This is a genomic window from Pseudomonas sp. KBS0707 (assembly GCF_005937945.2).
Lineage (GTDB): Bacteria > Pseudomonadota > Gammaproteobacteria > Pseudomonadales > Pseudomonadaceae > Aquipseudomonas > Aquipseudomonas amygdali.
The window spans coordinates 3,312,156-3,369,381 of sequence record NZ_CP041754.1 but is presented as its reverse complement, the minus strand read 5'-3'; the positions used below and the strand labels follow the sequence as shown (position 1 = coordinate 3,369,381).

Annotated in this window: 50 protein-coding genes and 7 pseudogenes (1 of these 57 running past the window's edge); 30 read left to right on the top strand and 27 right to left on the bottom strand. The window is 58.8% G+C overall.

The annotated features are described in order from the left end of the window. Both FFH21_RS15790 and FFH21_RS15785 read right to left on the bottom strand, forming a co-directional pair. On the bottom strand, positions 1-99 hold the beginning of the coding sequence (locus FFH21_RS15790) for a hypothetical protein (RefSeq protein WP_011168893.1). 300 nt of this gene lie to the left of the window's left edge; the window shows 99 of its 399 coding nt (coding positions 1-99); its start codon is at positions 97-99; the stop codon falls past the left edge of the window. Positions 100-193: 94 nt separating this feature from the next. After that, positions 194-1,069, bottom strand: coding sequence for an MBL fold metallo-hydrolase (locus tag FFH21_RS15785; RefSeq protein ID WP_011168892.1), 876 nt, complete (start codon positions 1,067-1,069; stop codon positions 194-196). Between the two features lie 109 nt (positions 1,070-1,178). Here FFH21_RS15785 and FFH21_RS15780 point away from each other — a divergent pair, with 109 nt between their 5' ends. After that, positions 1,179-2,075: a LysR family transcriptional regulator gene (locus tag FFH21_RS15780; RefSeq protein ID WP_011168891.1), complete on the top strand. Its 897-nt coding sequence runs from the start codon at positions 1,179-1,181 to the stop codon at positions 2,073-2,075. A gap of 120 nt (positions 2,076-2,195) precedes the next feature. On the opposite strand, the gene FFH21_RS31085 is transcribed toward FFH21_RS15780, so the two are convergent. From FFH21_RS31085 to FFH21_RS15730, 11 genes and pseudogenes are all read right to left on the bottom strand, one after another. Beyond that, on the bottom strand, positions 2,196-2,924 hold the full coding sequence (locus FFH21_RS31085) for a methyl-accepting chemotaxis protein (RefSeq protein WP_369812063.1): 729 nt from the start codon (positions 2,922-2,924) through the stop codon (positions 2,196-2,198). A 129-nt stretch (positions 2,925-3,053) separates the two neighbouring features. Beyond that, positions 3,054-3,980: pseudogene (locus tag FFH21_RS31080) on the bottom strand (cache domain-containing protein); the annotation flags it as partial. Positions 3,981-4,350: 370 nt separating this feature from the next. Beyond that, positions 4,351-4,923, bottom strand: coding sequence for a sarcosine oxidase subunit gamma (locus tag FFH21_RS15770; RefSeq protein WP_004658055.1), 573 nt, complete (start codon positions 4,921-4,923; stop codon positions 4,351-4,353). 3 nt (positions 4,924-4,926) lie between these two features. Beyond that, on the bottom strand, positions 4,927-7,833 hold the full coding sequence (locus tag FFH21_RS15765) for a 2Fe-2S iron-sulfur cluster-binding protein (protein ID WP_004665598.1): 2,907 nt from the start codon (positions 7,831-7,833) through the stop codon (positions 4,927-4,929). After that, positions 7,830-8,135 (bottom strand): sarcosine oxidase subunit delta, encoded by a 306-nt coding sequence (locus FFH21_RS15760; protein WP_004658056.1) that lies wholly within the window; start codon positions 8,133-8,135, stop codon positions 7,830-7,832. Before FFH21_RS15760 ends, FFH21_RS15765 begins: the two co-directional genes overlap by 4 nt. Positions 8,136-8,148: 13 nt before the next feature. Continuing rightward, positions 8,149-9,390: an FAD-dependent oxidoreductase gene (locus tag FFH21_RS15755; RefSeq protein ID WP_004658057.1), complete on the bottom strand. Its 1,242-nt coding sequence runs from the start codon at positions 9,388-9,390 to the stop codon at positions 8,149-8,151. Beyond that, positions 9,372-10,274 (bottom strand): bifunctional methylenetetrahydrofolate dehydrogenase/methenyltetrahydrofolate cyclohydrolase FolD, encoded by a 903-nt coding sequence (folD, locus tag FFH21_RS15750; RefSeq protein WP_004658058.1) that lies wholly within the window; start codon positions 10,272-10,274, stop codon positions 9,372-9,374. The genes FFH21_RS15755 and folD overlap by 19 nt, the downstream gene beginning before the upstream one ends. Then, positions 10,271-11,137 (bottom strand): formyltetrahydrofolate deformylase, encoded by an 867-nt coding sequence (purU, locus tag FFH21_RS15745; RefSeq protein WP_004658059.1) that lies wholly within the window; start codon positions 11,135-11,137, stop codon positions 10,271-10,273. The genes folD and purU overlap by 4 nt, the downstream gene beginning before the upstream one ends. A gap of 272 nt (positions 11,138-11,409) precedes the next feature. Further along, on the bottom strand, positions 11,410-12,138 hold the full coding sequence (locus tag FFH21_RS15740) for a DUF4198 domain-containing protein (RefSeq protein ID WP_011168890.1): 729 nt from the start codon (positions 12,136-12,138) through the stop codon (positions 11,410-11,412). 38 nt (positions 12,139-12,176) lie between these two features. Further along, positions 12,177-14,288, bottom strand: coding sequence for a TonB-dependent siderophore receptor (locus tag FFH21_RS15735; protein WP_004665596.1), 2,112 nt, complete (start codon positions 14,286-14,288; stop codon positions 12,177-12,179). 224 nt (positions 14,289-14,512) lie between these two features. Continuing rightward, positions 14,513-15,814, bottom strand: coding sequence for an Nramp family divalent metal transporter (locus tag FFH21_RS15730; RefSeq protein WP_011168889.1), 1,302 nt, complete (start codon positions 15,812-15,814; stop codon positions 14,513-14,515). Between the two features lie 162 nt (positions 15,815-15,976). Here FFH21_RS15730 and FFH21_RS15725 point away from each other — a divergent pair, with 162 nt between their 5' ends. Further along, entirely contained in the window at positions 15,977-16,717 is a 741-nt protein-coding gene (locus FFH21_RS15725; RefSeq protein ID WP_011168888.1) for a carbon-nitrogen hydrolase family protein, read from the top strand. A gap of 6 nt (positions 16,718-16,723) precedes the next feature. Here the strand turns inward: FFH21_RS15725 and FFH21_RS15720 are convergent, their stop codons facing one another. The 3 genes from FFH21_RS15720 to FFH21_RS15710 form a co-directional block, all read right to left on the bottom strand. Further along, entirely contained in the window at positions 16,724-17,977 is a 1,254-nt protein-coding gene (locus FFH21_RS15720; RefSeq protein ID WP_019741287.1) for an MFS transporter, read from the bottom strand. A 106-nt stretch (positions 17,978-18,083) separates the two neighbouring features. After that, positions 18,084-18,266 carry a DUF1289 domain-containing protein gene (locus FFH21_RS15715; protein ID WP_004665593.1) on the bottom strand — a complete coding sequence of 61 codons (183 nt, stop codon included), beginning with the start codon at positions 18,264-18,266 and terminating at the stop codon, positions 18,084-18,086. 1 nt (position 18,267) lies between these two features. Further along, the gene (locus FFH21_RS15710) at positions 18,268-18,639 is read right to left on the bottom strand and encodes a hypothetical protein (protein WP_004665592.1); all 372 of its coding nucleotides are present in this window, start codon (positions 18,637-18,639) and stop codon (positions 18,268-18,270) included. A 199-nt stretch (positions 18,640-18,838) separates the two neighbouring features. Between FFH21_RS15710 and FFH21_RS15705 the strand changes: the two genes are divergently transcribed. The 5 genes and pseudogenes from FFH21_RS15705 (at position 18,839) to FFH21_RS15690 (ending at position 24,000) form a co-directional block, all read left to right on the top strand. Further along, on the top strand, positions 18,839-19,930 hold the full coding sequence (locus FFH21_RS15705) for an SMP-30/gluconolactonase/LRE family protein (RefSeq protein ID WP_041924576.1): 1,092 nt from the start codon (positions 18,839-18,841) through the stop codon (positions 19,928-19,930). 110 nt (positions 19,931-20,040) lie between these two features. Next, positions 20,041-20,877 (top strand): DUF1206 domain-containing protein, encoded by an 837-nt coding sequence (locus FFH21_RS15700; protein ID WP_011168884.1) that lies wholly within the window; start codon positions 20,041-20,043, stop codon positions 20,875-20,877. A 199-nt stretch (positions 20,878-21,076) separates the two neighbouring features. Next, positions 21,077-22,207: pseudogene (locus tag FFH21_RS31075) on the top strand (HAMP domain-containing protein); the annotation flags it as partial. A 141-nt stretch (positions 22,208-22,348) separates the two neighbouring features. Further along, complete coding sequence (locus FFH21_RS31070) at positions 22,349-23,062, top strand: methyl-accepting chemotaxis protein (protein ID WP_369812062.1); 714 nt, start codon at positions 22,349-22,351, stop codon at positions 23,060-23,062. A gap of 17 nt (positions 23,063-23,079) precedes the next feature. Then, positions 23,080-24,000, top strand: a complete 921-nt coding sequence (locus FFH21_RS15690) for a substrate-binding domain-containing protein (RefSeq protein ID WP_005732958.1) — start codon at positions 23,080-23,082, stop codon at positions 23,998-24,000. A 135-nt stretch (positions 24,001-24,135) separates the two neighbouring features. On the opposite strand, the gene FFH21_RS15685 is transcribed toward FFH21_RS15690, so the two are convergent. Further along, positions 24,136-25,080 (bottom strand): DNA/RNA non-specific endonuclease, encoded by a 945-nt coding sequence (locus FFH21_RS15685; protein ID WP_011168882.1) that lies wholly within the window; start codon positions 25,078-25,080, stop codon positions 24,136-24,138. A 210-nt stretch (positions 25,081-25,290) separates the two neighbouring features. Between FFH21_RS15685 and FFH21_RS15680 the strand changes: the two genes are divergently transcribed. The 3 genes from FFH21_RS15680 (at position 25,291) to FFH21_RS15670 (ending at position 29,284) form a co-directional block, all read left to right on the top strand. Beyond that, complete coding sequence (locus FFH21_RS15680; protein WP_004665590.1) at positions 25,291-26,904, top strand: methyl-accepting chemotaxis protein; 1,614 nt, start codon at positions 25,291-25,293, stop codon at positions 26,902-26,904. Positions 26,905-27,069: 165 nt separating this feature from the next. Continuing rightward, on the top strand, positions 27,070-28,866 hold the full coding sequence (locus FFH21_RS15675; RefSeq protein ID WP_011168881.1) for a methyl-accepting chemotaxis protein: 1,797 nt from the start codon (positions 27,070-27,072) through the stop codon (positions 28,864-28,866). A gap of 106 nt (positions 28,867-28,972) precedes the next feature. Then, on the top strand, positions 28,973-29,284 hold the full coding sequence (locus FFH21_RS15670; RefSeq protein WP_011168880.1) for a DUF6482 family protein: 312 nt from the start codon (positions 28,973-28,975) through the stop codon (positions 29,282-29,284). An 8-nt stretch (positions 29,285-29,292) separates the two neighbouring features. Here FFH21_RS15670 and FFH21_RS15665 read toward each other — a convergent pair whose 3' ends face one another. The 3 genes from FFH21_RS15665 to FFH21_RS15655 all read right to left on the bottom strand — a co-directional run bounded on the left by FFH21_RS15665 (position 29,293) and on the right by FFH21_RS15655 (position 32,728). Next, the gene (locus FFH21_RS15665; protein WP_004658073.1) at positions 29,293-29,691 is read right to left on the bottom strand and encodes a RidA family protein; all 399 of its coding nucleotides are present in this window, start codon (positions 29,689-29,691) and stop codon (positions 29,293-29,295) included. Positions 29,692-29,768: 77 nt separating this feature from the next. Next, positions 29,769-31,742, bottom strand: coding sequence for a DNA topoisomerase III (locus FFH21_RS15660; RefSeq protein ID WP_011168879.1), 1,974 nt, complete (start codon positions 31,740-31,742; stop codon positions 29,769-29,771). A 158-nt stretch (positions 31,743-31,900) separates the two neighbouring features. Next, positions 31,901-32,728: an HDOD domain-containing protein gene (locus tag FFH21_RS15655; protein WP_011168878.1), complete on the bottom strand. Its 828-nt coding sequence runs from the start codon at positions 32,726-32,728 to the stop codon at positions 31,901-31,903. A 332-nt stretch (positions 32,729-33,060) separates the two neighbouring features. Between FFH21_RS15655 and FFH21_RS31065 the strand changes: the two are divergent. From FFH21_RS31065 to FFH21_RS15575, 16 genes and pseudogenes are all read left to right on the top strand, one after another. Continuing rightward, positions 33,061-34,092: pseudogene (locus tag FFH21_RS31065) on the top strand (cache domain-containing protein); the annotation flags it as partial. A gap of 93 nt (positions 34,093-34,185) precedes the next feature. After that, entirely contained in the window at positions 34,186-34,950 is a 765-nt protein-coding gene (locus tag FFH21_RS31060) for a methyl-accepting chemotaxis protein (protein ID WP_371217815.1), read from the top strand. Between the two features lie 256 nt (positions 34,951-35,206). Beyond that, on the top strand, positions 35,207-36,040 hold the full coding sequence (gene phnC / locus FFH21_RS15640; RefSeq protein ID WP_004658077.1) for a phosphonate ABC transporter ATP-binding protein: 834 nt from the start codon (positions 35,207-35,209) through the stop codon (positions 36,038-36,040). Positions 36,041-36,078: 38 nt separating this feature from the next. Next, positions 36,079-37,089 carry a phosphonate ABC transporter substrate-binding protein gene (gene phnD, locus FFH21_RS15635; RefSeq protein ID WP_011168876.1) on the top strand — a complete coding sequence of 337 codons (1,011 nt, stop codon included), beginning with the start codon at positions 36,079-36,081 and terminating at the stop codon, positions 37,087-37,089. A gap of 28 nt (positions 37,090-37,117) precedes the next feature. Beyond that, the gene (phnE, locus tag FFH21_RS15630; RefSeq protein WP_011168875.1) at positions 37,118-37,906 is read left to right on the top strand and encodes a phosphonate ABC transporter, permease protein PhnE; all 789 of its coding nucleotides are present in this window, start codon (positions 37,118-37,120) and stop codon (positions 37,904-37,906) included. A 36-nt stretch (positions 37,907-37,942) separates the two neighbouring features. Beyond that, a complete protein-coding gene (gene phnF, locus FFH21_RS15625) occupies positions 37,943-38,677 on the top strand; it encodes a phosphonate metabolism transcriptional regulator PhnF (RefSeq protein WP_002553871.1) in 735 nt (244 codons plus the stop codon). A 14-nt stretch (positions 38,678-38,691) separates the two neighbouring features. Next, on the top strand, positions 38,692-39,156 hold the full coding sequence (gene phnG / locus FFH21_RS15620) for a phosphonate C-P lyase system protein PhnG (RefSeq protein WP_004658080.1): 465 nt from the start codon (positions 38,692-38,694) through the stop codon (positions 39,154-39,156). Then, positions 39,156-39,752, top strand: a complete 597-nt coding sequence (phnH, locus tag FFH21_RS15615; protein ID WP_004665586.1) for a phosphonate C-P lyase system protein PhnH — start codon at positions 39,156-39,158, stop codon at positions 39,750-39,752. Before phnG ends, phnH begins: the two co-directional genes overlap by 1 nt. Next, complete coding sequence (locus tag FFH21_RS15610; protein ID WP_004658083.1) at positions 39,752-40,831, top strand: carbon-phosphorus lyase complex subunit PhnI; 1,080 nt, start codon at positions 39,752-39,754, stop codon at positions 40,829-40,831. The genes phnH and FFH21_RS15610 overlap by 1 nt, the downstream gene beginning before the upstream one ends. An 11-nt stretch (positions 40,832-40,842) precedes the next feature. Then, on the top strand, positions 40,843-41,715 hold the full coding sequence (locus FFH21_RS15605) for an alpha-D-ribose 1-methylphosphonate 5-phosphate C-P-lyase PhnJ (protein ID WP_371217813.1): 873 nt from the start codon (positions 40,843-40,845) through the stop codon (positions 41,713-41,715). After that, positions 41,712-42,533: a phosphonate C-P lyase system protein PhnK gene (phnK, locus tag FFH21_RS15600; RefSeq protein WP_004665584.1), complete on the top strand. Its 822-nt coding sequence runs from the start codon at positions 41,712-41,714 to the stop codon at positions 42,531-42,533. The genes FFH21_RS15605 and phnK overlap by 4 nt, the downstream gene beginning before the upstream one ends. A 41-nt stretch (positions 42,534-42,574) precedes the next feature. Continuing rightward, positions 42,575-43,291, top strand: a complete 717-nt coding sequence (gene phnL, locus FFH21_RS15595) for a phosphonate C-P lyase system protein PhnL (protein ID WP_004665583.1) — start codon at positions 42,575-42,577, stop codon at positions 43,289-43,291. Then, a complete protein-coding gene (locus tag FFH21_RS15590; RefSeq protein ID WP_004658085.1) occupies positions 43,285-44,430 on the top strand; it encodes an alpha-D-ribose 1-methylphosphonate 5-triphosphate diphosphatase in 1,146 nt (381 codons plus the stop codon). Before phnL ends, FFH21_RS15590 begins: the two co-directional genes overlap by 7 nt. Beyond that, complete coding sequence (gene phnN, locus FFH21_RS15585) at positions 44,430-44,996, top strand: phosphonate metabolism protein/1,5-bisphosphokinase (PRPP-forming) PhnN (protein WP_004665582.1); 567 nt, start codon at positions 44,430-44,432, stop codon at positions 44,994-44,996. Before FFH21_RS15590 ends, phnN begins: the two co-directional genes overlap by 1 nt. After that, positions 44,987-45,748, top strand: a complete 762-nt coding sequence (phnP, locus tag FFH21_RS15580; RefSeq protein WP_004665581.1) for a phosphonate metabolism protein PhnP — start codon at positions 44,987-44,989, stop codon at positions 45,746-45,748. The genes phnN and phnP overlap by 10 nt, the downstream gene beginning before the upstream one ends. A 126-nt stretch (positions 45,749-45,874) precedes the next feature. Next, on the top strand, positions 45,875-48,244 hold the full coding sequence (locus tag FFH21_RS15575; protein WP_011168872.1) for a glucose/quinate/shikimate family membrane-bound PQQ-dependent dehydrogenase: 2,370 nt from the start codon (positions 45,875-45,877) through the stop codon (positions 48,242-48,244). Positions 48,245-48,323: 79 nt separating this feature from the next. On the opposite strand, the gene FFH21_RS15570 is transcribed toward FFH21_RS15575, so the two are convergent. The 6 genes and pseudogenes from FFH21_RS15570 to FFH21_RS15535 form a co-directional block, all read right to left on the bottom strand. After that, positions 48,324-48,626, bottom strand: coding sequence for a contact-dependent growth inhibition system immunity protein (locus FFH21_RS15570; protein WP_004643190.1), 303 nt, complete (start codon positions 48,624-48,626; stop codon positions 48,324-48,326). Positions 48,627-48,764: 138 nt separating this feature from the next. After that, positions 48,765-49,225 (bottom strand): annotated as a pseudogene (locus tag FFH21_RS15565) (SMI1/KNR4 family protein). 101 nt (positions 49,226-49,326) lie between these two features. Then, complete coding sequence (locus tag FFH21_RS15560) at positions 49,327-49,800, bottom strand: hypothetical protein (protein WP_004665578.1); 474 nt, start codon at positions 49,798-49,800, stop codon at positions 49,327-49,329. Continuing rightward, positions 49,800-50,390: pseudogene (locus tag FFH21_RS15555) on the bottom strand (hypothetical protein); the annotation flags it as partial. The gene FFH21_RS15560 and the pseudogene FFH21_RS15555, both read right to left, overlap by 1 nt. Positions 50,391-50,585: 195 nt before the next feature. Further along, a pseudogene (locus FFH21_RS15545) lies at positions 50,586-51,818 on the bottom strand (IS91-like element IS801 family transposase). A gap of 92 nt (positions 51,819-51,910) precedes the next feature. Then, a pseudogene (locus FFH21_RS15535) lies at positions 51,911-52,519 on the bottom strand (ABC transporter substrate-binding protein); the annotation flags it as partial. Between the two features lie 205 nt (positions 52,520-52,724). On the opposite strand from FFH21_RS15535, the gene FFH21_RS15530 reads away from it, so the two are divergent. From FFH21_RS15530 to FFH21_RS15515, 4 genes are all read left to right on the top strand, one after another. Further along, the gene (locus FFH21_RS15530) at positions 52,725-53,633 is read left to right on the top strand and encodes a LysR substrate-binding domain-containing protein (protein ID WP_011168868.1); all 909 of its coding nucleotides are present in this window, start codon (positions 52,725-52,727) and stop codon (positions 53,631-53,633) included. Positions 53,634-53,807: 174 nt separating this feature from the next. Beyond that, the gene (gene folE2 / locus FFH21_RS15525; RefSeq protein WP_011168867.1) at positions 53,808-54,713 is read left to right on the top strand and encodes a GTP cyclohydrolase FolE2; all 906 of its coding nucleotides are present in this window, start codon (positions 53,808-53,810) and stop codon (positions 54,711-54,713) included. 11 nt (positions 54,714-54,724) lie between these two features. After that, a complete protein-coding gene (locus FFH21_RS15520) occupies positions 54,725-55,285 on the top strand; it encodes a carbonate dehydratase (RefSeq protein WP_011168866.1) in 561 nt (186 codons plus the stop codon). A gap of 51 nt (positions 55,286-55,336) precedes the next feature. Beyond that, positions 55,337-56,503, top strand: coding sequence for a DUF1624 domain-containing protein (locus tag FFH21_RS15515; RefSeq protein WP_011168865.1), 1,167 nt, complete (start codon positions 55,337-55,339; stop codon positions 56,501-56,503). Between the two features lie 48 nt (positions 56,504-56,551). On the opposite strand, the gene FFH21_RS15510 is transcribed toward FFH21_RS15515, so the two are convergent. Continuing rightward, positions 56,552-57,157, bottom strand: a complete 606-nt coding sequence (locus FFH21_RS15510; RefSeq protein WP_004665568.1) for a helix-turn-helix domain-containing protein — start codon at positions 57,155-57,157, stop codon at positions 56,552-56,554. Positions 57,158-57,226 lie beyond the last annotated feature (69 nt).

Sequence of the window (57,226 nt, the reverse complement as noted above, 5' to 3'; positions counted from 1 at the left end):
GAGGATGCGCAGGTCGGCGCCTTCCGCATCCAGCCGTTCGCGCTCGCAGTCGCAAGCGCCGGGCGGGCAGGGGTTACGGATTTTGACAGGAGCATTCATGGGGGCAGCATAGCGATTGACGGGGGCGTCTGACCATCCCTCGGAACTGCTGCGCGCAACTGCGGCGATGCGGCAACAGTTCCCTGGTTTCAGATCAATTCGGCCACTTCATCTCGCCCTTGATGACCTTGGCACTCAGTTCCAGCGAACTCGGCTCGGCCAGTTGTGGCCAGGCATTCTGCATGGCATCGATCAGGCCCTTGGAATCCTTGGTTTTGGCCGCTTGTTGTTCAAAGGACTTCAGGTAGTCGGCGGTGAACGTCACAGCCTTGGTGCCCGCTGGAATCTCGCCCAGATAATGGCCCGGAATTACCGTGACCGGTTTCAGCGCCTCAATGCCCTTGAGGGGCGCGAGCCAGTCCTGACGCGATTTCGGGCTTTGGGTATCAGCAATCCAGACATGAATGCCGCTGGACACCACGACGCCGCCGACCACCGCCTTGAGCGATGGAATCCATACGTAGCTGCGCTCGGGGGCCGGGCCGCTCAGGCCTTTGATCTGTAATGGCTGACCTTCAAGGGTAAGATGGTCACCCTCGAGCACCTCTGGCAGGACCAGTCTGGCCGGAGCATTGTCCTTGAGAATCGGTCCCCAGTAGGCAAGCTTGCCCTGCATCGACGCCTTGATCGCTTTCACGGTAGGAGCGCTGGCAACGATCTTCGCATCGGGGAAAGCAGCTTTGATGACGTCCAGCCCGAAGTAGTAATCCGGGTCGCTGTGGCTGATGTACACGGTAGTGAGTTTCTTGCCGCTGGCCTTGATCTTCTCTACCAGCGCCTGAGCATCGTTACGCTGAAACTGCGCATCGATCAGCACCGCATCATGCTTCCCGGTGATCAGTTCGGATGACACCGGGAAGACGGCTTTTTCGGCCGGATTGTAGACCTCGATCGCCAGTGGATCAGCGGCCTGGGCTGCAAGCGGGAATAGCACCGCGAACGATAGAGCAAGCAGGGAATTGCGTAGCATGGGGTACGACCTTTTTATAGAGCAAGACTGAGGTCGTTATCTTATGTTGCTTAAAATGAAACAAAAGCCTCAATATTGGCAACTATTGATTGCTTATATCGGATGAATCATGGATCGGATCATGGCGGCGCGGGTGTTCATGGCCATCAACGAACGCGGCAGCCTCATTGCTGCCGCTGAGGCGCTGGACATGTCACGGGCGATGGTGACCCGTTATCTGGCGCAGATGGAAACCTGGGCGGGAGCGCGCTTGCTGCACCGCACCACGCGCAAGCTGGGGCTCACTGCGCCCGGACAGGTGACGTTGCTGCGTTGCCAGCAGCTTGTCGAGCTGGCTGACGCAGTGCCGCTGGCAGCCGATACGCAAGTCGATGAGCCGCGTGGCATGCTGCGTATTGCCTGTTCGCAGTCACTGGCACTGGCGGTTCTGGCCCCAGCGGTGAAGGCTTACCTGCAACGCTACCCCGGCACCTCGGTGGATCTGCTGATTGGCAACGAGGCCGTGGACCTGGTCAGCGAGCGCATTGATCTGGCAATCCGCATCACCAATCAGCTGGACCCCAATGTGATTGCCCGTCCATTGGGGCATTGCGATTCGGTTGTCTGTGCCTCTCCAGCCTACCTCGCCATGCACGGCACTCCCGCCAGTCCGCAAGAACTGGCTGCACACAACTGCCTGACCTATTCGTACTTCGGCAAGAGCCTGTGGGAGTTCACCCGGCAGCAGTTGCCGCTCAGCGTTCCGGTGGGCGGCAACCTCAGCGCCAACGATTCAGTGGTGTTGCTGGAGGCCGCAGTGGCTGGCGCGGGGATCACCTTGCAACCGGTGCATTCGGCAGCGCCGCTGATTGCAAGTGGCAAGCTGATCGCGGTGCTGCCCGACCACCAGCCAAGGGCGCTGGGCATCCACGCGATCTACACCTCGCGGCATCACCAGTCGGCCACCTTGCGCACCATGCTGGATTTTCTGACTGAATGGTTTGAGAGGAGCGGCGCAGAGCCTTGAGGTTGGATCACCTGCTGCGCAAAGGACGCAGAGCGCCCAGAACGGCATGCCCACGCGGAGCATGGGCACGATAGGGGACACACAGACACCTATCGTTTCTCACGCTCCGAGTGTGCAGTATCAGGTCTTGAACTTGCGCACCAGGCCGTCGAGTTCGCTGGACAGTAGTTCCAGACTTCTGGAATCCGCACGGGCGGAGTCCGAGAGGTCGGCGATCAACTGGGCGTCGCCATGGATCTGGCTGATGTGACGGTTGATGTCTTCGGCCACCTGATGCTGCTCTTCGGCGGCGGTTGCAATCTGGGTGTTCATGTCGCGAATCACATCAACTGACTCACGGATCTGCCCGAAGCTGCTGCGTGCCTGCCCGATCTTGGTCACCGATTGCTGCGACACGTCGAGGCTGGCGTGCATCTGTTGCGCCACCGAAGCGGTGCGTTTGGCCAGATTGCCCAGCAGGTTGTCGATTTCGGCGGTCGAGTCCGAGGTACGTTTGGCCAGCGCGCGGACTTCGTCGGCTACCACGGCAAAGCCGCGACCCTGCTCGCCTGCGCGAGCTGCTTCGATGGCCGCGTTGAGGGCCAGCAGGTTGGTCTGCTCGGCAATCGAACGGATGGTGTTGAGGATCGACTGAATGCCTGCGCTGTCCTTTTCCAGTTGCGTCATATCCTTGGCCGAGCGGGTGAGTTCCTCGCTGAGCTGGTCGACACTGCGCACCGCATCGTCGATCTGTCGCTGACCTTCACGCGCCTGCTGCTGACCGCTGTCGGCCGAATCGGCGGCCTGGCTGCAGGAACGAGCGACTTCGTTGGAGGTGGCGACCATTTCATGGAAGGCCGTGGAGACCATGTCCACCGCCTCGCGCTGACGTCCAGCGGCTTCGGCCATGTCGTTGGAGACACGGGTGGAGCTGTGTGAGGCTTCAAGAATCTTCCCGGCAGCCTGGCCGATGTGCTGGATCAGGTTGCGAATCGCGGTAAGGAACTTGTTGAACCAGCCTGCCAGTTGCGCAGTTTCATCCTTGCCGCGCACGGCGAGGTTCTGGGTCAGGTCGCCTTCGCCGCCAGCAATGCCTTCCAGGCCGCTCGACACGCTGTGGATCGGACGCACGATGACGCTGGCAAAGCTGGCACCGACAATCGCAAAGACCACCGCCAATACCGCAGCGATAACGCCGATCAGCCAGGTCAGGCGGGTGGCCGAGGCCATCACTTCGTCCTGTTTGATCAGACCGATGAAGTTCCAGCCCAGTTGCTCGGACGGGTACACGTTGGCCATGTAGCGTTCGCCGTTGAGTGTCACCTCGACCAGACCACTGGCGGTTTTCGCCAAATCGCTGAAGCCGTCGCCCAGTTCACCCAGTTTCTTGAAGTTGTGTTCCGGCTGCTTGGGATCGACCAGCACGGTGCCGCTCTTTTCCATCAGCATCAGGTAGCCGCTGTCACCCAGCTTGATCTGCTTGACGATGTTGGTCAGCTGCTTGAGTGATACGTCGATGTTGACCACGCCGCCAGGGTTGCCCAGTTTATTAGGGATCGCCCGAATGGTGCTGACCAGCACCGCGTCATCGTTGGCCCAGTAATAGGCGTCGCTGCGCACGGTTTTGCCAGCATTGGCCATTGCGGTCTTGTACCACGGGCGAACACGTGGGTCGTAGTTGCTCATTTTCGGGTCTTCCGGCGTCATGATGTAGCTGCCGTTGATCAACCCGTAAGAGACGTAGGAGTAGGCCGGATGGGCCTTGGCGATACTGGCGAACAGCTCGGTCGCCTGCCTGTCATTCTCGGACTGCGGGGGAGGCGTTGCGCCCATGTAGTTGCGGAAATCATCGCTCGCCCCGGCGATCAGCGGGTGCGCCGCGATGTAATTGACGTTCTGCGTAATGCCGTCGAAAAACAGTTGCATGGCATTGTCGACCTGGCGAATCTCGCGTGCGCTGCTGTCCACGAAATCACTGGTCGCCTTGTCACGCAGATTCACGATCACGATGGCGGCGACGACTAATATGGGCAAACACGCAATGACTGCGAACGCCCACGTCAATTTCTGTTTGATATTCATTTGAGCTCCGGGGGGCGCGTTACTGCCGCAAGTGTCGGGTGCTGCATGGGTGCAGTCTGCGACCCCAGGCGTTGAGCCGAGGGTCGCTCTTATGGTCTACCAAATGTCCAACGGCTTTATGCCAGTATTCTTTAGGCGGCTTGGCGGTAACAGACACTTGTTGTCGTTCATGAGCACGAAACGGCCTTTATTCACTGAAGCAGTAACCCGTTGTTCATGAGAGGCGCCCTCCAAACTCGGTCATGGCATCCAGCATCGCTTCCTTGAAGTAAGCCAGTGAAGCCCGATCAAAGAGAATCTGAAAACAGGGTTCGCTCTGCGCGCCAACATTGATCACGATCACATTGATTCGCACTGCCGAGGTCTGCGCCACCGAGCCGACTGCGAATGCTGACGGACGCAGGTCCACGCCGCACAATTTGGCCATCACCTCGGGGATGCACGGGCCGCTCAGTTGCAGCCACGCATGGCTGTCTTCGCGAGGCAGCAGGTAGTTGGCGTTATGGTCCAGTTCCCAACGGGCTTCCTCATCGGCTATGCGCTGGCCTTTATCAAGCGGGCTGCCGAGCAGCAGGTATTCGGTCTGCGAAAGACGTGCAACATGGCTGCCGTCGGCCTGAGTAACCGCGCGGTTCGGCGTGTCGGGCAGACTGAAACCACGTGCTGTCAGGTATTCGGCGCTTTGCGTACCGCGAAACCCCACGCGCGGCAGATCGGTCAGGTCTTGCAGTGTGCACAGTGAGGGCGCGCCAGCTCTGACCGGGCGGTCCTGGATAAGGCTATTCATGGTTCAGAGCTCCTGGCGCTGGTTTTCAGGATCGAAGAAGGGCATTTTCACGACGGTCGCCTGAACCACCACACCGTCTTCGACGCGAATCGGGATCTGCTGGCCGGGTGTGCTTTGGTCGAACGCGGCATAAGCCATGCCGATAATCATGCCGAGGGTTGACGAGTATTCGCAGGAGGTCACGTTGCCACTGATGTCCGGACCTTTGAGCACCAGATGACCTTCAAGCGGCAGCGGACTGGCCTTGGGCAGTGTGAAGCCCACCAGCTTGCGTTTCTGTGGCTGGGCTTCGAGGATATCCACTGAGCGGCGGCCGACGAAGAACGGCTTGCTCCGGCTGACCGCCCAGCCCATGTCGATTTCGGCTGGATGGGTCATGCCATCGGTGTCCTGGCTGATGATGACGTGGCCTTTTTCCAGACGTAACAGACGTTGCGTTTCGACGCCGAACGGACGCATATCAAACGCCTTGCCAGCCTCGGTCAGCGCGTCCCACAGTGTCAGGGCATGCCGGGCCGGAACGTGGATTTCGTAGCCCAGTTCGCCGACGAAACCGACTCGCAACAGCCGCGCCTTGATGCCGGCAACAGTGCCCAGGCGCACGCCCAGATAGGGGAAACCTGCGGCGGACAGATCAAGGTCGGTACACACTTGCTCCAGTACCTTGCGTGAATCCGGGCCCGCCATGTTGACCGCAGCAATGGCCGCTGTGACGTTGGTGATGTCCACATTCAGACGCCACTGGGCATTCCACTTGAGCATCTGTTGGTAGATGCGATCCACACCGCTGGTGGTGGCGGTGACGTAGAAGTGCTGGTCGGCAAAGCGTGCACAAACGCCGTCGTCAATGACCACGCCTTGCTCGTTGGTCATCAGCGCATAGCGTGAACGCCCGACCGGCTGCTTGAGGAACGCAAAGGTGTACATGCGGTTGAGCAGCTCGGCGGCATCGGGTCCGCGCACGTCCAGGCCACCGAGTGTCGACACATCGATAATCCCGACCTTGTTGCGCACATGCAGTGCTTCTTGCTGCATGCAGGTATCGCGTTGCGATGGCTTGCCATAGAACGCTGGGCGCTGCCAGATCCCGGCCGGCATCATCTTCGCGCCTGCCTGCACATGCCGTTGGTGCATGGGCGTCTGGCGGTAGGGGTCGAAGGCCCGTCCCGCGACATGCGCCAGTTTCTCTGCCTCGAAGGGCGGTCGGGCAGTGGTCACACCGGTTTCGCTGATGCTGCGCTGGGTAGACGCGGCCACCAGTCGTGCGGTTGGCAACGCTGAGTGACGACCTTGCGACGGCCCCATCCCGACAGTGGAATAACGCTTTACCAACTGAATGTCGCGATAGCCAATGCGGGTGGCATTGACGATATCACGCACCTGCAAGTCTTCGTCGAAATCGACAAAATCCTTGCCTTCGGGATGCGGAAAAATCGGCCAGGCGAAGTTGACCTGCGCTTCGCTGCGCAGTGCGGCCGGTTTGTCGGTCGATTCCAGGCCTAGCGCCGAGAGCACCCCGGCGGCGGCATTCGCCGCATCGGTCAGCACGTTATCCAGCGCGTGATAACCGTTGACCGAACCGGCGATGCCCAGGTTCTGCGGCAGGCTGCTGATCGCGAACTCGGCCTGCCGATCGTCATAGGCCAGCTTGCCGCCCGCCTGACACAGCAACTGGTAGGCCGGCATGTAGCCGCCGGACATGCACAGCAGGTCGCACTCGACACTCAAACCCTTGTTGGCCACCTGACCCTGGCCGGTGATCTTGCGCAGCTCGGCCCCGCTTACGTGACGCATGCCTTTCTCGTGCAGCGCTTCATACACGGTGGTGCTCATGTGGCAGACGATGCCACGTTGCTCCAGCGCAACCTGCAATCCCCGATCCGACGGATTGGCGCGCATGTCGGCGACCGCGACCACTTCGACACCCTGATCGTGCAAATCCAGTGCAGCGAGGTAACCGTCATCATTGCCGGTCAGCACCACCGCGCGCTTGCCGGGCTTGACTGCGTACAGCCTGATCAGACGCTGCGCGGCGCTGGTCAGCATCACACCGGGCAAATCATTGTTGCGAAAAATAACCGGCTGGTCGAACGAGCCACTGCACACCAGGCATTGCGTAGCGCGCACCTTGTACAGACGCTTGCCCTGAATCACTGGCAGATAGTTGTCGGTAAACCAGGCATTGCAAGTGGCCTGTGTGAGGACCTGAATATTGGCGTGCGCTTGCACGGCGTCGACCAGTTCGCGCCGCAGTTGCCCGGCACGCTGACCGTCGATATCGAAGCGCGCGTAAGTCAGCGAACCTCCGAGTATCGGCTGCTGTTCGATCAACAGCACCCTCGCTCCGGCGTTGGCTGCGGTCAGAGCCGCCTGTAACCCGGCAGGTCCTGCACCGATTACCGCCAGATCTGTGAACAGGTACGCCTTGTCGTAGTATTCAGGCTGAAAGTCCAGATCCAGCACGCCGAGGCCCGCTTTCTTGCGAATGATCGGCTCCCAGACTTTCCACATGCCTTTGGGCTTGTAGAACGAGCGGTAGTAGAAACCCACCGGCATGAACTTCGAGAACTTGCCCAGCCAGGCGTCCCTGTCGTGGTCCAGCGAGCCGCTGAAATTCTGTCCGGTTGCCTGCAAGCCATCCTGCAAGACAAAAGTGTCGGCCAGCACGTTAGGCTCGTGTGGCAACTGGATCAGGCTGTTGGCGTCCTGTCCGGCCATGCTCAGCGGTCCGCGCGGGCGATGGTATTTGAACGAGCGCGAGAGCAGAAAGCGACCATTGGCCAGCAGTGCGCTGGCAATGCTGTCGCCTTGCAGGCCCTGATACGTTTTGCCATCGAAGCTGAAGGTGAGCGGCTGGTTGCGATCGATCAGCAGGCCCATGGGCTCGGGCAAGCGGGCTGGGGTGGTCATCCTGCGATCTCCTTGGATGGGAGGGAAGCGAAGTCGATACGTGCGGTAAATATTTCCCGCGGGTCGAAGGTGCGAATGATCTCGTCGCTGCCGGTATGACGTTCGGCCAGAAACCAGTAGCTGGACGGGTTATGCATCCACCACTCGCGCACCACGCCCAGGGTGTCCTCACTGTTGAACACGTAATCGGCCCATTGCGCATCGCTGCAGGTTTGCGGGTCAGGCATGTGCTTGAATTCGCCGCCGTAGGTGAATTCGCTGATGTTGCGCGGCCCGTTGAGCGGGCAGGTCATGATTTTCATGTGTCGCTCTCCGTCAGTGGCTGGCCGCTGTCGCGCCCATTTCGTTGACTTGCTGGAAGGTCGAGAAGCGTTCCAGCGCGAATGGCCTGATCAACTCAGGCACCTTGCCGCCACTGGCCACCAGTTCGGCCATGGTCTTGCCGCAGATCGGCGTCGCCTTGAAGCCCCAGGTACCCCAGCCTGCGTCCAGGTAATAATTCTTGACCGGCGAAAGCCCCATGATCGGGCTGTAGTCCGGGGTCATGTCGGTGATTCCGGCCCACTGGCGCATCAATTTGGCGTTGGCCAGAAACGGAAACATCTCGATGGCGTGTGCCAGCAGGCTTTCCTTGAGGTCCAGCGTCGAGCGAGTGTTGAACAGCGGATACGGGTCCGAGCCGCCGCCAAACACCACCTCGCCACGACTGGTCTGCTGGACATAGCAGTGCAGGGCAGACGAGCTCACCAACGGTTCGAGGAACGGCTTGAAGGGTTGAGTGACCATCGCTTGCAGCGGGAAGGTCTGGATCGGTGAGCGAATGCCGGCCTTTTTCATCATCTGCGAACTCATGCCCGCGACCGCCTGTACGGCGCAACCGCACTGGATGGTGCCGCGATTGGTTTTCACAGCAGTGATGGCGCCATTCTCGATTACCAGTTCCTGCACTTCGGTCAGTTGATGAATCTCGACGCCGCGCTTGGCCGCCTGTTTGGCATAGCCCCAAGCCACCGCGTCATGACGTGCGGTGCCGCCGTCGATATGCCACAGGCCGGCGAGCACCGGCAGATGGCCAGGGTCCAGATTGAGGCTCGGCACCAGTTCGCGGATCTGCTGGCGGTCGATCATTTCGGTGCGGCCGCCGAAATGCTTGTTGACCTCGGCGCGCTGACGGAACGAGCGTACGGTGGCGTCGGTATGCGCGAGGGTTAGCTGGCCGCGCTCCGAATACATGATGTTGAAGTCGAACTCGTTGGACAGGCCCTGAAACATCTTCACCGACTCGGCATAGAACTTCACACCTTCGCTGGTCAGGTAATTGGAGCGGATAACCGCCGTGTTGCGCGCCGTGTTGCCGCCGCCCAGATAGCCTTTTTCCAGCACGGCGATATTGGTGATGCCGTGGTATTTCGACAGGTAGTACGCGGTCGCCAGGCCATGACCACCGCCGCCGATGATCACCACGTCGTAGGAAGGCTTGAGTTCCTTGGGCGCAGGCAGATCCACCTCGACCGGATACTCCGGGCTGAGCCCGTATTTCAACAGGTTGAAAGGCATACGGCCTCCGATTGGCTGCGCTGTGCGAGGGCTTGCTGCCTGGCAGCAGTCACTGTGTTTTTCATCAGAAAGGCGATGGTCATCGGCCCGACGCCACCGGGCACCGGTGTGATGGCAGAAGCCACGCTCAGGGCGTTGTCGAAATCGATATCGCCCACCAGGCGGCTGCGGCCTTGATCCTCGATGCGGTTGATGCCGACATCAATCACCACTGCGCCGGGCTTGAGCCAACTGGCGTCGATCATGCGCGGGCGACCCACTGCTGCGACGACGATGTCTGCCAGCTGACACAAGGCCTTGGCATCGGTACTGCGCGAATGCACCACTGTCACCGAGCAATGCGCTTGCAACAGCAGGGCGGCCATTGGCTTGCCGACGATATTGGAGCGACCGATAACCACCGCATGTTTGCCGCTCAGATCGCCGCAGGTCTCTTCAAGCAAGTGCATGCAGCCGCTGGGCGTGCAGGGCGTCAGCACGCTGCGTCCTTGGCTGAGGCCGCCCACGTTTTCACTGTGAAAGCCATCGACGTCCTTGCCCGGATCAATGGCCTGCAAGGCGCGGGCTTCTTCCATGTGCGACGGCAGTGGCAGTTGCAGCAGGATGCCGTTTACCGAGTCGTCGGCGTTCAGTTCGGCAATCAGCGCCAGCACCTGTGCCTGGCTGCTCTTGGCAGGCAGGCGGTGCTCCAGCGAACGAATGCCTGCTTCCTCGGCGCGCAGGATCTTGTTGCGCACATACACCTCACTGGCCGGGTCGTTACCGACCAGAATGACCGCCAGTGCCGGTTCGATGCCGTCGGCCTTCAAGATTTTCACTTCGGTGCTGACTTGTTCCAGAACACGAGCGGCGGCTGCCTTGCCATCGATGATGCGCGCGCTCATCGGAAGATCACCGTTCGGTCAGTGTTGAGAAACACCCGATGCTCAAGGTGGTATTTGACTGCCCGCGACAGCGCGATGGTTTCGTTGTTACGGCCTGCTGCGACCAGGTCTTCAGGCAGGTAGACGTGATCGACACGCTGCACTTCCTGCTCGATGATCGGGCCTTCGTCCAGGTCGCTGGTGACGTAATGCGCAGTGGCACCGATCAATTTCACGCCGCGCTCATAAGCCTGGTGATACGGCTTGGCGCCCTTGAAACCTGGCAGAAACGAGTGATGAATGTTGATTGCCCGCCCCGCCAGTTGCTTGCACAGGTCGTCGGAGAGAATCTGCATGTAGCGCGCCAGCACCACCAGTTCGGTACCGGTTTCGTCGACCACCTTCATCAGCGCAGCTTCCTGCGCAGCCTTGGTTTCTTTACTCACAGGCAGGTAAATGAAACGAATGCCTTCCCGCTCGGCCATCGGCCGCAAGTCCAGATGGTTGGACACAATGGCGGTGATGGTCATGTCCATTTCCCCCTTGTGGTAGCGGTACAGCAGGTCTGTCAGGCAGTGATCGAACTTGCTGACCATCAATAAAACGCGCATCGGGCGACGCGTGTCATGCAGTTCCCACTGCATGGCGAAGTCTTTGGCCACCACATCGAAACCGGTTTTCAACTGCTGGATGTCGCCGTCGTGACCGTCGTTGAAGCGAAACACTGCGCGCATGAAAAAGGTGCCGCTGTACTCGTCGTCGAACTGGGCCATTTCACCGATGTAGCAGCCGTTGCCAGCCAGGCAGGAAGCCACTGCCGCGACAATGCCGGAGGTCGCCGGGCAGCTGATCTTCAGGATGAAATGGTTCTTCTCGTGTTGCATGGCTTGTCCTCTGGAATAGGGCGGCAGCTCGGCAAAGGGGGCAAAAGTCAGATACAGAGGTTTTTGAGTGGCGAATAAAATTCTCTACAGGAATTTAATATTCTTTAAGGCTGTTTTATAGGCGAAAGAAAAAGCAGCGTCCAGAGGTTTCTGGAAACTTTGTTTACTAAAGGGAATATGGGGAGTTGGCGTGGTGGGGAGCTGGTGCCTTTTTTTCAGTTGCCGTGAGGCAGAAAACGCCCAGTGCGGGCGTTTTCAGGAAGCAGTAAGGGTCAGTCGTGATGCGCCTCACCGACAAACGTCAGTGAGGTAAACAAGCCGCGCTCGGCGATATCGATATTATCCTTGACCGGCTGCGTGACCTCGGCAGCGATGATATTCAGCCCTTCGTTGCGCACGATCACGCTGGCCAGGCCCTGGACGTCGGTTTCGGCGCTGACGACATCCGGTGCGCTGCGGTAATCGCCGATCAGCTTGATACCGGCGGCGGGTTTGCCGTCGATCAGTACGCGTACCGGTAAGGGTTTGCCAACCCCGACCTTCAATGGATCAGCCTGTGGCACGATCACAAAATTCAATTTGCTGAACGAGGGCAGGTGCGCGTCTTCTGCGTAGATTGCCACGCTGTATTTGAAGGTATGAATCGAGTCGGTGCCATTGGGCACTTTGCTGCGGCCTTCGTTGATCCACTTTTTCTCGGCGTTGCGTGTCCACATGCCGTTGTCCAGCGCCACCGTCATCACGGCGGGTGGTTTGAGGGGCACCAGTCGCGCGTGATCCTCAAGGCGTTGTACCGTCACCGGGATCATTTTGCCCTGCTGGTCATACGCCCATGCGCCGCTGACTTTTTGCGCTTTGAACGCGTTGTCTTCCGCGCCATGACCGTAGACCACCTCGATATTGCCGCGCCGCTGTTCGGTCCACAGGCCGTGTGCGTTTACTTGGCTGGCGAACAATGCGCCGAGCAGGCCCAAGGCCATGAAAGGTTTTGTTGACAGCATGGTGCATCCTTATTGTTGTGAAGCGAGGGTTACAGGAGTCAAAGGCCGAGTGTCAGGCTGACCGTAAAGTTACGCGGTTCGCCGGGCGCGACCCAGTAATTGCTGTAGGAGCGCTCGTAGTATTTTTCATCGAAAATGTTGTTGAGGTTCAAGCCCACTGTCACGTTCTCGCTGGCTTTATAGTGAGCCAGCAGGTCGACGGTCTGGTAGGCCGGCAGCTCGAAGTCGGTGCCGGACTGGCCGGAACGATCGCCGACGTAGGTATATGCCGCGCCCACGTCCGAACCGCGCAATACGCCTTCCTGAAATTCATAGACGCTCAACAGGCTGCCACTGTGTTTGGCGACCCCGAGGATGCGACTGCCTGCCGGGATGGTCCGGTCGCCCTTGGTGACTTCGGCATCAATGTAGGCGAATGCTCCGATGATCCGCACCGCGTCAGTGATTTGTCCGGTGAATTGCATGTCGAAACCCTGGCTGCGGGCCTTGCCCACGGCGCGATTGGTGTCGGTGCCCGGGTCCAGGGCCAGAACGTTTTCTTTTTCTATGTGGAAGGCGGCGAGGGTGGTACTCAGGCGGTTGTCGAACAGTTCGCTCTTGATCCCGGCCTCATAACCGATGCCTTCTTCCGGGTCGAAGGTTTTGCCGACGGCATCCAGGCCATTGTTCGGCTTGAACGAGGTGGACGCGTTGGCGAACAGCCCAACCTGCGGCGTGAGCTGATAAAGCAGCCCGGCGCGCTGGGTGAAAGCGTCGTGACGCTGACCGGAGGTGGCATTGGTGGTGAAGTCATCGACCTGCTGATCGAAGTGCTCGTAGCGCGCGCCGATCATCCCGCGCAGCTTGTCGGTAAAGACAATCTGGTCCTGTAGGTTCAGCGCACGGCTTTCAATGTGCTCGTAGAAATCAGTGCCGGAACGCGCGCCATTGGGTTTCGGCTGGCCATACACCGGGTTGTAGATGTCGATGGCGTATGGGCTGCCTGCAATGGTAGTCACCCGCTCGTTCTTGCGGTAATTCTCGTATTCGGTGCCGATCAGCACTTCGTGCTCCAGACCGACCGCGTCGAAATGGCCGCGCAATTCCAGTTGGGTGATGCTGTCGTGCCAGTTGTTGTCGCGTTCGCGGTAACGACGGTTGACGGTACGACCGTCGGCATTCAGGGGGCGTGCCTCGCTGGCAAAACCTGACATTTCGCCTTGCTTGTAGTGGCTTGCCAGGCGCAGCGACCACACATCACTGAGTTGATGGTCGAGGGCAAACTGAACCATGTTGTTGTCGTTATCGATGTCGTCGTCCGGTTCGCCGAGGAAGGTCGACCGGGACACACCACTCCATTTATTGTTGGGGGCGACCACACCCCGGTCGAAAGTCGATGTCTGCCGCACGAACTCGGTTTCCACCAACAGACTGGTGTCGGGGTTCAACTGCCAACTGAATGAGGGGGCGACGAAGACCCGCTTGCTTTCGACATGGTCACGAAAGCTGTTGTTGTCTTCGACGGCCAGATTGACACGAGACAGCAGCCTGCCTTCCTCATCCAGCGGTGTGTTGACATCCAGTGCGGTGCGATAGCGATCCCAGCTACCCGCACTGGTTTGCAGGGTGGTGAATGCTTCACGCTGGGGTTTTTTAGTGACAATGTTGACCGTCCCGCCAGGGTCGCCACGGCCATACAGACTGGCAGCGGGGCCTTTGAGCACTTCGATACGCTCGATGTTGGCGGCATCCGGCGTGGCAGGGTAGCCGCGGTTGGCGCTGAAGCCGTCCTTGTAGAATTCGGAGGTGGTGAAGCCGCGGATGCTGTATTCGTAGAGCGTCAGGCCTCCGAAGTTGTTTTGCTTCGACACGCCCCCGGCAAACTCAAGCGCGCGCTCGACACTGTTACTGCCCAGGTCCTTGAGCACCGAAGCGGGCACTACGCTGATCGACTGCGGAATGTCCTGGATGGCGGTATCGGTTTTGGTGGCGGTGGCCGAACGGGTAGCGCGATAGCCCTGAACCGGGCTGGTGGCTGTCTCGTACTGATAGTCGGAGGTTACGTTGACGCTTTCCAGTTCAATGGTTTGCGGATGTTCCTCCGCATAGCCGGTATTGCCAAAAACCCCGATTGCCAAGCCTGCCAGAGACGCGATTCTACGAGACGACATGTGAGACTTCCTGATGATAATAGATACAATATAACATCTCCGTTGAGAATTATTTCTGTTTATTTTTGGCGGGATGTGACAGTTGTACCCATCGACAGGAGCCTGACGCGTGAGGGTAGGGTTTGAGGTGGGGGAAGATTCGATCACTGAAACCGAGTCCATTTCCATGGACGGAAATGAACTCGAAGACGGTTTATTCAGCGCACATATAGCGTTCTATCTGCTCAGGCGAGCAACTCTGTCCCCAGTTGAAACGCCACCCACAAGGCCAGTCCGGTCGCAAAGGTCAGCGCAATGTTCTCGAACCAGTTGTTGCGGTATTCCTTGCTCAGCAGCGACTTCTGATTGGACATGATCAGCAGCCCCAGCGAGATGACCGGTAGCCCCACGATGTTCAGTGCGTTGACGCCCAGCGTCAGGGTCACGAAGTCCGGCATGCCGGGCAGCGACCAGATCAGCGGGGTGACCAGAATGAACAGCATGAACCATTTGTGCATCGGGTCGTTGTGGAACACTTTGCCGTAGCGTTCGCGACGCTTCGGGCGAATGTGCTGGAAGGCATCGGTGATCAGCATCGGGAAGGCGGTGGTTTTGCCGGAAATACTGGCAAACAGCGTGGCGAACACACCGATGAAGAAGATGTACCAGCCCAGCGGGCCGAAGAATATCTCCAGCGCCTTGCCCAGATCAGCCAGAGTGTTCACCTGAATACCGTTGGATCGTAAAATTTCGACGCCAACCACCCAGATGGCCAGGTTGATGATAATGCCGACGATCACGGCGAACAGAAGATCGTTGCGCTGAATGCGTTTGTGCTCGGGGCCGGTCCAGCCTTTTTCACGCATCACGTAAGGGTGGACGAAGTTGGCGATGGAGCCGGCTACGGCACCGATCACCGAGACAGCCACCAGCAGCGCCCCGTGCACACCTTCATCAGGCGGAATGCTGAAACCGATAGTGCCCTTGATGATGCCGCTGACATCCGGACCGGACATGATCGCCAGGGTAAGAAACGCCAGGGTCATGATTGCCAGCAATACCTTCATGACGCCTTCGATCATCGTGTAGATATTGCGTCCCACCAGCAGCCATACGGCGATCACCACCGCAACCGAGCAGAGCAACGGCTGATTGATGTGCAGCAGCATGGCAAGCGCTTCACCGGCACCCTTGATCATGTAGGCGTTGATCAGATGGCCCATCAACAACGCGTAGCCCAGCATGAACCAGGCAAACAGCGGATGCAGTTGCGCATAGCCCTGCAGAATGGTCATGCCCTGGTTATTGCAGAGCTGGAAGCGAGCAATGATGTTGACGATCAGGAACCTGAGCAACAGCGAAATCGCCAGCACCCACATCATGGCGTAGCCATAACTGGCACCTGCCACCGACGATGTGATCAGATCACCCGCGCCCAGCCAGGACAGCACCGCGATGATGCCGGGGCCGAGCAGTTTGGCGAGTTTTTTGAGACGAGGTTCGCTGGCGGGTGTAGCTGTTTCTTTGAGAGACGGGGTATGAGGCATGCGTTGAATCTCCGTTTTTATTGTAATGAGATGTCATTCACTGCCAGCTAAGATAAGACGTCGTACAACATTGGTGTTGGTTGAAAATGTAACCAGGTGTGAACCGGGCAGCGCGTGTTAGATAATGTCCGACTTGTCACCATTGTGTTCTCAGGAGAGTCCATGAAGTTTCCGATACTCGCTGTTGCTCAGTTCTGCTCTGCAAGGGGCGATATCGAACAGAACCTCGCCGGACACCTCGCGTTCATGCAGCGCGCCGCTGATCTTCGGGCCAGTTACCTGCTGTTTCCCGAGCTCTCATTGACAGGCTACGAACCCGATCTGGCCCGAGCGCTGGCGTTGCATGCGGACGACGCCCGTCTTGAGCCGATTAAGGCGTTGGCCATGAAGCTGCGCCTCGTTACCACCATTGGCGTACCGCTCAAAGGAGCAAATGACAGCATCCTGATTGGTGCGCTGACCTTCGCCGCTGACGGCGACGTCACTACCTATGCCAAGCAATACCTGCATCCCGGTGAGGACAAAGTGTTCAGTGCGGGAAACAAGGACTGCTATCTGCCCATTGATCAGCAACGGATCGGCCTGTGCGTGTGTGCTGATTTCACGCAGCCTGCGCATGTGCAGCGTATCGCGGAAGGTGGCGCCTGGGTGTATGCCGCGAGCGTACTGATTTCGCCGGGTGGCTATGCACAGGATGCAGAGCTGCTCGCGGGACATGCCCGACGTCATAACCTACCGGTGCTGGTGGCCAATCACGGTGCACCGACTGGCGGCTGGGAGTCGGCAGGCCGCAGCGGCCTATGGGACGGGGCAGGGCGCTGGATAGGCGGTATGCAGGGCGCAGGAAGCGGGCTGGTCATCGTGACCTGCCAGCGCGAAGGCTGTCAGGTTCGGGTGGCGTAAACAGATTTAAGTGCTCACCGCGTGGTCAGGTTTGAGTTCAGGTTCATTATTCGAACGTGAAAGTGTCTCCGGTACGGCCACCAGCAACAGACAAAACGCCGCCGCCGCCACACCCGCGAGGGTCAGAAACGCAGCGCTGTAGCCTGCTGCATGTACCACGAAACCGGCCAGGCCGTTGCTCAGCGCCGCGCCCAGTCCGAACAGAGTGGACAGTGCCCCGAGGCTTACATTGAAACGTCCGCTGCCTTGAGTGAGGTCCTTGACCATCAATGGAAACAGCGCACCGAACAGGCCGGCACCGATGCCGTCGAGTATCTGCACCGCCACCAGCCAGTAGGGGTCGTCTGACAGGGTGTAAAGCACACCACGAATCGGCAGAATCAGAAAGCCTGCCAGCAGCAGCGGCTTGCGACCCCAGTCATCCGCTTTCATACCCACCAGCAGGGCAGCTGGCACCATGACCAGCTGGGCTGCAACGATGCACGCCGAGGTCAGCGGCGTCGCCATCTGCATATTGATTTGCGAAAGCTTCTGACTTACCAGTGGCAACATGGCTGCGTTGGCCAGATGGAACAGTGCGCAACAGATACCGAAAAGCAGCAGCGGCTTGTTGCTCAGTAACGTAGCAAGTCCGGAAGGCTGAGCTCCATGAGCGTTGTGGTTCGCATCAAAACCGCGGGCGACGTCGTGATCGATGGCATCCGCAGAAACGAAGCTGATCGCGATAACACTCGCCAGGGCCATCGCTGCCATCAGATAGAACACCGCAATAGGCCCGAAGAGGTAGGCAAAGCCGCCCGCTAACAGGGCTGCGCAGGCATTACCGGCATGGTTGAATGTTTCGTTGCGTCCGGTACGGCGGGTAAAGGCTTTCGGCCCGGTTATGCCCAGAGAGATGGCCGCGATGGCCGGTGCGAACACCGAGGACGCGATGCTGCTCAGCGCCTGGGTCAGGGCGACGACGGAGAAGGACGAAGTGAAAGGCAGAATCAGGCAGCTCAGGGTCACCAGCAGCGCCGCCACACCAATCATGGCGCGCTTGTAAGGCGTCCGGTCGATAAGCGCGCCAGCAGGGGTTTGGGTCAGCAGCCCGGCGATACCTGCGATGGTCATCACCACGCCTATGCTGGCCGGGTCCCATTTATGCACGGCCAATAGATAGATCGCCAGGTAAGGCCCCAGGCCGTCACGCACATCGGCGAGGAAGAAATTCAGGCTATCCAGTGAAAGGGTGTTGCGGCGATCTGCATGACTGGCCAAGAGCGGAATTCCCGTAATTCGTCAGACTCCAGGTAGCCGAGTCACGGGTAATACTGACCGGGGCCGTTTTAAAGAAGTTTCCGCCCTGAAGATGAAATTTTAGGTTTCACACGTTCTTTTTCTGCAGGCTTTTCATGCGCTGTGTGGCACGTTGCACTGCGGCCATCTTTTCCGGACGTTTCATGCGTTTCCACTTGCGGATATCGTCCTTGGTACGCCCGCAGCTCACGCACAGATCGCCGCTGAGCTGGCACACGGAAATGCACGGGTTTTCGATGTCCTTGGCCATATCAACTCCGCCTGGCGTATTTGCGCTTGATACGCTGCTGCCAGTCGCCACCGTTCTCGCGCAGGCACTGCTCTTCGCAGTCGACATGCACATGAGCAGCTGCATTCGACAGGCTAACCTGTGCATCGTCAAGTGCCTCAACCGTCAGACCGATCATCCGCTCCACCAGCCCGCGCGCCAGCGCAGTGTTCTTGTCGGCCAGCGTGTCGAACACCCATACCACCTGCAAGCTGGCAGGGAAGGCTGCGTAATCAACTTCGTGAGTCAGCCAGCAAAAGCCGGGCATTTCGGTTTTGGCTGTTTCGCAGGCGTGTGTCAGTGCGCTCACCAGACGCCGATCTGTCTGGGCCTGTTCGCGTTTGCTGGATGGCATTGGAGGCCTTGGGTGTGGATGGAAGAGTTGTGCAAGATACCTGATTGTTGGTTTGGGCATGAAGTCTGGGATGCGATGAGTCTTGAGGTAATGCCTGATTCCATGAGGCTATTGTTCGGGCCGTTCAGGGATATCTTGTAGGATGACGTGCGGCCGCAAGCCGTGCGCATTCCCAAAAATAAGATAATGGATGCTCATCATGGAATTTTCTCCGTCAGGCAGTAAAGCCGATCAGAGCCGTAGAGGCTTCCTGAAACAATCACTGGCTGTTTCGGCCACGGTCGCCGCCATTGGCGCATTGCCGCGTCTTTCCAGCGCTCAGCCGTTGACCCAGCGCTACCCCGACCCATTGGTCATTGTTCTGGATGACAGCTTTACCCAAATACGAATATTCAATGCCAGCGTCGAGAAGCTGGCCAGCGGCATGCGCTGGGCCGAAGGGCCGGTGTGGGTGGGTGACGGTCGCTACTTGCTGGTCAGCGATATCGCCAACAATCGGATCATGCGCTGGGACGAGGTAACGGGTCAGCTGTCGGTGTACCGCGAGCATTCGAACTTTTCCAATGGCATGTGCCGCGATCGCCAGGGCAGGCTGCTGGTCTGTGAGGGGGCGAGCACCACCACCGAGGGACGGCGGGTGACGCGTACCGAGTACAACGGGCGTATTACCGTGCTGGCCGACAGTTTCGAGGGCAAGCCTTTCAATTCGCCCAACGACATCGCCTGCAAACGCGATGGGTCTATCTGGTTCACCGATCCTACCTTCCAGGCCGAAAGCAACTATGAAGGTCAAAAGGTCAAGCAGGAGCAACCCTTCGGCGTCTATCGCATAGACCCGTCGAACGGCAAGGTCTCCAGGGTTATCGATGATCTGGCAGGTCCAAATGGTTTGTGCTTCTCGCCGGACGAGAAAACCTTGTATGTGGTCGAAGGGCGCGCCAAACCCCACGGCCTCATCTGGGCGATAGCAGTCAACGAAGACGGCACGCTGGGCGAGCGGCGTAAACACATCGAGGGGCTCGACTACGCGGCCATCGACGGCATCAAATGCGACGAAAGCGGCAATCTGTGGTGCGGCTGGGGAGGTAATGGTGATCCCAAGGCGGATATGGAGAAACTCGACGGCGTGCGAGTGTTCAACCCTCAAGGCAAGGCCATCGGCCATATCAGCTTGCCGGAGCGCTGCGCCAATGTCTGCTTTGGCGGGCGAGAGGGCAATCGGCTGTTCATGGCCAGCAGCCATTCACTTTACTCGGTGTTCGTGAATACGCGAGGCGCCACGTTTGCCTGAAGGGGCATGAGCCCATTGACGGCGTGCAATGTGCGCACGCCGTCAATCGGGTCGAACCCCTGTGAACATGCCGGGTCTGTTCCTGTAATTACTCTCAGGGATAGTTATTTATGTCGGCGCAACGCGGCCTTGTTCTACTTGCACGAGGCGGTTATGCCGCCCGTGGTGTTGTTTATCTGATTATTGGTTTGTTCGCGGTACTGGCGGCGCAGGGATCTTCACAGCCTGCCGACAGCCACAGCAGCCTTGAAGCCCTGTTGAGCCAGCCGTTCGGCAGCGTGCTGGTCGGGGTGGTAATTGTCGGTCTACTGGCGTTCGCCGCATGGCGTGTGCTGCAGGCCACGCGTGATGTGGACCATCATGGCCGCGAACTCAAGGGGCTGGTGATTCGTGGCGGTCTTCTGGTGGGCGGCTTTACTTATGGGGCATTGGCGTTTTTCGCGCTGGGCCTGCTGGTCAGCGGGCTCAAGAGCTCCGGTGGCTCATCGGGTGGTGGCCAGGCCAAGGACCTGCTGGCAACGCTTCTGTCCTGGGATCACGCCAACCTGCTGGTCTACGTCGTGGCACTGGTGCCACTGGCGCTGGGCATTGTGCATATCATCAAGGGCTACAAGGCGTCCTTCGAGAAGTATTTCGAGGCTGATGAAGACATCATGAAATATGTGCGTCCGGTGTCGCGCTTCGGGCTGATCGCCCGCGGCGTGGCGTTTATCGAAATTGCGGTGTTACTGGCCGTAAGCGGTTCCAGCTATCAGGCCATGCACCCGCCGGGCATGAAGGATGCGCTCAACGGTTTGCAGGATCTGCCGGCCGGTGGTCTGGTGCTACTGATCGTGGCGCTGGGTCTGATCGCGTTTTCGGTGTACAGCTTCGCCCAGGCCGCATGGCGCAGGATCAACATGGATGTGCCCGATGCACCGGAGGCGGTAGCGCGTCATTTCCGCTGATCTCCATTCGGGTAGTCAGAGGGCTGCGTGATCTTTCAGGTCAGGCGGCCCTTTTTTCGATAAAGATAATGTGAACCATGCCTCAAGTCGCCTTCCGCCCGGCCGACATTCTCTCTTGAGCTCCGATCATTTTCCGGACTGACGTTCTCTATGCAGGCCCGGATCAGATTCGGCGCAATAAAAATAAAAGAGGATAGCCATGACCATTCTTCAGCGAGTGATCGGTGGGTTTGCCGTACTGGTTGTGCTGCTGCTCGCCATGGCAGGTATCAGCTACCAAAGCACCCATTCCATAAGCGACCGGATCAGCATCATTACCGGGCAGTCGGCACCCTTGAGCAGGGCGGCGAGCGAGCTTTATGTACATGTGTTGCGCGCCAATCAGGCACTGCTCGGGATTCTGGTCAGCACTGACCCCAAGCAGATTGACGATGGCAAGCAGCCCTTCAACGACAGCATGGCCCGGTTCAATCAGTTGCTGGATAGCACGCCTGCCTACATCGGCGACCGCGCTGAACTGCGCGACAACCTGAATCAGCAGCGTCAGTTGAGCGCGGCTTATGCCGAACAGGCGCAGACTCTGATTGCCAGTCACCGACAGCACGTTTTGCAGTCACTCCAGAGCCGGGTATTGCAGGGCTACAGCAGCAGCCAGGGCGCCCAACTGACCGGTTATCTTCGTGATTACATTGCCCGCGAGCGCAGTGCAGGGGCTGCGGATAACGTGGCCGCAGGTGAAAAGCTGTTGCTGGAGGTCGGCAAATCCTACGAGGGGCTGGCTGCCCACGCGGCGACGCCGGATATCCAGACCTTGCAGCGTGTGCTCAATCTGCAGGATGAGGTAATCAGCACTCGGGCGCGCGAACTCACGGCAGTAGATCCACGCGGCGGTCGTATCGCTGGTGTGATGGTCAACCGCCTGCTCAACGACCTCACCGGCAGTGACGGCGTTTATCAGGCCTACAGGCAGGAGGCGGCGCTCGCCGAGCAGGTTGGTAAACAGCGCCAGGCGGCGGAAACCCGGCTTCAGGCAACACTGGACAAGATCGGCGAGTTCGGTAATCAGTCACTGGCGGTGGCCAACGAGGCCAAGGCGGGTGCGGATTCGACCATCGCCACCAGCCTCAGCCTGCTGCTGATCGCTTGCCTGCTGGCGGTAGTTGCAGCGGCAGTCATCGGTACCTGGGTCGCGTTCAGCCTTCGGCGTCCATTGGCGGCGTTTCGCGAGGTGCTCAAGACCCTCACCAGCGGCGACATGCGGGTACGTTTCGATGTCAGCCGTCGCGACGAGTTCGGCGAGCTGGGCGGTTACCTCAATGAATTCACCCAGTCGTTGCAACAGACGTTTCGTCAGTTGATCGGCTCTGCCGACACCCTGGCGTTGACTGCCAGTCAGAACGCGCAGATCAGTGAGCAGACCACCCGTGTGGTCGACGAGCAGAAAGACCGTCTCAATTCTGCCGCGTCGGCCATGAATGAAATGGAAAGCACCGTGGAAGAAGTGGCCCGTCGTGCTCAGGACACGCGTGGCGCGGTGGACAGCACCAGCGAACTGACTAACAAGGTGCAGAAGCGCGTGGCTGAAACCATCGTCAACATTCGTCAGCAGGCTGAACAGGTCAACAAGGCGTCTGCGGTCACCGACGAGCTGCAGAAGTACGGGCAGAACATTGACGGTATTGTCGATGCCATTCGTACCATTGCCGAGCAGACCAACCTGCTGGCGCTCAACGCGGCCATCGAAGCGGCACGCGCTGGCGAGCAGGGCAGGGGCTTTGCGGTGGTAGCCGATGAAGTACGCTCGCTGGCCAGTCGCACCCAGACCTCGACCAGCGAGATTCAGGAAATGATCGGCCAGATGCAGAGCAAGATCCACTCGGCTGTGCAGGTGATGAACGAAAGCCAGATCCAGTCCAATCACTGCGTGACGCTGGCTTCCGGTGCCGACCAGTTGCTGGTGGAAATGGGCGAGGCGGTGGACACGATTCGCGACATGAATATCCAGATCGCAGCTGCCACCGAGCAGCAAAGCGCAACGGTGCAGGAAACCAGTCGCATGGTCACGCACATCAACGATTCTGCCCAGCAGGCCGCCGACGGTGCCGAACAGTCTGCGAGCAGCAGTCAGGACCTGTCGAAAATGGCCAGGGATCAGCGCGAGCTGCTCCATCATTTCAGCGTTTGATGCCCGGGAGTCAGAACATGAAACAGTGGTTATCGATTTCCCTGAGTGCAAGCCTGCTGGTCGCGGGCCTGGCACAGGCGGCCACGCCATTGATCGGCGTGGGTATGGCCAAGTACAACGACAATTTTCAGACCATTCTGCGCCACGGCGTGGAAAAGCAGGTGGCGCTGCTGGATGCCGATATCTTCATGGAGAACGGCCAGGACGACGTGGAGTTGCAGATGCGTCAATTCCGCAATCTGGTTAATTCGAAAGTCGACGCCATCGTTGTTGCTATGGTGAACGGCAAAAGTGCAGCGGAAATGATGCGTCTGGCCAATGAGGCCAAGGTTCCGCTGGTATTCGTCAACCGCAATCCGGAACCTGCCAAGTGGCCTGCGCTGACGGCATTTGTCGGCTCTGACGAACTGGAGTCAGGCACTTTGCAAATGGAAGAGCTGGCCCGTCGTGCCGGTTACAAGGGTAACGTGGTGATTCTGGTGGGTGATCCGAGTAACAAGTCGTCGGTCATGCGCACCGAGGACGTGGAAAAGGTGGTCGCAAAGTACCCGAACATGAAGGTCGTGCAGAAGAAAATCGGCAACTGGGAGCGCAGCCAGGCCGCGACAATCGTGATTGACTGGGTCAAGCAGGGTGTGGACTTCTCTATCGTCGCGGCTAACAACGACGAAATGGCGATCGGTGCGATCATGGGGCTGGAGAAGGCCGGAAAGAATGCCAGGGATTATCTGGTGGGCGGCATCGACGGCACCCCGGACGGCTTGAAGCTGATGGCCGAGGGCAAGATGGCCGTCAGCGTGTTTCAGGATGCGGTCGGCCAGGCCAACGGCGCAGTAGATGCCGCGCTGAGCATGGCGCGTGGCGAAACACTGGCATCTCCGGTCATTTGGGTACCCTTCAAACTTATCACCCCGGAGAATCGCCAGCAGTTCGAATAGGGCCGCGGTATGGACTGACTGTCTTTCCAGTGAACCGCACGCGGAGCGCTCAGCGTTGTTTCAATTAGCCCGGAAGCTCGACGCTTTCCGGGCACAAGCCCACTCTACGGCACCTCAGGGCTTGTCTATAACGCGCTATAACCGGATATCCTGCGGCCCGCGAATCTGTGCTTCTATGCGTGTGCTGGTCAGGCGCTCTTCGTTGGAGAAACCATCGTAGCTGGCCAGGTCGCCGAAGCTGATGCCAGTGAGTTTTTCGATCTGCAGGACGCTGCGCTGCCAGGTTCTGAGTGGACCGAATACGATCTCCAGCTTACCCAGCTCGCTGCTCTGGTCGATCATGTAGGCACTGGCCGAAGGTTTGCCGTCGTCGCCAAGAAACGCCACGACCTTCCAGAATGCCGAAGGGATCTTGAGGTTGCGGTAGCTGCGGTCGTCTTCGCGCAGCACCGGCCCGCTGAAAACGGTTACCCGGGATTTCCAGCGTCGCGTGTTCTCAAGGATGTAGTCCTCAAGTTCCAGCCATGTCTTCTGATTGAAGGCGGCCATCTGCGGTGAGCAGTTGGTGAAGTGAAAGGTATCGCTGTTGGCCGTTTCGGCTTCCTTGCCCCAGTTAGGGTCCTGACGCCTGACCAGATGACCGCGATCCAGCAGATTGTCGGCGTACAGGCTTTCGCCGATCTGCGCCTCGGCAGGCAGCCTGCCATCAAAAGACCACGAATCCTTGCCACGCTTGACCTCGACGCTGCTGGCACCGTCGATATTGACACCGACATACAGAGCAAGACGCCGACTGCGCGACATGGTGATTGAAAAGTGGGTGTAATCGAGGCGATTTCCGGCGTTGTCCAGCGGATAGACATCCGGTGCCAGCTCCGCGTCGGTCGAGGGCCATGGCACGACGAAGTCACCGAGAAAATTCTCGACATACCCCTTACGTTTCCTCAATTCGCTCGCCGGTGTGGTGCGTGGCGATGCAAGAGGTTGCGGTGCAAGCAATTCGGCCGAAGGGAGCAGTGGCTTGAGGTCGGCGAGGCGTGGTCGGTAGGTGAGATCGATAGCGGGCTTTTTGTCAGACACTTGGTTGGCTCCTGCGGTGGGCGTGAATTCATTACAGTTCACCATAGCCGCGTTACAGGTCGACGTCAGGCCGGGTAATCGATCGTTCGCGGGCACTCATACAGTAAAAAACTGTAAACGGGTTCAAGTTACGGGTAACAGGCGTCGATAAGCTCTGAATAAGAGCACTCCGCAGTTCATGTTATTTCACTGATCGCAGGGGACATCAGGATGTCGATAAAGCTACGTCTATTGTTGTTGATTGGCACCAGCGTGCTGACGGTTCTGATCATCAGCCTGGTCAACTATGTGGGCAATACCCGCACGGAGACGGCGATGATCGACAGCGAGGTCAGCATGACCGCGCTCAGCAATCATCTGGAAGCCGACATGATGCACGATGCGCTGCGTGCCGATGTGCTGTCGGCGATGCTGGTCGGCCTGGGCAAAAGCAACAGCACGCGTGAAGAGGTGCAGAAATCCCTTGATGAGCATGCTGCACATTTTCGAGCTGTGCTGAACGATAACCTCAAACTTCCCATCACCGAAGCGATCAAGGCGGAGCTGAACAGGATCAAGCCCAGCCTCGATACCTATATTGCCAGTGGCGAGCGTATTGTCGGTCTGGCTCTGGATAATCCGGAACGAGCGCAACAGGAGCTGGGCACGTTCACCAGCGCCTTTACGCAACTGGAAGAGCAGATGTCCAGTCTCAGCGACCTGATCGAGGAGAACTTCAAGGCAAGCGGCGAAGGTGCCCGTCAGGCAATCCGCAGCGCCAACATCGCTCTGGTTGTGGTGCTGGTGGCCAGTATCCTGCTGCTTCTGGTTCAGGGCCGCTGGGTAACCCGCAGCATCATGATTCCTCTTGCCTCTGCCAGCCGCATTGCCGACAGCATTGCTCACGGCAATCTCAGTGAACCAATCGCCGAGCCCCGTGGCCGTGATGAGGCCAGCATGCTGATTCGCAGTCTGGCGGTCATGCAGCGCGACCTGCGCGGGATGATCGAAGTGGTGCGCAGCAACGCGCATGGCGTCAGCGGTATGAGCCGCCAGCTCAGCAGTGGCTGCCATGAAGTGGCCGACAGCAGTCGGCAGCAGAGCTCGGCAGCGGGCACCATGTCGGCAGCGACCAGCGAGATGACGGCGAGCATCGAAGAAATCACCCGACATGCCGGGCACGCGCTGGAAATGGCAAATCAGGCTGAAACACTGGCGAAAAATGGTGGCCGGGTTATTCATCAGGTGGTCAGTGACATGGACAGCATTGCCCGCTCGGCGCAGCTGTCGGCGCAGGTTATCCGTACCCTGGACAAGGACTCGGAAGGAATTTTCAATATTATTCAGGTGATCAAGGGCATTGCCGATCAGACCAACCTGCTGGCGCTTAACGCAGCCATTGAAGCTGCACGCGCTGGCGAGCAGGGTCGAGGTTTTGCCGTAGTTGCCGACGAAGTTCGCAATCTGGCGGGGCGCACCAGCACCTCGACCCAGGAAATCACCGCGATGGTCGCTCGTATTCAGCAAAGTACCCGCGAGGCGGTGACCAGCATGGAAGCAGGCGTTGCCCAGGTCGACAAGGGCATGGCCGTCACTGCCGAGGTGCAACGCTCGATCAGCGAGATACTGGAGGCCACGTTGAGCACCACACAACTGGTCAACGACATCACTCGCACCATTGGTGAACAGAGCCTGGCCAGTAACGAAATCGCTCACCAGGTGGAGATGATTGCCAGTATGTCCGAGGGCAATAGCCGGGTCATCGGGCAGACCGCCAGCACTACCGATGAACTTTCGGCAATGGCCGGACAGCTTTCGCAATCGGTGGATCGTTTCCGTCTTTGATATCAAATAGCCCCGACCTGCAGTACTCTCCGGCGCATTCGACCCCCGGTCGAGTCGCGCAGGGGTCATCACAGGCCTGTATTGGCCGGTTCAGCCATTGAATCTTCGGCACCGACAAGCGTTAATTTTCGTGGATGAATCATTTTTCACCCCAGGAGCAGCGACATGCAGACGTTAAAGGGCTTATACGAGTCAGTCGAAAAGCAGTTTTTCGACACACTGACCAAAAAGCTCTCGAGCCTTTTTCTGCTGGTCCTGGTCAGCGCGCTGCTGTACTGGGTGGCTCTGAACATCCGCTCTGACATCATGCTGCAACTCCACGGTACGCAACTGGATGCGGCCGAACTGGGCAAAATTCAGGGCCAACTGGATGTCCTCAGCAACGCAATCCTGCTGAGCACCCTGTTTACGCTGGTCATGGTCAGTTTCATGGTCTGGTACTTCCGCCATTTGATTGTGCGTCCAGTGATGTTCATGACTCACGCACTCGAAGAAATCGCCAACGGCGAGGGCGACCTGTCCCGTGACTTGCCATTATTGACCCATGACGAAATTCGAGTGCTGGCCAGTACCTGCAATCGTTTTCTGGCCAAGCAGCGCGAGGTTATCAGCAGTATTCAGGCGCTGACGGTGCAGATCGCAGTCGAATCGGCACGCTCGCTGAAAAACATCAGTGATTCCAGCGACAGCGCGACCGATCAGGCGCGTTTCGCCAGAGAGGTGATGGACCAGAGCAATATGGCGGTGGGCAGCATTGAGGACATCTCGCAGCAGACGCAGGGCATTTCCACTACCACTGCGCAGAACCTGAGCATGGCGCGCGACTCTTATGCCGAATTGCTGGAGGTGACTGGAAACATTAGCCAGATATCCAGCAGTCTCAATGAATTCGGTGGGCTGGTATCCGGCTTGAATGAGCGTTCTTCAAGCATCAAGTCGATTGTCGGGCTCATCCAGCAGATATCCTCGCAGACCAACCTGCTCGCGCTCAATGCGGCCATCGAAGCGGCGCGGGCCGGTGAAAGCGGTCGAGGGTTTGCTGTGGTGGCGGATGAGGTGCGCACCCTGGCGCAGAACGTCAGTAAAGCCACTGACGATATCTCCCGGAACATCGACGCGATGCTTCAGGAGGTCAGCTCCACCCACGAACAGACCATTCAGATCAGCCACAGCGCCCGCGAAACCCAGCAGGTCGTAGAGCGCGCATCCGGCCATTTCGAGAGCATGATCGGTGATTTCGAGTCCACCAATGACAAGTTGGCCGACATCGCTGCGCATATCCAGCAGTTCGCAACCACCAACACAGGCATCAACGAACGGGTGACGCGAATTTACTCCGACAGCCAGGCTATCGACCAGCGTATGCAGCACTCTGCTACCGCCACCCGTGACCTGTCCGGTGTAGCCGAGAAGGTTCAGGCCTTGCTGGGGCGTTTCGTGCTGGGGCATGGCGAACTGGACGCTGCCATTACCCGCGCGAGTCAGTGCCGGGACATCCTGCAGGTGCGGCTGGCCGAGCTGCACAAACAAGGCGTCAATCTGTTCGATCAGAGCTACAAGCTGATTCCCGGCACCGACCCCAAGCAGTACATGACCGGTTACACAGAGCGCTTCGCACAAGTCTGTCAGGAAGAGTGCGACAAACTCACCAAGGGCACCCGGGGCGGCAAGGTCACCTTTATCGTGGATAACAAAGGTTACTGCCCGGTCAACAACAGCTGGGTGTCACTGAAACCGACCGGCGACCGTGCCGTCGACTTGCCGGTGTGCCGCAACAAACGCATGTTCTCCGACCCGATAGGCTTGCGTGCTGCGGGCAACCAGCAGCGTTTTCTATTGCAGACCTACCTGCGTGATACCGGCGAGATCATGACCGAAATCGATGTGCCGTTCTTTTTTGAAGGGCGTCATTGGGGCAACTTGCGGATGGGCTTCGACGCGGCGCTGTTGCTGGGCAAGTGAGGCAGCGCTATTGTTGCGTCGATAAGGCATACAACACGACTGAACGTTCGCGCCGGTAAAAGCTCCACTTCTACAAGGCGCTGATTTTCAGAACGCCACCGGAGGTGTGACTTTGAACATTCAAGATCTGACAAAACATGCGAAGGATAAAAAGGTTCGTGAACTCAATCTGATCTCCATCGAGGGCGGTTCCTATGTGCTCCATGCACAACTGGACGGCAAGTCTGTACCGGTGGAAGACTCGACTGGCAAAACCTTGCACGTTGCCTCGGTGGAAGAGGCGCGCAAGGTGCTTTCTTCGGTATCTGATGTAAAGCTGTTCCTGACCCAGGCTGTGGCTCACGACGAAATGGTCGGTCTGGGCAGCGTTCAGGCAGAGTCATCACGCCAGGAGATCCCGTTGCGCTCAAGCCACTGATCGCGATGTCAGGCGCTGCGCCTGACCGCGATGCACTTGATTTCCAGCAGCAGCCCGGGATGCGCCAGCTCGGCAACGCCGATGCAGGTCCATGCACATTGGCCGCGCGGGAATATACGGTTTTTCACGTCACGAAACACCGCCATGTGCTCGCTCATGGCTACGTGATAAGTCGTCATGTCGACTATATCGTCGAACGTGCAGCCGCCCTCAGCCAGTACCGTGCGCAGGTTTTCCCAGCAGGCGATGAACTGCGCTTCGGGGTTGAGGATGACTTCCATCTCCCGTGTGCGTCCCACCTGCCCGGCGCAGTAAAGGGTGTCGCCGACTCTGACTGCGGGTGCATAGCCTGCTCGGTCCATGATCGGCTGCATGGTGGGCGGAACGATGATCTCTCGGTCTGACATGTTGTAACACCTGTTTGTAACGCTTGAGTGTGTAACACCCGACTATGCGATGGCTGATCGGGTTGTATATGAGCCAGTCATCTGGCCGCCGGTTTGGCTGTACGTCGCGGTTTTTTCGTCGCAGTGCCCGTTGCAGCAGAGGACGTAGCAGTGCTGCGCTTGGCGATTTTGCGTTTTTTCTTCCAGGGCGGCGCAACGCCTGCCGGGCTGGCCGGGCCGCTGATGCTCATGCGCATGCCGACGCAGCGGCTGACCTGTTTGCTCATCCACGCTGCCTGTTTGGCGACGAACTCTTCAAGGCTCATTTCGCCATTCTGTACCATGTCGAGTGCCTGTTCCCAGATCGCTGTAGTGCCTGGGTCGGCGATGGCGCGGGGGACGGCGTCGATCAGGCTGAATGCTGCGGGCGCTGCGCACAGGGCCTTGCCCTGTTTGGTCAGATAGCCACGGTCCAGCAGGCCCTGAATGATCCCGGCGCGGGTGGCTTCGGTACCGATGCCGGTCGTGTCCTTGAGCTTTTGCTTGAGCAGCGGGTCTTCCACCAGTTTGGCGACGTTTTTCATGGCCTTGATCAGATCGCCTTCGGTAAAAGGTTTGGGCGGTTGGGTCCAGAGGTCCTTGAGGATGACCTCAGCGACGGTGCACTCGCAGCCTTGAAACAATGCCGGCAACGGCTGCGGCGCAGGTGCTTCGCGACCCTTGGCCGGTGCCAGTGCCTCGGGCATGGCACGTTTCCAGCCTGGCTCGACAATTTGTTTGCCGACCGCCCGCAGCGCATGGCCTGCGCAGTCGAAGTCGGCCTGGGTACGGTCATATTCGTGGCTGGGCAGGAACTGCGCCAGATAGCGCGCTCTGATCAGGGTGTACACCGCTCGCGGCTTGCCGGTCAGACGCTCGACGCCGCGCACGGCAGCAGTGGGAATGATGCCGTGGTGGGCAGTCACTTTGCCGTCATTCCAGGCCCGCGATCGGCGTTGCGGGTCAAGGTGTGGCGACAGGCTGGCCAGCGTCGGGTCTGCCTTGCACAGCACTGCGATGATACCCGCGGCTTCGCCATGCTGACTGTTCGGCAGGTAACCGCAATCGCTGCGCGGGTACGTGATGACCTTGTGTGTTTCATACAGCGACTGAGCTATATCAAGGGTTTCCTGCGCCCCAAGCCCGAGCTTTTTCGAGCAGATTTCCTGCAGGGTGCCCAGATCGAAAGGCAGCGGGGCAACTTCGCGAATCCGCTCGGTGCGCAGCTTGACCAGCCGTGCGCTGGCCGCACTGCGCATCGCTTCGGCAGCCTGTTGCGCCAGCGGCTGATTCAGGCAGCGGTCCTGATCGTCGCAGGCGTCGGACGGTGCGCGCCATTGGGCGATAAAAGCCTGGTTGTCGTGCAGCAGCCTGACGTCAATGGCCCAGTAGGGTGCCGGTACGAAGTTGGCGATGCTGCGATCACGGTCCACCACCAGCCGCAGGGTCGGGGTTTGTACCCGCCCGACTGGCAATACGCCCTGATAACCCGACTGGCGACCCAGCAGGGTGAACAGGCGGCTCATGTTCATGCCGATCAGCCAGTCGGCACGGGATCGACCCAGTGCCGAGTGATACAGGCTGAACGTATCGGCACCGGGTTTGAGCGCTGCCAGCGCCTTGCGGATGGAGGCGTCATCGAGTGCCGACAGCCACAAACGCTGAATCGGCCCGCGATAGCGACAGTGTTCGACCAGTTCGCGGGCGATCATCTCGCCTTCGCGGTCGGCATCGGTGGCTATCACCAACTCTTGAGCTTCGCCCAGCAATCGCTTGACTGCCTTGAACTGGCTGGCAGTTCTCGGCTTGACGAGCATCTTCCACTTTTCCGGAATGATGGGCAGGTCTTCCAGCACCCAGCGTTTGTAACGCGCATCGTAGGCGTCGGGCGGGGCGGTTTCCAGCAAGTGGCCGATGCACCAGGTTACGGTGGCATTGGCACCCACCCAGCAGCCGTCGCCACGCCGGGTCGCGCCGAGCGCAGCCGCAATGTCTTTGGCCTGAGAGGGTTTTTCGCAAAGAAACAGCCGCATGACTACCGTCGTCGATTACCGGTGCAAGGGCTGCAAGGATGAACGTTGAATACGCTACGGGCAAGTTTTATCTGTATGGATATACAGATAAATGAGGAGGACCATGGGGTGAAGCACTCACGCCATGGCCGCTCTTGCAGCCGTGGAGAGTGGCCGGCTTAGCTCAACAGGTCGGAGAACGCCTTGTCGGCTTCAAGCACCGCTGGCAGCCCGGCAAACAGTGCGTCCAGATCGACTCCTTCCATCAATGGCCCGCCGCAGGCCTGCTGCGCTTGCACAGTTGCGCCGCCGTGGGCTTCCAGTGCATCGGAGATGGTGATGGCCTGAGCAACGATCTTTGGCAGCGGTGCGTCGGCCGGAGCCTTCAGCGGTGTTGCCTGATAGGCGATAGCCTGTTTGATCAGCTCTGGCAGATGCCAGCGACTGGCCAGTTCTGCGCCTACTTCCGGGTAGCTGAAACCCAGTTGCAGGGTTTCGTTGGCTGCACGCCCCGGTGTACCGGCCTTGGCTGCGTTGTTCAAGCGCTCTGCAACGTCGGGCGCGCCGGTCTGGATCAGCAGTTCGCCGATGTTATGCATGACCCCGCAGGTAAAGGCGATTTCTGGGTCGACACCCGTCTGTTTCGCCAGCATCCGGCAGATCCCTGCCACCTGAAAGCTTTTGAGCCAGAACCCTTTGAGGTCAAAACTTGGCCCGGCTTTGAACGCGCCGGTCACTGCCGAGGCCATTACCAGGGTGCGCAGGGTGTTGAAACCCAGGCGCATGGCCGCGTCTTCGATACTGGAGGATTCTCGCGAGCCGCGAAACCGCGCCGAGTTGGCAAGGCGCAGCACCTTGGCAGCAATCACCGGGTCTTTCTCGATGTTTCGCGCAATGCTTTCCAGGTTCGAGGACGGGTTGTCAAATTGCAGCATCAGATCCTGAGCCACCTTGGGAATGCTCGGGAGACTGTGCAAATCGTCAGAAAGTTTTTCGATACTCAGCATGGCAAGACCATCCTCTGCACGGCGAGGATGATTCAACCATAGCCAGTTTTTCCGGCTCTGCACGTTTCACCGCCGATTGTGGGAGACAGGTCTCAGCACGCTTCGAAAAAATAATCAAGGACTCGTCCATCTCGGCCGATATGGCGATACAAGCGTCTCTGTAAGGTTTCGGTACCTGAACCTGCCTGATGATCGACATGGCAGGCGCTGGTGTACCGACTCCGGTTGCTGAACGGCCTGTAGGTTGTTACGTGAAAAGGACGGCACAGTTGGAAGTTTGATTGGCGATTCAGAGATCGTCCTTATTGGTTTTTGCCGTGGAAGTAACCGCTATGAAAAGTCTGGGTTTCAGCAAGAAAATTCTTCTCGCCGCCGCATTGATTGTGGTTGTCGCGTTCAGTGTGTTCATTGTCATCAATGACTATCGACAACGTCAGTCGCTCAAATCCAGCGTCAGGTCCGAGTTGCAACAACTGGGTACGCTCACCACGCAGAACATCCAGACCTGGCTGGAAAGCCGCATGCAATTACTGCAATCGATGTCGCAGCAAGTCGCCGCGGATGGCAAGGAGCTGCCACAGTTGCAGCGCGCCATCGGCCTGCCTGCCTACAGCGAAAGTTTTCAGTTGAGTTACTTTGGCAGCACCGATGGCGTGATGTTCTCGGTGCCGTCGGCCAATCGCCCCGCTGACTACGATCCGCGTGCACGTGGCTGGTACAAGGCGGCACAGAATGCGCCCGGCACCATTGTGACCGAACCCTACATCGCGGCATCTTCCGGCAAGCTGGTCATGACCATGGCCACACCGGTCAAGTTTCAGAATCAGTTCGTGGGCGTGGCCGGTGCTGATATCGCTCTGGACAACGTCACCAAGATCATCAACTCGCTGAACTTTGATGGCCATGGTTATGCGTTTCTGGTCAGTGCCGACGGCAAGATTCTGGTGCACCCGGACAGCAAACTGGTGCTCAAGAACATCAGTGAAGCCTACCCGACCAACACTCCGAAAATTGCTGCCGGGGTGAGTGAAATCGACTCCGGTAAAAAGCCGGAGATCATTTCCTTCACGCCCGTTCAAGGTGTCTCGACGGCCAACTGGTACGTGGCACTGGTACTGGAACAGGATTCCGCCTACGCCATGTTGACCGAGTTCCGTACCTCGGCCATCACCGCGATGGTGGTTGTGGTGATGGTGATCATCCTGCTGCTGGGCTTGTTGATCCGGGTGTTGATGCAACCCTTGCATCAGATGGGCCGCGCGATGCGAGATATCGCTGACGGCGAGGGCGATCTGACCAAGCGTCTGGCCATCACATCGCAGGACGAATTCGGTGCCCTGGCGCAGTCGTTCAACCATTTTGTCGAACGTATCCATACCTCGATCCGCAAAGTGGCCTCGACTGCCGCGCAACTGGGGGCGGTGGCCACACAAGTGGTCAAGGTCTCCAACGCGTCGATGGACAACTCCGACCAGCAGGCCAACCGCACTGAAAGCGTGGCAGCGGCGATCAACGAATTGGGTGCCGCCGCCCAGGAAATCGCCCAGAATGCTTCGCGCACCTCGCAGCAGTCGAGCGATGCGAGCGGCCTGGCCAGCGACGGCCAGAACGTTGTGCAGCAGACCATCAAGGCCATGAACGAGCTGTCCGGCAAGATCAGCGAGTCGTGCGTGAACATCGAAAGCCTGAATGGCAAGACCGCCAACATCGGGCAGATTCTCGAAGTGATCACCAGCATTTCCCAGCAGACCAACCTGCTGGCGCTCAACGCGGCCATCGAGGCGGCGCGTGCCGGTGAAGCCGGGCGCGGGTTTGCCGTGGTGGCTGACGAGGTGCGTAACCTTGCGCACCGCACTCAGGATTCGGCGCAACAAGTGCAGAAGATGATTGAAGAGCTGCAGGTCGGCGCTCGTGAGGCAGTGGTCAACATGACTGAAAGCCAGCGTCAGAGCGAGGACAGCGTAGGCATCGCCAACCTCGCTGGCGAGCGCCTGGGCAGCGTGACCCGACGCATCGAAGAGATCAACGGCATGAACCAGTCGGTGGCCGCAGCAACGGAGGAGCAGACCTCGGTGGTGGAGTCGATCAATGTCGACATCACTCATATCAACACCCTCAACCAGCTGGGCGTCGACAATCTGCGCCAGACCCTGGACGCCTGCAACTCGCTGGAAGAGCAGGCTGCCCGCTTGCAGCAACTGGTCGGCAGCTTCCGGATCTGATCCGGCAGCTGTCTGTACCAAGCGGAGGGCTCATCGTGATGTACAGGTCCCGATGGGCCTGTAAATAGGCTCAAACCACGATGATGATCATTACCACGCTCCGCGTGGTAATGCATTTCGTGACGCTGCAACACCTTTTGCGACAAACTGTTATCAGCTAGTCACTCACGGTTCATGAGGCTGCAACAACACAGGTTCAGTTTGGTTGACAACCGAATACGACCTGTCCTGGGTCGTGCGCAGACCGAGAAGCCTCATGAACGATGCCATTCATGTACAGGGCCTGAACAAGACCTTCTCGCACAAAAGTGCGTTGGTTGACCTTGCATTGTCTATACAACCTGGTGAGATGGTTGCGCTGATTGGCGCTTCCGGCTCTGGCAAGTCAACCTTGCTGCGCCATCTTGCCGGCCTGGCGTGCTGTGATCGCAGCAATGGCGGTCAGGTTCAGGTGCTGGGGCGCGAGGTTCAGTCGTCCGGTCGTCTTAACAGTCAGGTGCGACGCCTGCGCGCCGATATCGGCTATATCTTCCAGCAATTCAATCTGGTCAATCGCCTCAGTGTGCTGGACAACGTTTTGCTCGGTTGTCTGGGACGCATGCCGCGCTGGCGCGGCAGTCTGGCGCTGTTCAATCGCGAGGAAAAACAGCGTGCGATGGCCGCGCTGGACAGGGTAGGGCTGGCAGATCTTGCCACCCAGCGGGCTTCGACCCTGTCTGGCGGCCAGCAGCAACGAGTGGCGATTGCTCGTGCCTTGACCCAGCGCGCCGAAGTGATCCTTGCTGACGAACCGATTGCCTCGCTGGACCCCGAATCGGCCCGCAGGGTCATGGAAATTCTTGCCGACATCAATCGCAGCGATGGCAAGACCGTCGTCGTCACCCTGCATCAGGTGGATTACGCGGTGCGCTATTGCCCGCGTGCCGTGGCCCTCAAGGGCGGGCGGATCCATTTTGATGGCCTGGCGCAGGATCTCAGCAAACAGTTCCTCAATGACCTCTACGGTGCAGACGCGGACGCGAGCCTGATGATCACCGAACGAAGCCGTCGCGTTCGGCAGAAGCCGCGTCTGGAACTGGCCAAAGTCTGAAGCTTTTCAACATCACCCTATTTATCAGGAGAGCCTGCATGTTCAAGCGTATCGGTCGTCTTCTCGCCTCTGCCGCCTTGCTGACCGCCTGCGCGTTGGGCACGGTCCAGGCTGCAGAAGAAAAAGCCATCAATTTCGGCATCATGTCCACCGAGTCATCGCAGAACCTGAAAAGTATCTGGCAGCCGTTTCTCGATGACATGAGCCGCAAAACCGGTCTGAAGGTCAATGCCACCTTTGCCTCGGACTACGCCGGTCTGATTCAGGGCATGCGCTTCAACAAGGTCGATGTGGCCTGGCTGGGCAACAAGGCCGCGATGGAAGCGGTAGACCGCTCCAATGGCGAGATCTTTGCCCAGACGTCTGCCGCCAACGGCGATGCGGGCTACTGGAGCCTGTTGATCGTGCGCAAGGACAGCCCGATCAACTCCGTCGAAGACATGCTCAAGAACGCCAAGAGTCTGACCTTCGGCAACGGTGACCCGAACTCCACATCGGGTTATCTGGTGCCTGGCTATTACGTATTTGCCAAAAACCACGTGGATGCCTCCACCGCCTTCAAGCGCACCTTGAACTCCAGCCATGAGGTCAATGCCCTGAGTGTTGCCAAAGGTCAGCTGGATGTCGCGACCTTCAATACCGAAAGCTGGGACCGCCTGGCCGTGACTCAACCGGACAAGGTCGAGCAGTTGAAGGTGATCTGGAAGTCGCCGCTGATTCCAGCCGACCCGATTGTCTGGAGCAAGGCGCTGTCGGACGAAAACAAGGCGAAGATCCGTGATTTCTTCACCGATTATGGCAATACCGCTGAAGAGAAAACCGTCCTGAAGAACATGCAGATGGGCAAGTTCCTCAAGTCCAGCGACGACCAGTTGTTGCCTATTCGCCAGCTTGAGCTGTTCAAACAGCGTACTGAGGTGGCCGCCAGCACCACGCTGGATGCTCAGGAGAAAGCGACCCGCCTCAAGGACATCGACGCCAGCCTGAACAAGTTGCAGGAGCGCATCACCGAGCTGAACCAGAAAACGGCAGACAGCTCTGCAGGTTGAGCCAATCGATCACTATCAGGAGTTCGCCATGACCACTCAAGTTGCCTATGCCCAGGCTGCGGGCAAGCCCAACTGGTCCCGTTACCTGGGTTGGGGGGTGTTGCTTGCGGCACTGGCCTGGGCCTGGCAGGGCGCGGAAATGAACCCGATGACGCTGGTTCGGGACTCGTCGAACATGGCGACCTTCGCCGCCGATTTCTTCCCGCCGGACTTCCGTGAGTGGCGCAGCTACCTCAAGGAAATGCTGGTGACCATCCAGATTGCCCTGTGGGGTACGGCGCTGGCGATTGTCTGTTCGATACCGCTGGGCGTTCTTTGCGCCGAGAACATCACGCCGTGGTGGATTCACCTGCCATTGCGGCGCTGCATGGACGCCTTTCGCTCGATCAATGAGATGGTTTTTGCGATGTTGTTTGTGGTCGCGGTCGGGCTGGGGCCGTTTGCCGGGGTGCTGGCGCTCTGGATCAGTACCACCGGTGTGCTCGCCAAGCTGTTCGCCGAAGCCGTCGAGGCCATAGAGCCTGGTCCTGTCGAAGGGGTACGTGCGACCGGTGCCAGTGCTTTACAGGAAGTCATCTACGGTGTAATTCCTCAGGTTATGCCGCTATGGATCTCCTATGCTTTATACCGGTTCGAATCCAATGTGCGCTCGGCGACCGTAGTGGGCATGGTCGGTGCAGGCGGCATCGGGGTCATTCTCTGGGAGAATATCCGGGCCTTTGCGTTCGTCCAGACCAGCGCTGTGCTGCTGGTGATCATCGTTGTGGTAAGCGTCATCGACATCATGTCGCAGCGCCTGCGCAAGCAATTCATCTGACGGAAGAGGGGTGTTCAATGAACACTTTTTTTAATCATGCAGTTGTCTAGACAAGCTGAGCCGATGTACCTCGAACTGGCTGAAACCCTGCGCGATGAGCTGGTCTCGTATCGGCCCGGCGATTATCTGCCTGCCGAGTTTCAGTTGGCCGAACGCTTCTGTGTCAACCGCCATACGATCCGCCGAGCGGTCGATGAACTGGTCCGTGAGGGCAGTGTGTTGCGACGCCAGGGCAAGGGCACGCAAGTGCTGGAACGTCCGTTGATCTACCCGATGCAGGCCGACAGCGCCTACAGCCAGTCGCTGTCGGCACAAGGCATCGGCGTGGAAGCGATTCTGCTGTTGCGCCGCGAATGCCTCGCCAGTCACGAAGATGCGCTGCATCTGGGGCTGGCCGAGCATGCGCCGCTGATCGAAATGCAGACGTTACGCAAGCTGGATGGCCAGCCTGTGAGCCTGATCTGCCATCGCTACAGCGCCCGCTACAGCGATGTGCTGGCTGACTATCAGGGTGGCTCGGTTCGCCAGTACTTGGCTGAGCGCGAGTTGCCGCTGAGCCGCGCGCAGAGCCTGATCGGAGCACGCCTGCCGTCCCGTGAAGAGGCCGGGCTGCTGCTGATGCCCCGGCACATGCCGGCGCTGACGGTGTTGACGGTTTCGTGTGACCGATCGGGGCGACCGGTGGAGCTTTCCCGCTCGGCCAGCCGCTGCGACCGCTTCCAGTATCAGGTGGCGTTCAACCAGATCGCCGTCACCCCAACGACTGACTGACATCGAGGTGTTCCATGCAAGCAACCCCTGAAACGGCCGCACGGCAGCACTGGATGGGCGTACTGGCGCGCGCCCTTGTCGATGAGCCGAGCCGCGAACAGTTGCAGCGTCACGAGGCGGCGTTGCGCGACACCGATTACCAGATGATCCGCGCCCCGGAAATCGGCATGACCCTGGTGCGTGGTCGCATGGGCGGCACCGGTTCGGCGTTCAATCTTGGCGAGATGAGCGTTACCCGCTGCGTGGTCCGTCTGGCCGATGGGCGCACGGGTTACAGCTACCTGGCCGGACGCGACAAGCGCCATGCCGAACTGGCGGCGCTGGCCGATGCCCATTTGCAAGGCGCGCAACAGGCCTGGTGGCTGTCCGAACTGATCGAGCCCCTGGCGCGTGCGCAAGCCGAGCGTCGGGCACGCAAGGACGCAGAAGCCGCTGCAACCAAAGTAGAATTCTTTACCCTGGTCCGAGGAGAAGACTGATGAATGCCGTCCTTCTGCAACCTGCCTTCACCGATCCGGTGCTGGATGCCCAGCGCAGTTTTCGCATAGCACTCAAGGCTTTGTCCGGTCCGGGTATGATCCAGACCCTGCCCACCAGACATCAGCCGCCTGCCTTGCAGGGCCTGGACAGTGCCACTCATGCCTTGTGCCTGGCGCTGCTGGACCTGGACACTCCACTCTGGCTTGCCCCTGAGTTTGATACCCCGGCGATTCGCGCGAACATTGCCTTTCATTGCGGCAGCCCGATTGTCACTGACCGGAGTGCTGCTCGTTTCGCGTTGCTCGATGCGTCGACTGTCGGGGACCTGCACGGTTTCGATACCGGCAACGACCGTTACCCTGATCAGTCCTGCACCTTGCTGATTCAGTTGCCAGGCCTGCAAGGCGGACAGACCCTTGCCTGGAGCGGTCCCGGCATCGAGCAGCAAAATTCTGTGGCCTTGCCGCTGGACGAAGCGTTCTGGACCGAGCGTGAAGCACGGAATGTCTTCCCCTGCGGGCTGGACGTGTTCTTTGTGTCGGGCAACCAGATGCTCGGCTTGCCACGCAGCACCCGCGTGCAGGAGTGTGCCTGATGTACGTCGCCGTGAAGGGTGGCGAACAGGCCATCGATAACGCCCACCGCCTGCTGGCCAACAAGCGCCGTGGCGATACAAGCATTGCCGAGCTCGATGTCGAGCAGATCCGCCAGCAGTTGCCACTGGCGGTTGCGCGAGTCATGAGCGAGGGTTCGCTGTACGACCCGCAGCTGGCCGCACTGGCGATCAAGCAATCGGCGGGGGATTTGATCGAAGCGATCTTCCTGCTGCGCGCCTACCGCACGACGCTGACGCGTTTTTGCGTCAGCGTGCCCATCGACACCTCGAACATGCAGCTGAACCGGCGCTTGTCTGCCACGTTCAAGGACGTCCCCGGCGGGCAATTGCTGGGCCCGACCTTTGACTACACCCACCGCCTGCTGGATTTCACCTTGCTGGCCGAAGGCGAGCACCCTGGCCCGGACGTGGCGCCGGATGCAACGCTGCAACCCTGCCCGCGAGTGCTGGGGTTGCTGGCCAAAGAAGGGTTGATCAAACCTGAAGTGGACGATGGCAAGAGCGTTGCGGACATCACCCGCGAACCGCTCGAGTATCCGTCCAGTCGTGCCCAGCGTTTGCAGGCGCTGGCCCGTGGCGATGAGGGTTTCCTGCTGGCGCTGGGTTATTCGACCCAACGTGGTTACGGCCGCAACCATCCGTTCGCCGGGGAAATCCGCATCGGCGAGGTAGAGGTCTGGATAGAGCCTGAAGAACTGGGTTTTCCGATTGTAATCGGCGACATCGAAGTGACTGAATGCGAGATGGTCAACCAGTTCGTCGGCTCGGCCAGCGAACCTGCGCAGTTCACCCGTGGCTACGGCCTGGCATTCGGCAACGCAGAGCGCAAGGCAATGGGCATGGCACTGGTGGACCGCTCGTTGCGCGCCGGGGAATTCAACGAAGAAGTCCGCTCGCCGGCCCAGCAGGAAGAGTTCGTGCTGGCGCATTGCGACAACGTCGAGGCGGCCGGTTTTGTCTCGCACCTCAAGCTGCCGCATTACGTGGACTTCCAGTCCGAGCTGGAGTTGATCCGCAAGCTGCGCAAGTCCGCACCGCAACCGGAGAGCGACCAATGACTAATGCACCGATGAACACCGCAGAGCAAAGGCCCGCACGGGATGACGCCTACAACTTCGCGTATCTGGACGAGCAGACCAAACGCATGATTCGCCGTGCCTTGCTCAAGGCGGTAGCGATTCCCGGTTATCAGGTACCGTTCGGCGGGCGCGAGATGCCGCTGCCTTATGGTTGGGGCACCGGCGGGATGCAGCTGACCGCTGCGATCCTGGGCGCCGATGATGTGCTCAAGGTCATCGACCAGGGCGCTGACGACACCACCAACGCAGTCTCGATCAAGCGTTTCTTTGCCCGTACGGCCGGTATCGCCACCACCGAGCGCACCCCCGAGGCGACTGTCATCCAGACCCGTCACCGCATTCCGGAAACACCGTTGCACGCCGATCAGATCATGGTCTATCAGGTGCCGATTCCCGAGCCGCTGCGTTTCATCGAGCCCTCGGAAACCGAGACCCGCACCATGCACGCGCTGGATGATTACGGTGTCATGCACGTCAAGCTCTACGAAGACATCGCTACCTTCGGCCACATCGCTACCAGTTACGCCTACCCGGTCATGGTCGATGAGCGTTACGTGATGGACCCGTCGCCGATCCCTAAATTCGACAACCCCAAGCTGCACATGAGCCCTGCGCTGATGCTGTTTGGTGCGGGACGGGAAAAGCGTCTGTATGCCGTACCGCCGTTTACCCGGGTGGTAAGTCTGGACTTTGAAGATCACCCGTTTGAAGTGCAGCGCTGGGAGCAGTCCTGTGCAATCTGCGGCAGCCATGAGTCCTTTCTCGACGAGCTGATTCTCGACGATGCCGGGACGCAGAGCTTTGTCTGCTCCGACACCGATTACTGCGCCCAGCGCGTCAAACAGCAGGAGAACGACCGATGATCAGTGCACGTTCGTTGGACGCAGCGGGCGGGCGCCTTCCTGACGCTGTGCAGCCGCTGCTCAAGGTACGCGGCCTGACTCGCCTGTACGGTGTGCAGAAAGGCTGTCAGGACGTCAGTTTCGATCTGTACCCCGGCGAAGTGCTGGGCATCGTTGGCGAGTCCGGCTCAGGGAAGTCCACGCTGCTGTCGCTGTTGAGCGGGCGCTGCCCGCCGGATCGCGGCAACATCGATTATCGAAGCAAGGATGGCAACTGGTTTGATTTGTACAGTTCCAGTGAGGCGCAACGTCGCACCTTGTTACGTACCGAGTGGGGCTTTGTCGAGCAGAACCCGCGTGACGGTTTGCGCATGGGCGTCTCTGCCGGAGCCAATATCGGCGAGCGCCTGATGGCCCAGGGCGTGCGCAATTATCAGCAATTGCGCAGTGCAGCGGTGGATTGGCTGAGCCAGGTCGAGATCGACCCGCTGCGCATTGATGATCTGCCGCGCACATTTTCCGGCGGCATGCAGCAACGCCTGCAAATCGCCCGCAACCTGGTGTCCAGTCCCAGACTGGTGTTCATGGACGAACCCACCGGCGGGCTGGATGTGTCGGTGCAGGCGCGGTTGCTCGACATGTTGCGTGGTCTGGTTCGAGAGCTGGACCTGGCCGTGGTCATCGTCACTCACGACCTGGCGGTCGCACGGTTGCTGGCTGATCGGCTGATGGTCATGCGTCGCTCGGAAGTGGTCGAAAGCGGCCTGACCGATCAGATTCTCGATGACCCGCAGCATCCGTATTCACAACTGCTGGTGTCCTCGGTATTGCAGCCATGAGCCGCACTGTCCGAACAGCCTGTACAGAAGAGGTGAGCCCGATGACAACCTTGATCGAGGTCCGTGACCTGTCGAAAACCTTCACCCTGCACCAGCACAACGGCGTGGTCCTCAATGTGCTGCACGGGCTCAGTTTCTCGGTGCGCGCTGGCGAATGCCTGGTGCTCAGCGGGCAGTCCGGCGCGGGCAAAAGCACATTGTTGCGCACTTTGTACGGCAACTACCTGCCTGCCGCTGGCAGCATCCGCGTACAGCACGAAGGCGAGTGGACCGAACTGGTCGGGGCAACCCCGCGCCAGGTGCTTGAGGTGCGGCGCAAAACGCTCGGCTATGTCAGCCAGTTCTTGCGCGTCATTCCGCGTGTCTCCAGCCTGGATGTAGTGATGGAGCCGGCACTCGCACGCGGATGGTCGCGCGAACAGGCTCAGGAGCGCGCGCAACTGCTGCTGAACCGGCTGAACATTCCCCAGCGCCTTTGGCCACTGGCTCCCAGCACCTTTTCCGGTGGTGAACAGCAGCGTATCAACATCGCCCGGGCATTCATGGTGCCGTGGCCGGTTTTATTGCTCGACGAACCGACGGCTTCGCTGGACGACGCCAACCGTCAGGTGGTGCTGGAGCTGGTCGACGAGGCCAAACAGGCCGGTGCCGCACTGATCGGTATTTTTCATGACCGCGACGCCCGCGAGGCAGTCGCCAATCGTCAACTCGACATGAGCCCGGTGGACCTCACCGCCAAGGAGTTGCTGCAATGCTGAACGAACAGATCTTTAGTAACGCCCGTGTGGTGACTGCCGAGCAGGTGTTCGTCGGCACAGTTGTGGTCCGCGACGGCCTGATTGCCGAGGTTCAGAGCGGGCGCAGCCAACTGAGACAGGCTCAGGACATGCAGGGCGATTACCTGCTGCCGGGCCTGGTGGAGTTGCACACCGACAATCTGGAGAAGCACCTGTCGCCGCGGCCGGGTGTCGACTGGCCGTCGATGTCGGCGGTGATCAGCCATGATGCGCAAATTGTCGCGGCCGGGATTACCACGGTGTTCGATGCACTGTCGATTGGCGACATCAACCCCAAAGGCAAGCGCATGCAGCAACTGCCCGCAATGCTTCAGGCGATTGCCGACGCCAACGCAGCGGGCCTGACCCGCGCCGAGCACCTTTTGCATCTGCGTTGTGAGGTCAGTCATCCGGATACCCTGAGCGTGTTTCGTGACCTGGTGGACCAGCCACTGGTGCAACTGGTTTCGGTGATGGACCACGCGCCCGGCCAGCGCCAATTTGCCCTGGAGTCCAAGTACCGCGAGTACTACATGGGCAAGTACCACATGAGTCATGAGGAAATGGACCGCTTTATCGTCGAACAGGTGGCCAATTCCACCGAGTATGCCGACCGCTACCGGCGCGCGATTGTCGAACTGTGCCTGGCGCGCGGCCTGTCGATTGCGAGCCACGACGACGCAACCATGACGCATGTCGAGGAATCGGCAGGTTTCGGCATGAACATCGCCGAATTCCCGACCACACTCGAAGCGGCCCGTGGCTGTCGGCAACTGGGCATGAGTGTGCTGATGGGCGCACCGAACATCGTGCGCGGCGGCTCGCACTCCGGTAACGTGGCGGCAGCATCGCTGGCCCGACACGGGCTGCTGGACATTCTGTCCAGCGATTACTACCCAGCCAGCCTGTTGCAGGCCGCGTTCATGCTGGCCGAACAGGACAACGACTGCGAGCTGCCGCACGCGATCAATATGGTCAGCCGCACGCCCGCCGTTGCGGCAGGGTTGGCGGATCGGGGCGAGATTCGCATCGGTCTGCGCGCTGATCTGATTCAGGCGCGCAATCATGCAGGCCTGCCGGTTATCGACAAGGTCTGGCGACAAGGCAAGAGGGTGTTTTGATGGTTGGCAGGTTGATCTATCTCATCGGGCCGTCCGGTTCAGGCAAGGACAGCCTGCTGGATGCAGCCCGTGAAACGCTGGCGCAACGCAACTGCCGGGTTGTACGGCGGGTGATCACCCGTTCTGCCGAAGCGGTGGGCGAGGCGGCACAGGCGGTGACGGTCGAACAGTTCGAGCAGATGCGCGAGCGTGGCGCGTTTGCCTTGAGCTGGCAGGCCAATGGCTTGCACTACGGCATCCCCATCGAGATCGATCAGTGGCTGCTGGAGGGCCACGACGTGTTGATCAACGGCTCCCGGGCGCATCTGCAGAAAGCGCAGTTGCGTTACCCGACGCTGCTGGCGGTGCTGCTGACCGTCAATCAGGACGTGCTGCGCCAACGGCTGTTGGCGCGCAACAGGGAAACCCTTGCGGAAATCGAGGAGCGCCTAGCGCGCAACTCGCGCTTTGCCGGGGATTTACTGGCGAACAATCCGCAGGTCTTCCCGCTGGATAATTCGGGTGATCTGCAACAGACCGTCGCCACGCTTATCGGCCTGATGGAGCGGCGTGACGCATGCGCCTGACCCTGCTGGGCACCGGTGACGCACGACAGGTGCCCGTCTACGGTTGCCAGTGCCCGGCCTGCTCGGCGGCGCGGGCGAATCAGGACCTGCGACGCTTGCCGTGCAGTGCGCTGATTGAATGCGCCGATCAGCGCTGGTTGATCGACAGCGGCCTGACCGACCTTACCGAACGTTTCCCGCCGCGCAGCCTGAGTGGCATCCTGCAGACGCATTACCATGCCGACCATGCCCAGGGCCTGCTGCATCTGCGCTGGGGCCAGGGGCTGGTGATTCCGGTCCACGGCCCGGCGGACCCGGAAGGCCTGGCCGACCTCTACAAGCACCCCGGCATTCTCGATTTCAGCCAGCCGTTTGCAGCCTTCGAAACCCGGGCACTGGGCGCACTGCAGGTCACGGCGTTGCCGCTGACGCACTCCAAGCCCACGTTCGGGTACATGTTTGAAGGCGATGGGCAACGTTTTGCCTACCTGACCGACACAGTCGGCTTGCCCGACGCGACCTGCGAGTTTTTGCAACGCCAACCGCTGGATGTGTTGATTCTCGATTGTTCCATGCCCCCACAGCCTCAGCCGCCACGCAATCACAATGACCTGACCCTGGCGCTGCAAACCATCGACCAGTTGCGACCGGGCAAGGCGGTATTGACGCACATCGGCCACACGCTGGATGCGTGGTTGATGGGGCTGCCGCCAGGACTGCCGGGCCATGTATTGATCGGTCGGGACGGCATGGCGCTACAGGCGTGCGCATAAACGCAAAAACTGTGCGCTGATCGCCCGCAAAAGCCTGTTCCAGAAGCTTGGCAGCCTGCGACAATTTGTCATTATGAACCGTTTGGTACATTCTGTTCGGCTGTAAAAATCCGACAGGTTTGAAAAATGACGAACAAGCAAGACACAGGAACTGGCGGCAGGTTGCTGCTGCTTGGGCTGGGAGTACTGATCGCCCTGATCGGGCTCGGTCTGGCAGGTGGCGGCGGCTATCTGGTGACATTGGGCGGCAGCTGGTTCTTCCTGCTGATGGGACTGGCGATGCTGGTCAGTGGTGCGCTGATCGCCGTGCGCAAACCCAAAGGTGCCGGGTTGTATGGCATCGCCCTGATACTGACCGCCGTCTGGGCTATCTGGGATGCAGGCCTGCACTATTGGCCGCTGGTGTCCCGCCTATTGACCTTTGCCGTGATCGGCCTGGTGATTGCGCTGATCTACCCGACACTGGTTCGCGCTTCGGGTGCTCAGGCAGGCCGCGGTGCCTATGGTCTGGCCGGTCTGTTGGCCATCGGTGTTGTGGCGACCATCGGCTACATGTTCGTTCCGAGCCATGTGGTCAGCGCCAGCAGCGTGCCGGCTATTGTCCCGGTGGCACCGGGTGCCGAGCAGAAGGACTGGGCACACTGGGGCAATACCCCGGCAGGTAACCGGTTCGCTGCTCTGGATCAGATCAACAAGAGCAACGTCGACAAGCTGCAGGTTGCCTGGACCTTCCACACCGGCGACATTCCGCAGAGCACAGGTGCCGGTGCAGAAGACCAGAACACCCCGCTGCAGATCGGCGACACGGTGTACACCTGCACCGCCTACGGCAAAGTATTCGCACTGGATGCTGACACCGGCACTCAGCGCTGGAAGTTCGACCCGCAGGGCAGTGCGCCCAACTGGCAGCGCTGCCGAGGCCTGGGCTACTTCCCCGCACCCGCAGCTGCACCCGACGCACCTGCCCAGCCAGCCGCCGCGTGCGCCACACGCGTGTTTCTGCCGACTGGCGACGCTCGCCTGATCGCACTCGATGCCAGGACCGGCGAGACCTGCAAGGACTTTGGTAATCAAGGCGTAGTCGATCTGAAAACCGACATGGGCGAAGTCAAGGAAGGCTACTACCAGCAGACCTCGACGCCGCTGGTGGCGGGCAATGTGGTTGTGGTGGGCGGTCGGGTTGCCGACAACTTCTCCACCGGCGAACCTCCAGGCGTGGTGCGTGCTTTCGACGTACACAGCGGCGAGCTGGTCTGGGCATGGGATCCGGGTAACCCGAATACCAACAAGCGTCCGCCAGCAGGCGAAACCTATACGCGTGGCACGCCGAACGTCTGGTCGGCCATGTCCTACGATGACAAGCTCGGCCTGATCTACCTGCCGACCGGTAACGCTACACCCGACTTCTTCGGCGGGACGCGTACCGAGCAGGACGACAAATGGTCCTCATCAGTCGTTGCGGTGGACGTAAAGACCGGTCAGGTGCGCTGGAACTTCCAGATGACCCACCATGATCTATGGGACTTCGACATTCCGGCGCAGCCGTTGCTGTATGACATCCCGGACGGCAAGGGCGGTACGCAGCCGGCATTGGCGCAAGTCACCAAGCAGGGCGAGATTTTTCTGCTCAACCGCGAAACCGGCGTGCCGATTTCGCGTGTCGAAGAACGCCCTGTGCCGCAGGGCAATGTGCCGGGCGAGCGCTATTCGCCGACCCAGCCGTTCTCGGTGGACATGCCGTCGATTGGCAACCAGACCCTCAAAGAGTCGGACATGTGGGGTGCTACGGCGTTCGACCAGCTGATGTGCCGCATCGCTTTCAAAGGCATGCGTCACGAGGGCGTTTACACACCGCCAGGCCTGGCCCCTGCGTTGCAGTTCCCCGGCTCGCTGGGCGGCATGAACTGGGGCAGCGTCTCGGTCGACCCGACCAACAACTATATGTTCGTCAATGACATGCGCCTGGGCCTGGCCAACTACATGATCCCGCGCGACAAGATCGCCGCCGGTGCCAGTGGTATCGAGATGGGCGTCGTGCCGCAAACCGGCACGCCGTTTGGTGCCATGCGCCAGCGCTTCCTGTCTGCCGTCGGCATACCGTGCCAGGCACCGCCGTTCGGCACCATGTCGGCGATTGACCTGAAAACCAAAAAGCTGATGTGGCAGGTTCCGGTCGGCACCGTGAAAGACACAGGTCCGATGGGCATCCGCATGGGCCTGCCGATTCCGATTGGCATGCCGACGCTGGGCGCTTCGTTGTCTACCCAGTCGGGCTTGCTGTTCTTCGCCGGTACCCAGGACTTCTACCTGCGTGCCTTCGACAGCGGCAACGGCAACGAAGTCTGGAAGGCCCGTCTGCCAGTCGGCAGTCAGTCCGGCCCGATGACCTACGTGTCGCCCAAAACCGGCAAGCAATACATCCTGCTCACCGCCGGCGGCGCCCGCCAATCGCCGGATCGTGGCGATTACGTGATTGCCTACGCGTTACCCAAGTAACGTGCTTCAACGTTGAGGGGCAGATTTTGCCCCTCGATTTGTCATGTCACATGCTGGATGTCTCGCGGACAGATGGATGCTATTGTTGGCTTGTGAAGTAAATGGCCATTTTGGATAGCCAATCCGAATAATGAGTGTGTTTACTGCTGGGCTCGAAATAGCACCCCAATGTGGTTGTCATTATTTCGCTGTAGTCTGTTTCTGTCATGGGCTGGCTTAACAGATGCTCAATTTCTTTTACGCTATCTCGCAAACAGCTCAAGGGTTCACATTTTACGATCTCTTCAAGCACGTGATTGCTGTCCGAGAACTCTTCCGTCCAGTCCTGATGAAAATAGCAACCTAGTAATCGGCTCAGGTTGGCGTATTGATCTGTTTTCATGAGGATGTCCGGCTTTTTGTTATGGGGGCAGGCTTCAATTTTTGATAATTGATGATATAAGGTGCGAATCTGTTTGATATGAATGGGGGAGGCGGAATTGTTGATGGGATGTTATTAGGCTGCAGTTTGGCTTTGCGTTTAGGAGTGGGCGATTATTCTTTTGACAAGATACTCATAAAAATTCGCTGCATAGAGGATCGCTGCTCCTGAAGGTATTTTCAAGAAGATCTGGCATTCATTGTTTTGTAAGTATTATAGTCAAAGAAGAAAACTTCGCCAAGGTCCGTTCTGCTGATGACCAATTTTTCTGGGGTGGTCGACTTGTTTTTGAGTTCGTTAATATGTTGGAAGACAATATCTCCACCCTGTATACTATCGAAGTCCATGCCGTAGATACTGCAAATCTCCTCGGTGCCTACTTCTCCTCCCGCATAATTCCGTAAAAACCATTTGTAGGAGTCAGGCAGTGGGTGACCTAAACGCTGTTCTGCCTTAATAATCAACTCATCGGCCACAGCGTCGGCAGGTGTTCCAAATGCTGCTACATTCTCATTTGTCTTCATAAGGTTTCCAAGATCAAATGCTGTCAAATTAGTCATTTCATTACTCGTGAGTATTCGCGCAGTTAAATCTAGTTCCACCTCCTGTATCTGCTCCTGAAAATTCAAATAGTTCAGTATTTGCTAGAGGCTTTCCACGCTCATCTGTTGACTTTGGTTACGTTTGAGTAATCGCCGAACTCGGGGATTTTTTCGTAATTGTCTTTAGGCTCGAAATGCGATTTGGCTTCCTCAAGCTTATGTGGGTTTAGCTGCTCCCGACGAATCAAAAGCTCGCCGCTTTCTTTGAAGATGTAGCTGGTTCCAACTGAGATTTTCCCGGCGTCATCAAATTCACGATGGGTTGCCATCGTGAGGAAAAGCGTTTCTGAATCCAGGCATTGGAACTGATAGGTAAGGTATTCGCGCTGATGGTCATCCAGAAATCCAACGCCCACCATGTTCTTGTCTAAAATCATTTCTACGAAACAAGCTGGTTTAGAGTCTGAGCCTATCAACGCTGTATAAGGTTTTTTAGCCAAATGCAAAGCGTTGGCGGTAGCCTCGTCCATAGGGTCGATTGCACGATGCTTAAGGCGGAACCAGGACTTGCAATAAAAAATAGAAGGACTCATCAATACACCTTTCCGTTGATATCTCTAATTAAAACTCCTGCTTTGTCTGCAGAGTCTAAAATAGTTTGGGGTATTATACCTGTTTGAGGTGAGACTTCCAGTATCAAAGCGCCCTGTAATTTTTGTCCTGCCAAAGAACCACTGGATGGAGCATTCGCTATAGTAGAGCCGCTCGGGTACTTTGATATTGCTTCATTTATATAACTTTTGGCGGTGGATTCAGATATTTTTGAAAATTGAGTTAATTTGCGTGATATAATTTCTCCAGTTGTTGGGTTGTATGAATCTAGTCGGTAATAGCCATTGCCGTCAGGCCTCTGTATGTAGACCTCATTGTAGGGGTAATTTTTTGATTGAACTCTATTAAACTCGTTACCTGCATCGAGTCGCTGCAGCCACTCTGGTTTTGATGAGGTATTTGCCACGTCGTTGGATTCTTTTTTTGCATCTGGCCGATTAGATGGCGAGGGTGTAGTTGGCGGCTCTTGGGTGTCCATTACTCCCCGGAGCGGTGAAGGCTCACTCCTCCGCAACTCAGGATGAGCCAGCAACTTCTGCTCATTCCGAGCCAACCAACCCGCAATTTGCTTGATGCATAGGAATTTATGCATAGGAATTTCAAAATGCCTATGCATCAGGCTGACGCTATGACGGAGGCGTCATGCCTTCAAAGCGATGGGTAGGAAGACGCTGATGCGTTACTTATGCAGTGAAAATCCCTATCAACAAGCATTAATGCAGGTTATTTCACCGCGAAGCCTAGGTGCGGACGCACCTAGGCCCTGTCAGGGCTTCACGTACCTCATCTGCGCAATCGCCTGAGCGTTGAGGTTCAGTCCCTGCACCGTCAGCCCGCTGATTGCCGCCGTGTATACCATCCGCGCGCCACACAGCACGCAGCGGAACGGATCGACGTTTAGAAAGGCTTTGGCCATCTGCACAAAATACAGCTTCGGTGTCGGTCCTGGCGTCGCCATCTTCAGTGCTTCATAGACCTTTGGCAGGTACTGCCCGCAGACCCGATTGGCCAGAAAACCAAAATACCGGATCATCCGGAAATGCTTTTCCGGGATGTGCTGCACCACCCGGAAAAGCATGTCGGCCTGGCTCAGCGTTTCCTGCTGATAGGTCTGTGTGCGGTGATCCAGGTAGGTGAAGCTCAACGTGGCCCCGTTGGTGTAATGCGCCAGACGACTGCCCGAGATGGGCGGTTTTTTCAGGTAGCGGCCCAGGTAATTGACGGTCTTTCGGCCGTTTTTCGTCTTCTTCGACAAGTGGATGTGCCAGTGCTGGCCACCAGCGGTCAGTATCAAACGGCGCCAGTCGCTTTCACAGAGGATGTGGGCCAGCGGCGGCGGCATCGTCAGTTGCGAAAGCGGCTGTCCCAGCAGGTAATCGCGCACCAGCCACATCCAGCGCCGCCGCAGGGCCTCTTTGTGGAACGACAGATTTTTCCAGACGCCCTGCTCATCCAGGCCGCCCGCGGTCACCGACAGGTGGACGTGGGGATGCCAGTTGAGCCGCCGGCCATAGGTGTGCAGCGCCCCTTAAATCCCGACGCGCAAACCGCGCCGCTTGGCGGCGTAGATCAGGTTATCGGCCGCCAGCCGAAACAGCGCATCGAGCAGCCAGCGGTTGTAGAAGAACAGGGGCCATAGCGTGTCGGGCAGCGTGAACACCAGATGCTGCCAGGGGCAGTCGGGCAGACGGTTGTTTTGCACGGTGATCCACTGGTCGGTGGCCTTTTTGCCGCAGGAGGGACAGGCCCGGCAATGGCAGGTGTTGCACAGGTATTTGACGTGCGGGCAGCTGTGGTTGCCGCAGGTGTAGTGTTTGACGCCCAGTATCGAGGTGCCGCAGGCGAGCATTTTGGTGACGGACTCGACTTCGATGTCGCGTAAGCCGCCCTCCTCGAGGAGGTGTGCCCAGCACTGGTTAGCGGTGAAGAGGTTTTTGAGCGGTCGAGGTGTGTAGGCAGGACTCATCTGAAGCAGCAGCGGTGGGTAAGCAGGCTTCATGATGGTCAATAACGGGCCTCATGGCAAAGCTCAAATCGATGTTTCTGCTGCTACGCGATCGTAAGAACGGGCGATTTTCAGCCGCAGGCTGCCCTGTTCATCTTCACGCCTTCACCGGTAGCAATGGCCGTCACCTTGTAAGGCCCCGTGCCAATTGGTTTACGGCTGAAGCCTGCCATCCCGACCTCTTCGAAATACTTTTTCGGGAACATCGGCACATTGTTGGAAAGGTATTCCAGCGCAGGCGGGAAAGGCTTTTTCAGGTGCAGGCGCACGCTGTAGTCACCCAGTTTTTCGGCACTCTTGATCCAGTCGACGTTTTGTACGGTGACCACCTTGGACTCGGGCGACACCACATAATTGAGGGTGAATACCACGTCATCTGCCGTGAACGGATCGCCGTTGTGAAACTTCACGCCCTCGCGCAGCTGGAAATCGATGGTGGTGTCGTCGACCTGCTTCCAGCTGGTGGCGAGCATGGGTTGGTACTCGCCATTGTCCGGGTTGCGATAGACCAGGTTGTCCCAGATCAGGCGACCGAGAATCACGCCCTCGCGCAGGTCGTTGTGATAGGGGCTGATGTTCTCCGGTTCGCTGTCGGAGGCGTAGACCAGTGTGTCGTCGGCTTTGCCAGCCAGGGCGGAAAAACTGCTGAACAGGCTCAATAGCGCGATGCTGCGAGCGAAACCCTTGATTCCCATGCCGTCGTCTCCAAAAGGCAAAGTGGATGTATCAAAGGGCAGTGGGGTCGCAAATGCGAGAAGAGGGGAGAAACGAGGCTGCAGTGTTCTTTTGATTGGGCTGTATTGATGTTGCGCCTCGACATGACTCTAGCCAAAGCGTATCAATGCCAAAAGCACAATATTTCGAACCTTTCATTGCCGAAAAGGCAACACAGGAGCCGCGATGCAACTCTACGGCGTACAGTCCACCGCGTTGCGCTACTTCCTCGAAGTGGCGCGTTGCGGGTCGATCAGCGAGGCGTCGATACGGCTCAATGTCGCGTCCTCGGCAGTCAGTCGACAGATCAGCAAGCTGGAGCGCGAGCTGGATGCCGTGCTGTTCGAGCGCCAGGCACGCGGCATGATGCTTAGCGAGGCGGGTATCCGTCTGGCAGCCTATGCGCGCAAATCACAGCTGGAAGCAGAGCAGGTCGTGCTGGAAATCACCGAGCTGCAAGGCTTGCAGCGTGGTCATGTGCGAATTGCCTGCTCGGAGGGCTTTGCCCTGGATTTTCTGCCGCAGTGCATTGCGCGTTTTCGGCGGCAGTATCAGGGTATCCATTTCTCGATGGAGGTCTGTGCTCCGGCGCAGGCCACCGAGCGGGTGCGCTCCGGGGATGCGGACCTGTGTCTGACCTTCAGCCTGACACCGCAGAACGAAATCAAGGTCGAGCACATTCACAGCGGTGCGATCTGCGCGGTGGTCAGTCATAACCATTCGCTGGCCTCACGCACCGAAGTCTCGCTGGCCGAGCTGCAACCCTATGCCATCGCCCTGACCAATCCCGACACGACCTTGCGCCAGTTGTTCGACATCTGTTGCGGGGTGCAGGGCCTGCTGTTCGATCCGGTGCTGACCAGCAATTACATTGGCGCGCTACTGCGGTTTGTGCGTGAGGAGGGCGGTATAAGCCTGTCCAGCGAGATGACGCTGGACAAGCGCGCCCACGAAAAACAGCTCAAGTCGCTGCCAATCAGCGACGAAGGCATGAAGGCGCGTCGTATCGAACTGCAAAGCATGGCCGGACGCAACCTGCCCGCAGCGGTTGCGGCCTTTCGGGATTTTCTGATCGAGGAGCTGGCAAAGACCTGACACGCAGGTGGCGTCGGTGGTGCGCTGTAACGGGCTGGTAGCGTTTGGTTGATGAAGTCCATAAGCATGATGTTATAGTGTAACGAATTTGCGGCTGCACGCTGTGCGGCCGTGAACCGCCAACATCAGGCTTCGCCCCCTCGGCGAGGTTCGCCAAAGAGACGACTGACGCACATGAACAACCCCCTCCCAGACGTTGCCCTGACGGAAGTTTCCTCGGCCCTGGTTTCACTTGACTGGGTCGGCATGCAGGGCGTCGAAGTGCCCGTCAGGCTGGCCGAAGCGGGCGTCCGGTATCCGGTCCATGCGCATGTCGATCTGCAAGTCGATCTGGCCGATCCGAGTGTCAAAGGTATCCATATGTCGCGGCTCTACCGGCTCCTCGACAGGTATGCCGAGCACCAGATACTGAGCCCCGATACGCTGGGTGCGCTGCTGGAAGCCATGGTCGAAAGTCACCTGGACTGCCATTCCAGCCGCGCCCGGCTCACCCTGAGCTTCAATCTGCTGTGCCGTCGCCCGGCGTTGATTACCGAAGGGCTCAGTGGCTGGAAATCCTACCCGGTGAAGCTTGACGCCACATGGCACGCCGGCCGTTTGTGCCTCGATGTTTCAGCCGACATCACTTATTCGTCTACCTGCCCGTGCTCGGCTGCACTGTCTCGACAACTGCTGGAAGGGGCTTTTACGGCACGCTTTGGCAGGCAGTCGTTTGTCGACCCGATGCAGGTTGCGACCTGGCTGCGCGAGAACGCCTCGTTCGCCACGCCGCACAGCCAGCGCAGCGTGGCTACTGTCCAGGTGCGGGTGGCAGAGCAGGCGACCGAACTGGGCCTGATGACGCTGATCGACGCGGTCGAGCAGGCGTTGGGCACCCCGGTACAAACCGCCGTCAAGCGTGCCGACGAGCAGGCATTCGCCCGGCTCAACGGCCAGAACCTGATGTACGTCGAAGACGCCGCGCGCAAGGTCCAGCAAGCGCTGGAAGGCCGCTATGCAGCCTCCAGCGTCAGTGTGCGTCACTTCGAAAGCCTGCATCCGCACGATGCGGCCGCCCAGACTTCCAACTACCTGTCCTGAGGTTTCATTCCGTGATCCGTAAAAATCCTTCCGGCCATCTGCCGGTCATTGCTGAGTCCGCCTACATCGATAAGACCGCGATCATCTGCGGCAAGGTGATCATCAAGGACAACGTGTTTGTCGGTCCCTATGCCGTGATCCGCGCCGACGAAGTCGACGCTACAGGGGACATGGAGCCGATTGTCATCGGCGCCAATTCCAATATTCAGGATGGCGTGGTGATTCACTCCAAATCGGGTGCTGCGGTGACCATCGGCGAGTTCACCTCGATTGCCCACCGCTCCATCGTGCACGGACCTTGCATGGTCGGAGACCGCGTCTTCATCGGCTTCAACAGCGTGCTGTTCAACTGCCAGGTCGGCAACGGCAGTGTGGTCAGACACAACTCGGTGGTCGACGGTCGCGATTTGCCGGAGAATTTTTACGTGCCTTCCACCACTCGGATCGGGCCTAATACTGAGCTCTCGCAATTCCCGCCGGTGAGCATTTCGGCCTCGGAATTTTCCGAAGACGTGGCGCACACCAACATTGACCTGGTGCGCGGCTACAAGGCAATTCAGAACGAGTTCTGACACAGAACACAATCGACTCATTGCACTTCCGGCTACGGATCTGGATTTTTCATGACAGCAGTTGTTCAACCAACCCGCGCGCCAGCATCACGGCTGCGCTCTATCGATGCTCTGCGCGGGCTGATCATTCTTTTCATGCTGCTGGACCACGTGCGGGAAACCTTCTTCCTGCACCGCCAGGTCCTCGACCCGATGGAGGTCGCGAGCACCGAGCCCGCCCTGTTTTTCAGCCGCACACTGGCGCATTTATGTGCGCCGCTGTTTGTTCTGCTGACCGGGCTTTCGGCGTACCTGTATGGCGAGAAATATCAGGGCAAGACTGACGTGTCGGCGTTTCTGCTCAAGCGCGGGCTGTTCCTCATTGCCCTGGAGTTCACCCTGGTGAGCTTCGCCTGGACCTTCCAGTTCCCGCCGACCATCATCTACCTGCAAGTGATCTGGGCCATCGGCCTGAGCATGGTTGCGCTGTCGCTGATGGTGTATCTGCCGCGCTGGGCGCTGGTGGTCATTGGCGTGGTGATCATTGCCGGGCATAACCTGCTGGACTCACTGCACTTCGGTGTCGAGTCGGCCATGCACATTCCGTGGGCGATTCTGCATGATCGGGGCTGGATCGAGGTCTCCGATAACCTGCGTTTCCGTACCTCTTACCCGTTATTGCCGTGGATTGGCGTTATCGCGCTGGGCTACGCCGCAGGCCCTTGGTTTGCGAGTAGTTACGAGGCTTCGAAACGACGTGCAAACCTGTGGATGTGGGGTGGGGGAGCGCTGTCGGGCTTTGTGGTCCTGCGCATGATCAACGGCTACGGTGAAAAACCGTGGAGCGTTGGCGAGACCGGCGTGCAAACGGTCATGAGCTTCTTCAACATCACCAAATACCCACCGTCGTTGCTGTTCATCAGCCTGACGCTGGGGATCGGTTTGCTGATTCTCATTGCCTTCGAACGCAGTCAGGAAAAAAGCTGGTTGCGGCCCTTGGTGGTGCTCGGCTCGGCACCGATGTTTTTCTACCTGCTGCACCTGTACGTCCTGAAGATTCTGTACCTGATTGCCGTAGTGATCTGGGGAACCAACCAGGGCAAATACTTCGGTTTCGACCACATATGGGGTGTCTGGCTGACCTCGGTGGTACTGGCGGTGCTGCTGTTTCCGGCCGTGCGCTGGTTCGCTGAGCTGAAGGCGCGTCGTCGCGATATCAGCTGGTTGAAATACCTGTAACCACCGTAGGCACGGCGCGCCATCAGGCGCGCCGCTGCCGGTCTGACCTCAATCGCCCTGCGCACCATAGTTCATGATCGACAGCAGCTTGATCGGCACCTGCACCAGTTGCTCGGGACCGTGGGGAATGTCGCCGTCGAAGGTCAGGCTGTCACCGGCCTGCATCGGATACAGCTGATTGCCGTGGCGGTAGATCAGCTCGCCTTCGAGCAGGTGGAGAAACTCGGTGCCGGGGTGTGAGAAGGTCGGAAACTCCTCGCTGGCATCGTCCATCGTCACCATGTACGCCTCGAAACTCTTCTTCGGCCCACGGGTATGGTTGAGCAAGTGATAGGTGTGGCCTTTCTCGGTGCCGCGCCTTACCACCTCAAGCCCTTCATCGGCTTTCACCAGCAGTGCACTGCTGCCTTGCTGATCGTACTGGCTGAACAGCTTGGACATGGGCATGCCCAGCACGTCGCAAAGACGGCTGAGGTTGTCGAGACTGGTCGACACCTGTGCATTTTCGATCTTGCTCAGCATGCCCTGGCTGATACCGGCAATGCGCGCTACGTCGGCAAGTTTCAGCTCCTGAGCCTGGCGCTGGCGTTTGATCTGAATACCCAGGTATTGCTCAAGCTTCAATTTCGGATGCGGTTCGGTCGGCATATTCATCGGCTGCGCACAGTTTCCGTTCAATAATTTTTATTTCGCACTGGGAATGTGCATTTTGCCGCTGTCATC

Coding starts and splice junctions, on each gene's coding strand:
- FFH21_RS15785 (WP_011168892.1), bottom strand. CDS start 1,069: ATGCTACGCAATTCCCTGCTTGCTCTATCGTTCGCGGTGCTATTCCCG.
- FFH21_RS15780 (WP_011168891.1), top strand. CDS start 1,179: ATGGATCGGATCATGGCGGCGCGGGTGTTCATGGCCATCAACGAACGC.
- FFH21_RS31085 (WP_369812063.1), bottom strand. CDS start 2,924: ATGGTCTCCACGGCCTTCCATGAAATGGTCGCCACCTCCAACGAAGTC.
- FFH21_RS15770 (WP_004658055.1), bottom strand. CDS start 4,923: ATGAATAGCCTTATCCAGGACCGCCCGGTCAGAGCTGGCGCGCCCTCA.
- FFH21_RS15765 (WP_004665598.1), bottom strand. CDS start 7,833: ATGACCACCCCAGCCCGCTTGCCCGAGCCCATGGGCCTGCTGATCGAT.
- FFH21_RS15760 (WP_004658056.1), bottom strand. CDS start 8,135: ATGAAAATCATGACCTGCCCGCTCAACGGGCCGCGCAACATCAGCGAA.
- FFH21_RS15755 (WP_004658057.1), bottom strand. CDS start 9,390: ATGCCTTTCAACCTGTTGAAATACGGGCTCAGCCCGGAGTATCCGGTC.
- folD (WP_004658058.1), bottom strand. CDS start 10,274: ATGAGCGCGCGCATCATCGATGGCAAGGCAGCCGCCGCTCGTGTTCTG.
- purU (WP_004658059.1), bottom strand. CDS start 11,137: ATGCAACACGAGAAGAACCATTTCATCCTGAAGATCAGCTGCCCGGCG.
- FFH21_RS15740 (WP_011168890.1), bottom strand. CDS start 12,138: ATGCTGTCAACAAAACCTTTCATGGCCTTGGGCCTGCTCGGCGCATTG.
- FFH21_RS15735 (WP_004665596.1), bottom strand. CDS start 14,288: ATGTCGTCTCGTAGAATCGCGTCTCTGGCAGGCTTGGCAATCGGGGTT.
- FFH21_RS15730 (WP_011168889.1), bottom strand. CDS start 15,814: ATGCCTCATACCCCGTCTCTCAAAGAAACAGCTACACCCGCCAGCGAA.
- FFH21_RS15725 (WP_011168888.1), top strand. CDS start 15,977: ATGAAGTTTCCGATACTCGCTGTTGCTCAGTTCTGCTCTGCAAGGGGC.
- FFH21_RS15715 (WP_004665593.1), bottom strand. CDS start 18,266: ATGGCCAAGGACATCGAAAACCCGTGCATTTCCGTGTGCCAGCTCAGC.
- FFH21_RS15710 (WP_004665592.1), bottom strand. CDS start 18,639: ATGCCATCCAGCAAACGCGAACAGGCCCAGACAGATCGGCGTCTGGTG.
- FFH21_RS15705 (WP_041924576.1), top strand. CDS start 18,839: ATGGAATTTTCTCCGTCAGGCAGTAAAGCCGATCAGAGCCGTAGAGGC.
- FFH21_RS15700 (WP_011168884.1), top strand. CDS start 20,041: ATGTCGGCGCAACGCGGCCTTGTTCTACTTGCACGAGGCGGTTATGCC.
- FFH21_RS31070 (WP_369812062.1), top strand. CDS start 22,349: ATGAATGAAATGGAAAGCACCGTGGAAGAAGTGGCCCGTCGTGCTCAG.
- FFH21_RS15690 (WP_005732958.1), top strand. CDS start 23,080: ATGAAACAGTGGTTATCGATTTCCCTGAGTGCAAGCCTGCTGGTCGCG.
- FFH21_RS15680 (WP_004665590.1), top strand. CDS start 25,291: ATGTCGATAAAGCTACGTCTATTGTTGTTGATTGGCACCAGCGTGCTG.
- FFH21_RS15675 (WP_011168881.1), top strand. CDS start 27,070: ATGCAGACGTTAAAGGGCTTATACGAGTCAGTCGAAAAGCAGTTTTTC.
- FFH21_RS15665 (WP_004658073.1), bottom strand. CDS start 29,691: ATGTCAGACCGAGAGATCATCGTTCCGCCCACCATGCAGCCGATCATG.
- FFH21_RS15660 (WP_011168879.1), bottom strand. CDS start 31,742: ATGCGGCTGTTTCTTTGCGAAAAACCCTCTCAGGCCAAAGACATTGCG.
- FFH21_RS15655 (WP_011168878.1), bottom strand. CDS start 32,728: ATGCTGAGTATCGAAAAACTTTCTGACGATTTGCACAGTCTCCCGAGC.
- FFH21_RS31060 (WP_371217815.1), top strand. CDS start 34,186: ATGGACAACTCCGACCAGCAGGCCAACCGCACTGAAAGCGTGGCAGCG.
- phnC (WP_004658077.1), top strand. CDS start 35,207: ATGAACGATGCCATTCATGTACAGGGCCTGAACAAGACCTTCTCGCAC.
- phnD (WP_011168876.1), top strand. CDS start 36,079: ATGTTCAAGCGTATCGGTCGTCTTCTCGCCTCTGCCGCCTTGCTGACC.
- phnE (WP_011168875.1), top strand. CDS start 37,118: ATGACCACTCAAGTTGCCTATGCCCAGGCTGCGGGCAAGCCCAACTGG.
- phnF (WP_002553871.1), top strand. CDS start 37,943: ATGCAGTTGTCTAGACAAGCTGAGCCGATGTACCTCGAACTGGCTGAA.
- phnG (WP_004658080.1), top strand. CDS start 38,692: ATGCAAGCAACCCCTGAAACGGCCGCACGGCAGCACTGGATGGGCGTA.
- phnH (WP_004665586.1), top strand. CDS start 39,156: ATGAATGCCGTCCTTCTGCAACCTGCCTTCACCGATCCGGTGCTGGAT.
- FFH21_RS15610 (WP_004658083.1), top strand. CDS start 39,752: ATGTACGTCGCCGTGAAGGGTGGCGAACAGGCCATCGATAACGCCCAC.
- FFH21_RS15605 (WP_371217813.1), top strand. CDS start 40,843: ATGAACACCGCAGAGCAAAGGCCCGCACGGGATGACGCCTACAACTTC.
- phnK (WP_004665584.1), top strand. CDS start 41,712: ATGATCAGTGCACGTTCGTTGGACGCAGCGGGCGGGCGCCTTCCTGAC.
- phnL (WP_004665583.1), top strand. CDS start 42,575: ATGACAACCTTGATCGAGGTCCGTGACCTGTCGAAAACCTTCACCCTG.
- FFH21_RS15590 (WP_004658085.1), top strand. CDS start 43,285: ATGCTGAACGAACAGATCTTTAGTAACGCCCGTGTGGTGACTGCCGAG.
- phnN (WP_004665582.1), top strand. CDS start 44,430: ATGGTTGGCAGGTTGATCTATCTCATCGGGCCGTCCGGTTCAGGCAAG.
- phnP (WP_004665581.1), top strand. CDS start 44,987: ATGCGCCTGACCCTGCTGGGCACCGGTGACGCACGACAGGTGCCCGTC.
- FFH21_RS15575 (WP_011168872.1), top strand. CDS start 45,875: ATGACGAACAAGCAAGACACAGGAACTGGCGGCAGGTTGCTGCTGCTT.
- FFH21_RS15570 (WP_004643190.1), bottom strand. CDS start 48,626: ATGAAAACAGATCAATACGCCAACCTGAGCCGATTACTAGGTTGCTAT.
- FFH21_RS15560 (WP_004665578.1), bottom strand. CDS start 49,800: ATGAGTCCTTCTATTTTTTATTGCAAGTCCTGGTTCCGCCTTAAGCAT.
- FFH21_RS15530 (WP_011168868.1), top strand. CDS start 52,725: ATGCAACTCTACGGCGTACAGTCCACCGCGTTGCGCTACTTCCTCGAA.
- folE2 (WP_011168867.1), top strand. CDS start 53,808: ATGAACAACCCCCTCCCAGACGTTGCCCTGACGGAAGTTTCCTCGGCC.
- FFH21_RS15515 (WP_011168865.1), top strand. CDS start 55,337: ATGACAGCAGTTGTTCAACCAACCCGCGCGCCAGCATCACGGCTGCGC.
- FFH21_RS15510 (WP_004665568.1), bottom strand. CDS start 57,157: ATGAATATGCCGACCGAACCGCATCCGAAATTGAAGCTTGAGCAATAC.